This window comes from Pseudomonas sp. G(2018) (genome assembly GCF_005502415.1).
GTDB lineage: Bacteria > Pseudomonadota > Gammaproteobacteria > Pseudomonadales > Pseudomonadaceae > Aquipseudomonas.
The window spans coordinates 57,672-98,858 of the sequence record NZ_SCOO01000024.1 but is presented as its reverse complement, the minus strand read 5'-3'; the positions used below and the strand labels follow the sequence as shown (position 1 = coordinate 98,858).

Annotated in this window: 38 protein-coding genes (1 of these 38 cut by a window edge); 20 read left to right on the top strand and 18 right to left on the bottom strand. The window is 61.8% G+C overall.

Annotation, left to right across the window (positions count from 1 at the left end; all coding sequences use genetic code 11):
- Positions 1 to 122: 122 nt before the first annotated feature.
- The 8 genes from pqqB to pedF form a co-directional block, all read right to left on the bottom strand.
- A complete protein-coding gene (gene pqqB / locus FFS64_RS21175) occupies positions 123 to 1,037 on the bottom strand; it encodes a pyrroloquinoline quinone biosynthesis protein PqqB (RefSeq protein WP_137807024.1) in 915 nt (304 codons plus the stop codon).
- Positions 1,038 to 1,092: 55 nt separating this feature from the next.
- Positions 1,093 to 1,164 (bottom strand): pyrroloquinoline quinone precursor peptide PqqA, encoded by a 72-nt coding sequence (gene pqqA, locus FFS64_RS21170; protein ID WP_003253598.1) that lies wholly within the window; start codon positions 1,162 to 1,164, stop codon positions 1,093 to 1,095.
- Positions 1,165 to 1,410: 246 nt separating this feature from the next.
- Positions 1,411 to 2,931, bottom strand: a complete 1,521-nt coding sequence (locus tag FFS64_RS21165; protein ID WP_137807023.1) for an aldehyde dehydrogenase family protein — start codon at positions 2,929 to 2,931, stop codon at positions 1,411 to 1,413.
- A 247-nt stretch (positions 2,932 to 3,178) separates the two neighbouring features.
- On the bottom strand, positions 3,179 to 4,954 hold the full coding sequence (locus FFS64_RS21160; protein WP_137807022.1) for a PQQ-dependent methanol/ethanol family dehydrogenase: 1,776 nt from the start codon (positions 4,952 to 4,954) through the stop codon (positions 3,179 to 3,181).
- Between the two features lie 171 nt (positions 4,955 to 5,125).
- Complete coding sequence (locus tag FFS64_RS21155; RefSeq protein ID WP_137807021.1) at positions 5,126 to 6,064, bottom strand: quinoprotein relay system zinc metallohydrolase 1; 939 nt, start codon at positions 6,062 to 6,064, stop codon at positions 5,126 to 5,128.
- A 16-nt stretch (positions 6,065 to 6,080) separates the two neighbouring features.
- A complete protein-coding gene (locus tag FFS64_RS21150; protein WP_137807020.1) occupies positions 6,081 to 6,842 on the bottom strand; it encodes a quinoprotein dehydrogenase-associated SoxYZ-like carrier in 762 nt (253 codons plus the stop codon).
- A gap of 9 nt (positions 6,843 to 6,851) precedes the next feature.
- Positions 6,852 to 7,727 carry an ABC transporter substrate-binding protein gene (locus FFS64_RS21145; RefSeq protein ID WP_137807019.1) on the bottom strand — a complete coding sequence of 292 codons (876 nt, stop codon included), beginning with the start codon at positions 7,725 to 7,727 and terminating at the stop codon, positions 6,852 to 6,854.
- A 3-nt stretch (positions 7,728 to 7,730) separates the two neighbouring features.
- Entirely contained in the window at positions 7,731 to 8,192 is a 462-nt protein-coding gene (gene pedF / locus FFS64_RS21140) for a cytochrome c-550 PedF (RefSeq protein WP_137807018.1), read from the bottom strand.
- Positions 8,193 to 8,445: 253 nt separating this feature from the next.
- On the opposite strand from pedF, the gene exaA reads away from it, so the two are divergent.
- Positions 8,446 to 10,335 (top strand): quinoprotein ethanol dehydrogenase, encoded by a 1,890-nt coding sequence (gene exaA, locus FFS64_RS21135; protein WP_137807017.1) that lies wholly within the window; start codon positions 8,446 to 8,448, stop codon positions 10,333 to 10,335.
- A gap of 68 nt (positions 10,336 to 10,403) precedes the next feature.
- Here exaA and FFS64_RS21130 read toward each other — a convergent pair whose 3' ends face one another.
- From FFS64_RS21130 to FFS64_RS31780, 3 genes are read right to left on the bottom strand one after another with little or no spacing between them, the layout of a single operon-like run.
- A complete protein-coding gene (locus FFS64_RS21130; protein ID WP_137807016.1) occupies positions 10,404 to 11,042 on the bottom strand; it encodes a response regulator transcription factor in 639 nt (212 codons plus the stop codon).
- On the bottom strand, positions 11,039 to 12,301 hold the full coding sequence (locus FFS64_RS21125) for an ATP-binding protein (protein WP_137807015.1): 1,263 nt from the start codon (positions 12,299 to 12,301) through the stop codon (positions 11,039 to 11,041). Before FFS64_RS21125 ends, FFS64_RS21130 begins: the two co-directional genes overlap by 4 nt.
- A gap of 2 nt (positions 12,302 to 12,303) precedes the next feature.
- On the bottom strand, positions 12,304 to 12,426 hold the full coding sequence (locus FFS64_RS31780; RefSeq protein ID WP_256660507.1) for a hypothetical protein: 123 nt from the start codon (positions 12,424 to 12,426) through the stop codon (positions 12,304 to 12,306).
- Between the two features lie 157 nt (positions 12,427 to 12,583).
- Here FFS64_RS31780 and FFS64_RS21120 point away from each other — a divergent pair, with 157 nt between their 5' ends.
- From FFS64_RS21120 to FFS64_RS21095, 6 genes are all read left to right on the top strand, one after another.
- Complete coding sequence (locus FFS64_RS21120) at positions 12,584 to 13,768, top strand: ABC transporter substrate-binding protein (RefSeq protein ID WP_137807014.1); 1,185 nt, start codon at positions 12,584 to 12,586, stop codon at positions 13,766 to 13,768.
- 28 nt (positions 13,769 to 13,796) lie between these two features.
- Positions 13,797 to 14,771, top strand: coding sequence for a YVTN family beta-propeller repeat protein (locus FFS64_RS21115; protein ID WP_095195034.1), 975 nt, complete (start codon positions 13,797 to 13,799; stop codon positions 14,769 to 14,771).
- Entirely contained in the window at positions 14,768 to 15,499 is a 732-nt protein-coding gene (locus tag FFS64_RS21110) for an ABC transporter ATP-binding protein (RefSeq protein WP_137807013.1), read from the top strand. The genes FFS64_RS21115 and FFS64_RS21110 overlap by 4 nt, the downstream gene beginning before the upstream one ends.
- A complete protein-coding gene (locus FFS64_RS21105) occupies positions 15,496 to 16,287 on the top strand; it encodes an ABC transporter permease (protein WP_137807012.1) in 792 nt (263 codons plus the stop codon). Before FFS64_RS21110 ends, FFS64_RS21105 begins: the two co-directional genes overlap by 4 nt.
- 150 nt (positions 16,288 to 16,437) lie before the next feature.
- Positions 16,438 to 16,995 (top strand): PQQ-dependent catabolism-associated CXXCW motif protein, encoded by a 558-nt coding sequence (locus FFS64_RS21100; RefSeq protein WP_137807011.1) that lies wholly within the window; start codon positions 16,438 to 16,440, stop codon positions 16,993 to 16,995.
- 56 nt (positions 16,996 to 17,051) lie between these two features.
- Complete coding sequence (locus tag FFS64_RS21095; protein WP_007976602.1) at positions 17,052 to 17,717, top strand: response regulator transcription factor; 666 nt, start codon at positions 17,052 to 17,054, stop codon at positions 17,715 to 17,717.
- Between the two features lie 122 nt (positions 17,718 to 17,839).
- On the opposite strand, the gene nahK is transcribed toward FFS64_RS21095, so the two are convergent.
- From nahK to FFS64_RS21075, 4 genes are all read right to left on the bottom strand, one after another.
- Positions 17,840 to 20,473: a hybrid sensor histidine kinase/response regulator NahK/ErcS' gene (nahK, locus tag FFS64_RS21090; RefSeq protein ID WP_137807010.1), complete on the bottom strand. Its 2,634-nt coding sequence runs from the start codon at positions 20,471 to 20,473 to the stop codon at positions 17,840 to 17,842.
- Entirely contained in the window at positions 20,403 to 21,566 is a 1,164-nt protein-coding gene (nosP, locus tag FFS64_RS21085; protein ID WP_137807009.1) for a nitric oxide-sensing protein NosP, read from the bottom strand. Before nosP ends, nahK begins: the two co-directional genes overlap by 71 nt.
- Positions 21,567 to 21,711: 145 nt before the next feature.
- On the bottom strand, positions 21,712 to 22,896 hold the full coding sequence (locus FFS64_RS21080; RefSeq protein ID WP_095195040.1) for a porin: 1,185 nt from the start codon (positions 22,894 to 22,896) through the stop codon (positions 21,712 to 21,714).
- 210 nt (positions 22,897 to 23,106) lie between these two features.
- The gene (locus tag FFS64_RS21075; protein WP_137807008.1) at positions 23,107 to 23,913 is read right to left on the bottom strand and encodes a sulfite exporter TauE/SafE family protein; all 807 of its coding nucleotides are present in this window, start codon (positions 23,911 to 23,913) and stop codon (positions 23,107 to 23,109) included.
- 162 nt (positions 23,914 to 24,075) lie between these two features.
- On the opposite strand from FFS64_RS21075, the gene FFS64_RS21070 reads away from it, so the two are divergent.
- Positions 24,076 to 24,939, top strand: a complete 864-nt coding sequence (locus FFS64_RS21070) for an MBL fold metallo-hydrolase (protein ID WP_137807007.1) — start codon at positions 24,076 to 24,078, stop codon at positions 24,937 to 24,939.
- A 118-nt stretch (positions 24,940 to 25,057) separates the two neighbouring features.
- Here the strand turns inward: FFS64_RS21070 and bkdR are convergent, their stop codons facing one another.
- A complete protein-coding gene (bkdR, locus tag FFS64_RS21065) occupies positions 25,058 to 25,546 on the bottom strand; it encodes a Bkd operon transcriptional regulator BkdR (protein ID WP_008059350.1) in 489 nt (162 codons plus the stop codon).
- A gap of 185 nt (positions 25,547 to 25,731) precedes the next feature.
- Here bkdR and FFS64_RS21060 point away from each other — a divergent pair, with 185 nt between their 5' ends.
- The 5 genes from FFS64_RS21060 to FFS64_RS21040 all read left to right on the top strand — a co-directional run bounded on the left by FFS64_RS21060 (position 25,732) and on the right by FFS64_RS21040 (position 31,951).
- On the top strand, positions 25,732 to 26,967 hold the full coding sequence (locus FFS64_RS21060) for a 3-methyl-2-oxobutanoate dehydrogenase (2-methylpropanoyl-transferring) subunit alpha (protein WP_095195044.1): 1,236 nt from the start codon (positions 25,732 to 25,734) through the stop codon (positions 26,965 to 26,967).
- 1 nt (position 26,968) lies between these two features.
- Positions 26,969 to 28,027, top strand: a complete 1,059-nt coding sequence (locus FFS64_RS21055) for an alpha-ketoacid dehydrogenase subunit beta (RefSeq protein ID WP_137807006.1) — start codon at positions 26,969 to 26,971, stop codon at positions 28,025 to 28,027.
- Complete coding sequence (locus FFS64_RS21050; protein WP_137807005.1) at positions 28,028 to 29,302, top strand: dihydrolipoamide acetyltransferase family protein; 1,275 nt, start codon at positions 28,028 to 28,030, stop codon at positions 29,300 to 29,302.
- Positions 29,303 to 29,305: 3 nt separating this feature from the next.
- Entirely contained in the window at positions 29,306 to 30,688 is a 1,383-nt protein-coding gene (gene lpdA / locus FFS64_RS21045) for a dihydrolipoyl dehydrogenase (protein WP_137807004.1), read from the top strand.
- 243 nt (positions 30,689 to 30,931) lie between these two features.
- A complete protein-coding gene (locus tag FFS64_RS21040; protein WP_137807003.1) occupies positions 30,932 to 31,951 on the top strand; it encodes a branched-chain amino acid aminotransferase in 1,020 nt (339 codons plus the stop codon).
- A gap of 79 nt (positions 31,952 to 32,030) precedes the next feature.
- Here the strand turns inward: FFS64_RS21040 and FFS64_RS21035 are convergent, their stop codons facing one another.
- Positions 32,031 to 32,504, bottom strand: a complete 474-nt coding sequence (locus FFS64_RS21035; protein ID WP_137807002.1) for an MEKHLA domain-containing protein — start codon at positions 32,502 to 32,504, stop codon at positions 32,031 to 32,033.
- A gap of 278 nt (positions 32,505 to 32,782) precedes the next feature.
- Between FFS64_RS21035 and FFS64_RS21030 the strand changes: the two genes are divergently transcribed.
- On the top strand, positions 32,783 to 33,526 hold the full coding sequence (locus FFS64_RS21030; RefSeq protein WP_137807001.1) for an SDR family NAD(P)-dependent oxidoreductase: 744 nt from the start codon (positions 32,783 to 32,785) through the stop codon (positions 33,524 to 33,526).
- Positions 33,527 to 33,607: 81 nt separating this feature from the next.
- On the opposite strand, the gene FFS64_RS21025 is transcribed toward FFS64_RS21030, so the two are convergent.
- Positions 33,608 to 33,946, bottom strand: coding sequence for an FKBP-type peptidyl-prolyl cis-trans isomerase (locus FFS64_RS21025; RefSeq protein WP_137807000.1), 339 nt, complete (start codon positions 33,944 to 33,946; stop codon positions 33,608 to 33,610).
- Between the two features lie 183 nt (positions 33,947 to 34,129).
- Between FFS64_RS21025 and FFS64_RS21020 the strand changes: the two genes are divergently transcribed.
- The 6 genes from FFS64_RS21020 to FFS64_RS20995 form a co-directional block, all read left to right on the top strand.
- On the top strand, positions 34,130 to 35,203 hold the full coding sequence (locus FFS64_RS21020; RefSeq protein WP_137806999.1) for a sensor domain-containing diguanylate cyclase: 1,074 nt from the start codon (positions 34,130 to 34,132) through the stop codon (positions 35,201 to 35,203).
- 169 nt (positions 35,204 to 35,372) lie between these two features.
- Entirely contained in the window at positions 35,373 to 37,181 is a 1,809-nt protein-coding gene (locus FFS64_RS21015; RefSeq protein ID WP_137806998.1) for a monovalent cation:proton antiporter-2 (CPA2) family protein, read from the top strand.
- Positions 37,182 to 37,328: 147 nt separating this feature from the next.
- Positions 37,329 to 38,429 carry a DNA alkylation repair protein gene (locus FFS64_RS21010; protein WP_137806997.1) on the top strand — a complete coding sequence of 367 codons (1,101 nt, stop codon included), beginning with the start codon at positions 37,329 to 37,331 and terminating at the stop codon, positions 38,427 to 38,429.
- A gap of 168 nt (positions 38,430 to 38,597) precedes the next feature.
- Positions 38,598 to 39,275, top strand: a complete 678-nt coding sequence (locus FFS64_RS21005; protein WP_137806996.1) for a thermostable hemolysin — start codon at positions 38,598 to 38,600, stop codon at positions 39,273 to 39,275.
- Positions 39,265 to 40,746, top strand: coding sequence for an AMP-binding protein (locus FFS64_RS21000; RefSeq protein WP_137806995.1), 1,482 nt, complete (start codon positions 39,265 to 39,267; stop codon positions 40,744 to 40,746). The genes FFS64_RS21005 and FFS64_RS21000 overlap by 11 nt, the downstream gene beginning before the upstream one ends.
- A protein-coding gene (locus FFS64_RS20995) for a TenA family transcriptional regulator (protein WP_137806994.1) crosses the window boundary here: on the top strand, positions 40,743 to 41,187 show its 5' portion. 230 nt of this gene lie beyond the right edge of the window; only the first 445 of its 675 coding nucleotides appear in the window; its start codon is at positions 40,743 to 40,745; the stop codon falls past the right edge of the window. The genes FFS64_RS21000 and FFS64_RS20995 overlap by 4 nt, the downstream gene beginning before the upstream one ends.

The window sequence follows — 41,187 nt, the reverse complement described above, 5'->3', positions numbered from 1 at the left end:
AAGGAGGAGGGGCGAAATCTCCCACGGTCTGTACTGCGTCAACAGTCAGAATCGAGCCTTGTCCCTCCTCCTCCCTTCAAGTCCTACCATACAAGCGAGCCTGCTCGCGAAGGCGTCAGTCGCTACAGCACAATATCCATGCCGTCGTAAGCCACTTCGATCCCCCGCCGCTCCAGTAGCGCCCGTTCGGCCGAGTCTTCGTCGAGGATCGGATTGGTGTTGTTGATGTGAATCAGCACCTTGCGCTGGCGGGGAAAACCTTCCAACAGTTCAAGCATGCCGCCGGGCCCGCTCTGCGCCAGATGACCCATTTCGCTGCCAAGGCTCTGCCCGACTTCGCAAACGCGCATCTCGTCGTCGCGCCACAGGGTGCCATCCAGCAGCAGGCAATCGGCGCGCTGCATCCAACCCAGCACTTCGTCGTCGACTTGCCCCAACCCTGGCGCGTAGAACAATGAGTTGCCGCTGCGCAGGTCTTCAATGAACAAACCAATGGTGTCCCCCGGTTGCGGGTTGCCACGATGGGGCGAATACGGCGGTGCGTTGCTGACCAGTGGAATCGCGTGAAACCTCAGGTACTCGCAGGCACCGATACTGAACGGCTCACGATCCAGACCTATGGGCTGCCACTGCAACCCGCCATTCCAGTGACTGAGCATGGGGAACAGCGGGAAGCCACTGCTGAGGTCCTGATGAACCCGTTGGGTACACCACACGTCATGCGGGCAGCCTTCGCGCAGGCTCAGCAGGCCGGTGCAGTGATCGATCTGGCTGTCCAGCAGCACCACGCCAGCGATGGCGGTATCGCGTAACCGACGCGCCGGTTGCAGCGGCGCAAAACTCTCGAGTTGCGCGCGGATGTCCGGTGAAGCATTGCACAGCACCCAGTCCACACCGTTGTCGCTCAGGACGATCGATGACTGCGTACGTCGGTGCGCGCGCAGGCTGCCATTGCGCACGCCGGCGCATTGGCGGCAATTGCAGTTCCACTGCGGAAAACCACCACCGGCGGCGGAACCCAGAACGCGGATGTGCATGAGCAATGCTCCAGAAGGCAGGCCCGGCCAACGCAATGGCTGGCCGGGTGAATAATCAACGGTTGGCGAAATACATCGTCACTTCGAAGCCAATGCGCAGATCGGTAAACGCGGGTTTAGTCCACATGGGTCATTCCTCTTCTTGTGCCGGGCGATTCCGGTAGCACCATTAATGCACGGGGCGCAGGACACCCGAATGCTACTTTCGAAGGAGGTTTGGGGGTGCGTTGGTAGGGGGTGGCGAACACACAAAACCACTGTGGGAGCGAGCCTGCTCGCGAAGAGGCCAGTACATTCAACATTGATGCTGGATGTCAGGCCGCATTCGCGAGCAGGCTCGCTCCCACAATGGAGATGTGGTGTTTTCAGGAAGTCAGAAGAACCCGAGCGGATTGATGTCGTAGCTCACCAGCAGGTTTTTGGTCTGTTGATAATGGTCGAGCATCATCTTGTGGTTTTCCCGGCCGACACCGGACTTCTTGTAGCCACCGAACGCAGCATGCGCCGGGTACAGGTGGTAGCAGTTGGTCCACACCCGCCCGGCCTTGATCGCGCGACCCATGCGATAGGCGCGGTTGATGTCGCGGGTCCACAGGCCGGCGCCCAGGCCGAACTCGGTGTCGTTGGCGATGGCCAGGGCTTCGGCTTCGTCCTTGAAGGTGGTGACACCCACCACCGGGCCGAAGATTTCTTCCTGGAACACGCGCATTTTGTTGGTGCCCTTGAGCAGCGTCGGCTGGATGTAATAGCCGCTGGACAGGTCGCCCTCCAGACGCTCGGCCGCGCCGCCGGTGAGCAACTGGGCGCCCTCCTCCTGGGCGATGTTCAGGTAGGAGAGGATCTTGTCGTACTGCTGCTGCGACGCCTGGGCACCGACCATGGTCTCGGTGTCCAGCGGGTTACCGCGCTTGATCTTGACGATTTTCTTCATGACTTGGGCCATGAACGGTTCGTAGATCGATTCCTGCACCAGCGCCCGGGATGGGCAAGTGCAGACTTCGCCCTGGTTGAAGAACGCCAGCACCAGGCCTTCGGCGGCTTTTTCGATGAACGCGGGTTCGGCGTTCATGATGTCTTCGAAGAAGATGTTCGGCGACTTGCCGCCCAACTCCACGGTGGACGGAATGATGTTCTCGGCGGCGCAATGCAGGATGTGTGCGCCCACCGGGGTCGAACCGGTGAAGGCGATTTTGGCGATGCGTTTGCTGGTGGCCAACGCCTCGCCGGCTTCACGGCCGAAACCCTGGACAATGTTCAGCACGCCCGCTGGCAGCAAATCGGCGATCAGTTCGGCAAAAACCATGATCGACAACGGCGTCTGCTCCGCCGGCTTGAGTACGATGCAGTTACCCGCGGCCAGGGCGGGCGCGAGTTTCCAGGCGGCCATCAGCAGCGGGAAGTTCCACGGAATGATCTGTCCGACCACGCCCAATGGCTCGTGAAAGTGATAGGCAGTGGTCAGTTCGTTGATCTCGGCAGCACCACCTTCCTGGGCGCGAATGCAGCCGGCGAAGTAACGGAAATGGTCGGCCGCCAGCGGTACGTCGGCGTTGAGGGTTTCGCGCACGGCCTTGCCGTTGTCCCAGGTTTCGGTGACGGCGAGAATTTCCAGGTTCTGCTCGATGCGGTCGGCGATTTTCAGCAGCACCAGGGAGCGGTCCTGGGCCGAGGTCCTGCCCCAAGCATCAGCGGCGGCATGCGCGGCGTCGAGAGCTTTGTCGATGTCGGCGGCGCTCGAGCGTGGGAATTCGGCGATCACTTCACCGTTGACCGGCGAGGTATTGGTGAAGTACTCGCCATTGATCGGAGCGACGAATTCGCCGCCGATGAAGTTGCCGTAGCGGGGTTTGAAGGAAACAACGGCGCCGGGTGTTCCGGGTTGGGCGTAGATCATGATGAGCCTCTGTCTGGGTCGATGCCTGTACAGGCGATGAACCGATACTAGAGAGCCCCGCGCGCCGGACGAATGCATCGTTGGCAGGAGGGGCTCTCGTTATTTGGTCGTAGGTTTCACTCCAATCCCTCTCCTGTGAGAGCGAGCCTGCTCGCGAAGGCGACGTGTCAGGTACAACTTTGCTGAATGACACACCGCTATCGCGAGCAGGCTCGCTCCCACAAGGGGTCAGGTGGTGGGTCCGGGGTCAGTGCCTGGCCACCAGATCCTTGGGCAGTTTGAAGGTCCAGAGCATGCCGCCCTGGTTGAAGTCCTTCACCCGTTTGGCCACTTCGCCGCCCCACAGCGGTACCGCACCGCCCCAGCCGGAGAGTACCGAGACGTACTGCTCGCCATCCATTTCCCAGGTCACGGGCGAGCCGAGTACGCCCGAGCCGGTCTGGAATTCCCAGACCTTTTCACCGGTCTTGGCATTGAACGCCTGCAGGAAGCCTTCCGGCGTGCCGGTGAACACCAGGTTGCCTTTGGTGGTCAGCACCCCGCCCCACAGCGGCGCGAAGTTCTTGTGGCGCCAGACTTCCTTGCCGGTTTTCGGGTCGATGGCCCGCAGCACGCCGATGTAGTCTTCGTTCAACGGCTTGATGGTGAACCCGGCGCCGAGGAACGCCGCGCCTTTCTTGTAGGCGATGCCCTCGTTCCAGATGTCCATGCCCCACTCGTTGGACGGCACGTAGAACAGCCCGGTGTCCTTGTTGTAGGCCATCGGCATCCAGTTTTTCGCACCGAGGAACGCCGGCGCGACGAACACCGAACTGCCTTTGGCCTCCGAACCCGGCGCGCCGGGGCGGCTGGCTTCGTTGTAGATCGGCCGGCCGTTCTTATCCAGGCCGGTGGCCCAGGTGATCTTGTCGACAAACGGGAAGCCACGGATGAATTTGCCGTTGGTGCGGTCCAGCACGTAGAAGAAACCGTTACGGTCGGCAGTGGCCGCCGCTTTGATTTCCTTGCCGCCTTCGCTGTAGTTGAACGACACCAGTTCGTTCACGCCGTCATAGTCCCAACCGTCGTGGGGCGTACTCTGGAAATGCCACTTGATGGTCCCGTCGTCCGGGTTGAGCGCCAGGCGCGACGACGAATAGAGGTTGTCGCCCGGCCGCAGGTGCGAATTCCAGGGTGCCGGGTTACCGGTGCCGAACAGCAACAGATTGGTTTCCGGGTCGTAATAACCGCCAAGCCACGGTGCCGCGCCGCCGGTCTTCCACAGGTCGCCCGGCCAGCTCTTGCCTGCCTCGCCGCCGGAAATGCCGTTTTCCACGGCTTTGCCGTCCTTGTAGACGTAGCCCATATGGCCTTCGACCGTTGGCCGGCTCCATAGCAAATTACCGTTTTTCGGGTCGTAGGCTTCGATCTTGCCCACCACCCCGAACTCGCCACCGGCCACGCCGGTAATCAGCTTGCCGTTGATCACCAGGGGCGCGGCGCTGATCGAATAGCCTTCCTTGTGGTCGGCGACTTTCTTGCTCCAGACCACTTTGCCGGTGTCCTTGTTCAGCGCCACCAGCTTGGCGTCGAGGGTGCCGAAGATCACCAGGTCGCCGTACAACGCGACGCCCCGGTTGATCACGTCGCAGCAAGGACGAATGTCATCCGGCAGGCGCGCATCGTACTGCCAGAGCTTCTTGCCGGTGCGCGCATCCACCGCGAAAACCCGGGAGTAGGAACCGGTCATGTACATCACGCCGTCCTTGACCATCGGCTGCGCTTGCTGGCCGCGCTGCTTTTCGCCACCGAAGGAAAACGCCCACGCCGGTCGCAGTTCCTTGACGTTGTCGACGTTGAGAATATCCAGTGGGCTGTAGCGCTGACCCTGGACGCCCAGGCCATTGGTAACGACCTGTTCCGGGTTCTTGGGGTCCTGAAGAATGTCCTCGTCGGAAACCCCGGCCAATGCCTGGCCGGACAACAGCATGGCACTGAGCAACAGGCTCAAGACGAAGGGCTGGCGACGTGCGGGTTGAGTCATGACGGCTTCCTCTGCGGATTTTTGTTATTTCCGGGAAATTTTCCCGGTCTGGAGCAGATTCTTGGGCGCCGCCGCCCTGACAACAATTGGCCGCAATGTGGAGATTTCTAGTTCCTTGGTACAGGTTCGGAAGGGATGGACAACACTGCTCCCACAGGGGATGGGGGTGAGTCAGTTGTTTGCGTTGGAATCCACCCGCGTCATCCGGGCGCGCTCATAGCGCGGATACAAATGACTGACGCTGCGAATCAGCTCATAGCGACTCAAACTGATCCCGGCGAATCGCTCGGGGATGGGGCTGCGGATCATTTCGGCCATGTCGCTGCCATGGGCCGCGCCCTCGCGCATCAACTGGTCGAGCCAGTTCAGGTAATCGCGCATTTGCGCAAAGGGTCTGGCATCGCGGGCGACCGGTCCATGGCCGGGCACGATCTGCGTCCAGGGCAAACTCTGCAGGGTCGCGAGATCGGCCAGCCACACTGACAGCCCCGGGCTGTTGGGCGTGGTCAGTGCCCGTTGATAAAACACCAGGTCCCCGGCAAACAGCACGCCGGTTTGCTGGTCGAGAATAGCCAGATCCGCACCGGTATGCCCACCCAGACTTAGCAGGCGCAGATCATGATTCCCAAAACTTTCCACGCCAGGGGTCAGCGTAAGGTTCGGCAGCACCACCTCGGTGCCGCGCATCCAGTCCCCCACCAGCCGGTACATGTTCTCGGCCATGGCGTCGCCTTGCTTGTGCAGCAGTTCGGTGGTGCCGGCCAGTGCACCTATCGGCACATCGGCAAACGCCTGGTTGCCCAATACATGGTCGGGGTGATGATGGGTCAGCAGGACCCTGATCACCGGTTTGTCGGTGGTGGCGGCAATGGCCCGGCGCATGGCCTCGCCATAGCGCCTGGACGGGCCGCTATCAATCACCACGACGCCACGCTCGGTGACGATGAACGCGGTGTTGACGATGTTGCCGCCATTGTCCCTGGCGAAATTATCGGTGCTGCCTTCCAGCAGCCAGGTGTCTTCGGCGATCTGCCTGGGCTTGAGCGAATATTCGAGATCGGCCATGACCGGCAAACACAGGCCGATCAACAACAGCAGCATCCAGCGCATGACAGGTTCCTTCTGGTCAGGGTATGGCCGCATCGAATTGATTGCCGCTGTTATCGCGCAACAACAGCCGCGTCTGCCCTACCCCCTCGATATCGAACGCCAGGCTGGGGTTTTCGCTGACGGCGGGGAACAGTTCGAGGCGTGCCAGCAGTTGATCATGCTGATTACGCAGCTCAGCTTGATTGATGAAAAATTCCGGGATGCCACTGACCATGCCGTTGTCCATCGGATGCGCCACCTGCAGGCGCAGGCGACTGAAATCCTCGCGCGGATACCGGCCGCCCAGCACTTCACCGATGTGCTCTTCCCAACCGGCCTGGGTACGTACCACGCTCGGCGCGGTGCAGCCGCCACCGGCCGCATCAATCAGGGTCGAACCGACATGCCACAGGCCGTCACGGGTCAACACCGCCGCACGCAGGGGCGTGGCCTGCTCGACGCGGATGCGGATCGACAGCCACGGCAACACACCAGCCCGCGGCTCGAAATCGACGATTTTCGGCAAGGGGTTGAGTTCGGCCCAGGCGAGGATTTTAACGACATCGCCCTTGAACGCCCGGGCATCGATTTCCAGCGGCACCTGTCGCGCGTCTTCGGCAAATGGCGGCGCCAACAGCTTGACCCGCTCATCGAACACAAACGGCGCATCGCCGAGCATTTGCTTGTGATAGAAGCTCCACATCACCGATGGCACCGGGTCTTTACCGGGATCGACGGCGGCGGCATGGGCCGCCACGCTCAAACAGCAGGCCAACAGACAACGCCTTTGCCATTTCATCGCCTGCTCCTATTGGTACATCTCGGGCACGTCGTAACGCAGGCCGTAATGGTCGTAGAGGGTTTTTGCCGAACCGTCGCGGATCAGGCTTTCCAGCGCCTCTTCCACGGCATAGGCCAATTGGCGGTTGCTTTCGTGTACCGCCATGCCGATCTCCCAGAGCTGCTTGCCCATGTTCGGGTAGGCGTTCTGCGCCAGGGCCCATTGCGGATCGGCCGCTTCATGCACCTGCCAGTCAATTTCGCCGCGCATGGCCATGACCGCGTCGACCTCGCCGGCCTTCATCGCGGCGAACGCCTGGGGCACGCCCGGATAGTGGCGGGTCTTGCCAGCGAGCATGCCGTTGAACACCGAGGTCAGGTAGAACGAGGGCACGCTGTCGACTTCGACGCCGATCGGGTGCTGCTCGAACACCGCGACGCTGGCGACCTTGTCCAGTCGGCGGCGGTCGTAGGCGACTTGCCATTGCTCATTCTGGTACGGCCCGAACATCACCACATGGCCGTTCTCCAGCTCGCCGAATTCGTTGCGCTTTTGCGCATAGTCTCGGTCGTAAGGCACGCGCATCATCAGGTCGGCCAGTTGCTGATTGTGCAACGGGCTGCTGCGCCAGATGTAATCGCGCAGATCGTCGTCAAGCTTCTCACCGGCTGGCACCCAGATCAGCGTCAGGCGCACGCCCAACGCCTTGGCCAAAGCCTGGGCGAGTTCCACGTCAACGCCACGGGGCTGACCGGCCTGTTCAAAACTGTAGGGGGCAAAATCCTTGTAGACCGCCACCTTCAACTCGCCGGCGGCGATCATTTCGTCATAGTTGCGAACCTGCGCCTGCACCGACTGGCAGCACAGCCACACAGCGCTGATCAACACCGCGAGCAGGCGCATGGGTCACTCCTCGACGCGGACGCTATCCAGATAGGTGCGCACCGCCCACAGGGCTTCCTGACTCAGGTAGTCGGCCATTTTCGGCATGTACACCCGACCGTCACGCACCGCGCCATGACGCACCCGCTCCACGAACCATTCATCGCCCGACTCACCGGCGTCGAGCATGCGCAAATCCGGGGCGATCCCGCCCGACTTGGCTTCCAGGCCATGACAGGCCGCGCAGTTCTGGTTGTAGGCCGACGCACCGATTTCCACCGCTTTGTCGTGCTCCGGAGCCGTGCGATAAGGGTTCACGGCGGCCCAGCCATCGGCGTCCAATTGCACCCCGGCCTCCTTGATCGGGGTCAGGCCCTGAGTGGCGACGGCCTGCGGCACCACATTGCCGTGGGCCCAGACGGAACCCGCACTGATGAGACCGGCCAACAGCCCGGTGACGAGCAAGGCGTTGCGTTTTGTTGTCATTGTTATGCCCTCAGGATTGCACGCAAAACCTCTTGGCAGAGGCTATGGCAGCCATCTTAGAAACCCCGGGATCATGGCCCCATGCTGCTTTGGTGGCCGCCGTCTAATCCCTTGGTAGTAAGGCGTTGGACGGACTTCCAAATCAGGTGATCCATGGGAAGTTTTCCCGGCAACGACGGGACTTTTTCCGTATCCGTCGCACGCCCGGCGCCCCACCCTGTGCAGGTCAAAACCTCCACTGGGAACTGCAACCATGACAATAAGATCGCTACCCGCCCTTTCCCCCTTGAGCCTCGCCATACAGGCTTTTCTGCTGGTCGGCAGCCTGTCCCTGAGCGCGGCCGGTTACGCCGAAACCGCACCGGCCACCACCGGCAAGGTGAGCTGGGAAGACATCGCCAACGATCACCTGACCACCAGGGACGTGCTGCAATACGGCATGGGCACCAACGCCCAGCGCTGGAGCCCGTTGGCCCAGGTCAACGACCAGAACGTGTTCAAGCTGACACCGGCTTGGTCCTATTCGTTTGGCGACGAGAAACAGCGCGGCCAGGAATCCCAGGCCATCGTCAGCGACGGCGTGGTGTACGTCACCGGTTCGTATTCGCGGGTATTCGCCCTGGATGCCAAGACCGGCAAGCGCCTGTGGACCTACAACCACCGCCTGCCGGACAACATTCGTCCCTGCTGCGACGTGGTCAACCGTGGCGCGGCGATCTTCGGCGACAAGATCTACTTCGGCACCCTCGATGCACGACTGATCGCCCTGGACAAGAACACCGGTAAAGTGGTGTGGAACAAGAAATTCGGCGACCACGCCGCCGGCTACACCATGACCGGCGCGCCGGTGCTGATCAAGGACAAGACCAGCGGCAAGGTGCTGCTGATCCATGGCAGTTCCGGCGATGAGTTCGGTGTGGTCGGGCAGCTCTTCGCCCGCGATCCGGACACTGGCGAAGAAGTCTGGATGCGCCCTTTTGTCGAAGGCCACATGGGACGCTTGAACGGCAAGGACAGTACGCCGACCGGCGACGTCAAGGCGCCGTCGTGGCCGAACGACCCGACCACCGAAACCGGCAAGGTCGAGGCCTGGAGCCATGGCGGCGGCGCCCCTTGGCAGAGCGCCAGTTTCGATGCCGAAGCCAACACGATCATTGTCGGTGCCGGCAACCCCGGCCCCTGGAACACTTGGGCGCGCACCGCCAAGGACGGCAACCCACGGGATTACGACAGCCTCTATACCTCGGGCCAGGTCGGCGTCGACCCGAGTACCGGCGAGGTGAAATGGTTCTACCAGCACACGCCGAACGATGCCTGGGACTTCTCCGGCAACAACGAGCTGGTGCTGTTCGACTACAAGGACAAGGACGGAAAAACGGTCAAGGCCACCGGCCATGCCGACCGCAACGGTTTCTTTTACGTGGTCGACCGCAACAACGGCAAATTGCAGAACGCCTTCCCCTTCGTCGACAACATCACCTGGGCCAGCCACATCGACCTCAAGACCGGGCGCCCGGTGGAAAACGAGGGCCAGCGTCCGGCCAAGCCGCTGCCGGGGGAAACCAAGGGCAAACCGGTGGAAGTGTCGCCCCCGTTCCTCGGTGGCAAGAACTTGAACCCCATGGCCTACAGCCAGGACACCGGGCTGTTCTACATTCCGGGCAACCAGTGGAAAGAGGAGTACTGGACCGAAGAGGTCAGCTACAAGAAAGGCTCGGCCTATCTGGGCATGGGTTTCCGCATCAAGCGCATGTACGACGATCACGTCGGCACCCTGCGGGCGATGAACCCGACCACCGGCAAAGTGGTCTGGGAGCACAAGGAACACCTGCCGTTGTGGGCCGGTGTACTGGCAACCAAGGGCAACCTGGTGTTCACCGGCACCGGTGACGGTTTCTTCAAGGCCTTCGATGCGAAAACCGGCAAGGAGCTGTGGAAGTTCCAGACCGGCAGCGGCATCGTCTCGCCACCGATCACTTGGGAACAGGATGGCGAGCAGTACATCGGCGTGACCGTCGGCTACGGCGGCGCGGTGCCGTTGTGGGGCGGCGACATGGCCGAGCTGACCAAACCGGTGGCTCAGGGCGGGTCGTTCTGGGTGTTCAAGATCCCGAGCTGGGATAACCAGACCGCGCAAAGATAACCCCCCGCCCTACCTATCCCTGTAGGAGCGAGCATGCTCGCTCCTACAGGGTGGCGCAGTGCATTGAATCACCCCGCCTTGCGCACCACCCCCATATCAATCCCCAGATGCACCAGCTCGGCATGGGAACTGACTTGCAGTTTGCTCTTGAGCAATGTCAGGTGATTGGACACGGTCTTGCTGCTGATGCTCAACTGCTCGGCAATTTGCCGCGCCGGGGTGCCTTTGGCGAGCATCACGAAAATCTCCAGTTCGCGCTGGGTCATGCTCTGCAGGCGCGGGTCGCTGGCGTTCTGTTGCGGATGGCAGGCCAGTTGTGTGGCCAGTGGCTGTTCGATGTAGGCATGGCCGGCGAGGACGCGGCGCACGGCCTCGATCAACACCTGCGGCGCCGAGCTTTTGGTCAGGTAGTCCGACGCCCCGGCCTCCAGTGCCTGACGCACCAAAGGCAATTCATCGTGCATGCTGAAAAACAGCACCCGCAGTTGCGGCAAGCGTTGGCGCAGGCATCGGATGGTTTCCAGGCCACTGATCCCCGGCAAGCCGAAGTCCATGATCACCAGATGCGGCACGCTTTCCTGGACCCGGATCAGCGCCTCTTCACCGGTCGCCGCTTCACGGACTTCCATCGCCGGCAACACGGCGCGTAACAGGCTGGCGTAGCCCTGGCGGACTACCGCGTGGTCATCGACCAGCAGAATATTCATGAAGCCTCCAAAGGCATGCTCAAGGTCAGCGCCCATCCGGCGCCGGGGTGGCTGATGATGCGCAGGTCACCGCCCAGGCTGCGGGCGCGTTCGCGCATCGAATGCAGGCCGACGCCGGGACGCCGGGATGGCGCGGCACCACGACCGTTATCGCGCACCAGCAGACGCAAGTGCGCACCGTGGTGTTGCAGACGAACCCGCACCTGACTGGCCTCGGCATGCCGGGCGATGTTGGTCAGGGCTTCCTGCAGCAGGCGGTACAGATGGGTCTTGTCCGCTGCCGACAGCGACGGTAACCGCGCACTGATCCGCAACTGACAATCGATGCCCTGGCGGCCCTGCCATTGCTCCACCAGCAAGGCGAAAGCGTCGGCCAGCGGCAAGTGCTGCAAGACCACCGGATAGAGGTTGTGCACCAGCGCGCGAAAGCCTTGTTGCAGATGCTCGCAGTTGTGTTCCAGCTCCCGTACCGTGCGCTTGACGGTCTCCGGTCGATCCGCCACCAGGCGCAACAGGCAAGCCTGGGCACGAATGCCGGCCAGGTACTGGCCGAGGTCGTCGTGCAGGGTCTGGGCCAGCTGCGTACGCTCCTGCTCCTGCACCGCCAACAGCGCCTGGGTCAGCCGGGCATTATCGGTACCGGCCTGTTCCAATGCAGCGGTCATGCGGTTGAAATGCGCGGCCAGTTGCCGCGTCTCCGGCCCGCCCTGCGGACGCAAGCGCACCTTGAGCCGGCCAGCCGAAACCTGCTGCAACGCCCGCAGCAGCTCTTCGAGCAAACCCATGCCCCGTCGCACAGCCCAGCGGATGGTCAACAGGCTGACCATCAGTGCCAGCGCACACAGGCTCAACAGTTGCTGCAGGGAATCCCGGACTTCGTCGATTTCATCGCGCGGGTCCACGGCAATCTGTACCCGTCGGCCATCCGCCAGCGCCACCAGCCTTGCGCCATGAGGAACTTGCGCGAACAGCAGGCGCCCGAGCCAGGCATCGAGTCCGTCTTGCACCGGTAGTTGTGGCTGTTCGTCCGGTGCCAGCCAGCGTACGCGCACATGGCGCAGGCTTGCGGTCAGTCGCGGTTGCAGGCTGACCGGGTCACGCCCGGCGGTTTCGCTCAGGTACTCGACCACCGCTTCGGCCGATTGCAGTTCACGCTCCACATCCTCCAACGCCTGATGCATCAGCAACAGCATGCACGCCAGGGTGACCAGGGTGAAAAAACCGCAGACCCACAGATTGATCCGCCACAGGGCTGACATGGCTAGCGCCCCGGTGTCGCGGGCATGACCTGCAACGGCGCGGGACGCGGCGCGTGAAGCCGGTCGACGCCGATCAGGGTCAAAATCAGCAGAAACGGCAGGAGCAGCGCTTTGACAATACGCATGGTCAATCCCCTCCAGAGCAGTAGCCGTTGTCGACCATGCTAAAACCGCGCCGTCCGGGCCGGCCTACTACCTTGGTACTGGCCGGTTGGTACTTTCTGCATATTTCCACCACTGGATGGGCTTCCTATGCTGGCGCTACCTGTAATGGAGTGCCCTATGCGCCAGCTTGCCCCTTACGCCCTGTTTTACCTGCTGGCGATTGCCTGCGCCGCCGGGCTGGCCACTCAGAGCCAGGCGGCGGATGCGCCGTTGCAGGTACGGATCGGCTATCTGGGCTATCGCCCCGATCCCGGCCCGCTGTTGTCCAACGTCATTACGGAACCCACCGATGCCGGGTTGCGCGGCGCCGAACTGGCGATCACCGACAGCAACAGCACCGGGCGCTTTCTCAATCACAGTTACAGCCTGGTCGGTGCCAACGTCGACAGCCCCGAAGCCTTGCTCATCGCTGCGAAAACCCAGCATGAACTAGGGTTGCGCCTGTTTGTGGTGAACGCACCGGCCAGCAGCCTGCGCCAGCTCAGTGCCGCGCTGCCCGACAGCCTGTTGTTCAACGCCGGCAGCCCTGACGACAGCCTGCGCACCACCGATTGCCTGCCGAACGTGCTGCACAGTCTGCCGAGCCGGGCGATGCTCGCCGATGCGCTGGCGCAATTTCTGGTGCTGCGCAAATGGCAGCGGGCGTTGCTGATCGTCGGCCCGACCGTGGACGATCAAGCCTACGCCGCGGCTCTGCGCCGTGCCGCCAAGCGCTTCGGCCTGCAACTGGTGGCGGAAAAACCCTGGCGTTTCGATAACGATCAACGGCGCAGCGCCCAGGCCGATATGCCACTGTTTACCCAGACCGCCGAATACGACGTGGTACTGGTGGCCGATGAGCGCGGCGACTTCGGCGAATACGTGCCGTACCAGACCTGGTACCCGCGCCCGGTCGCCGGCACCCAGGGCCTGACCCCGGTAGGCTGGCACAAGACCGTGGAAACCTACGGCGCCGCGCAGTTGCAAAAACGCTTCGAAGCGCTGGCCGGGCGCTGGATGAACGACCGTGATTTCGCCGCATGGATCGCCGTGCGCAGCATCGCCAGCGCCGTGAGCAAACTGCGCCAGAGCGACCCGATGGCCATCCGCAACCTGGAAATCAGCGATCAATTGCCGCTGGACGGTTTCAAGGGCCGCAAGCTCAGTTACCGGCCGTGGAACGGCCAACTGCGCCAACCGATTCCGATCGTGCAACCCCGGGCGCTGGTCAGCACCTCGCCCCAGGACGGCTTTCTGCACCCTTTCAACGAGATGGACAGCCTGGGTTACGACAAGCCCGAGGTGAGCTGCCGCTTTCCCTGAACACAACAACTACAACAAGGAAACTGCCATGCGCCGCACTCTGCTTTGCCGCTCCCTTCTTTCCTGGGCCGTGCTGCTCGCCGCCGGCCATGCCGCCGCCAGCACCGCCTGGGTCTCCAATGAAAAGGACAACAACCTGAGCCTGATCGACATGCAGACCCTGCAAGTCACCGAGACCCTGCCCGTCGGCCAGCGCCCCCGTGGTCTGCTGCTGTCCCATGACAACAAGTTGCTGTACATCTGCGCCAGCGACTCGGACCGGGTCCAGGTGATGGACGTGGCCACCCGCAAGATCATCAAGGAGCTGCCCTCGGGCAAGGACCCCGAGCAATTCGCCCTGCACCCCAACAACCGCTGGCTGTACGTCTCCAACGAAGACGATGCGCTGGTGACAGTGATCGACACCGAGACCTCCAAGGTGCTCGGCCAGATCAGCGTCGGCGTCGAGCCCGAAGGCATGGCGGTCAGCCCCGACGGCAAGTGGGCGGTGAACACCAGCGAAACCACCAACATGCTGCATTGGATCGACACCAGCACCCAGACCCTGGCCGACAGCACGCTGGTGGATCAACGGCCACGCTTCGTCGAGTTCAGCAATGACGGTGTGCAACTCTGGGCCTCGGCGGAAATCGGTGGCACGGTGACCATTCTCGACGTCGCCAGCCGTAATGTACTCAAGACCCTGAACTTCCAGATCAAGGGCGTTCACCCGGACAAGGTGCAGCCGGTGGGCATCAAGCTCAGCGCCGACGGCAAGTACGCGTTCGTGGCCCTGGGCCCGGCCAATCACGTGGCGGTCGTCGACGCCAAGACCTTCGAGATCCTCGACTACCTGTTGGTGGGCCGACGCGTCTGGCAGTTGGCGTTCACCCCGGATCAAAAACAATTGCTCGCCACCAACGGCGTCAGCGGCGATGTGTCGGTGATCGATGTCGACAGCCTCAAGGTCAGCAAATCGGTGAAGGTCGGGCGTTACCCTTGGGGCGTGGTGGTGACGCCATGAACGCTCTGGAGGTCAGCGACCTGAGCTTCGCCTACGGTCCTCGGGAGGCCTTGCGCCAGGTGAACTTCAGCCTGGCGTCCGGGCGTTTCGCCGCGCTGTTGGGGCCCAACGGCGCCGGCAAATCCACACTGATCGCCCTGCTGACCCGACTCTATGATCTGCAGCAGGGTGATATCCGCGTCGGCGGCTGTTCATTGCGCAACGCGCCTCGTCCGGCGCTCAAGCAATTGGGCGTGGTGTTCCAGCAAAGCACGCTGGATCTGGACCTCAGCGTCGAGCAGAACCTGCGTTACCACGCAGCGCTGCATGGCTTGTCTCGCCGCCAGACGAAGTGGCGGGTCGATGCGGAACTGGCCCGCCAGGCCCTGGGTGAGCGCCGTGGCGAGCGGGTACGCGAACTCAATGGCGGCCATCGCCGGCGGGTGGAAATTGCCCGCGCCCTGTTGCACGAACCGCGCCTGTTGCTGCTCGACGAAGCCAGCGCCGGCCTCGACCCGGCCAGTCGCCTGGCGCTCAACCGGCACATTCGCAGCCTGTGTCGCGAACAACGGATCAGCGTACTCTGGACCACCCATTTGCTCGATGAAGTGCAGCCCAGCGACGACTTGTTGATTCTCCATCAGGGCCGCCTGGTGGCCAGCGGGCAGGCCGATGCACTGAGCCTGGAACACGGTGGCGACCTGGGTTCGGCCTTCACTCGACTGACCACCACAGGAGCGGCCCGATGAACGCTTACTGGCAATGTTTCAGCGGCATCGTCCTGCGCGAATGGCTGCGCTTCGTGCTGCAACGCACGCGGTTTCTCAGCGCCCTGGTGCGCCCGCTGCTGTGGCTGTTGGTGTTCGCCGCGGGATTTCGCGCCGCCTTGGGCATCGCGATCATCGAGCCCTACGACACCTATATTCCGTACGAGGTCTACATCATTCCGGGCCTGGCCTGCATGATCCTGCTGTTCAACGGCATGCAGGGTTCGCTGTCGATGGTCTACGACCGTGAAATGGGCAGCATGCGCGTGCTGCTGACCAGCCCCCTGCCCCGGACGTTCCTGCTGTGCAGCAAACTGCTGGCCACGTCGCTGATTTCACTGTTGCAGGTGTATGCCTTCCTGGCGATTGCCTGGCTTTACGGCGTGCAGCCGCCAGCCATGGGTCTGTTGATCGCCCTGCCCGCTCTGTTACTGGTGGCGTTGATGCTCAGCGCCCTGGGGTTATTACTGTCGAACGCGATCCGCCAGCTGGAGAACTTCGCCGGGGTGATGAACTTCGTGATCTTCCCACTGTTTTTCCTGTCTTCTGCGCTGTATCCGCTTTGGAAAATGCGCGAGGCCAGCGAGTGGCTGTACTGGCTGTGCGCGGTGAACCCGTTCAGCCACGCGGTGGAACTGGTGCGCTTTGCGCTGTATGAACGTTTCAATCCGCTGGCGCTGGGAGTTTGTACGGGTTTGACGCTGGTATTCGCGGTCCTTGCCGTACTGACCTTCAACCCGCAGCATGCGGCCCTGCGCAAATCCACCTGAAGGATGTCCCGCTCCCACAGGGATCTTCATGGTGCGTGGGATTGGCACAAGAAATTACTACTTTAGTACTGGTTTTACCTGTCTATCGTCGCATTCCCAACGCACCACGACTGGCATGTAATGGGCGCATAACGATAAGGATCAATCCCCATGCCGCGTGCACGACGTCGCCTGTTGCGTCCCACTCTCGCTGCGTTGTCGCTCAGCCTGTGGCTGGGTGGCGCACTCGCAGAACCCCAGCTGTTTTCCCCCGACGGCTATCGTATCGACCTGTACCGCAGCCCGACACCGAACCAGCTGCAAGGCGCGAACCTCATCGACACCCCGGCCCTGCAAATCCTGCTGGGGCAACAACCGCGCCCGTTGTTGATCGACGTCTATCGCCGCCAATGGTTGCAAGGCCGTTTCATCGAAGACCAGCCCCATGACAACCTGCCCGGCAGCCATTGGCTGGCCAACACTGGCGACGGCGAGCTGACGCCGCAATGGCAGGACTATTTCGCGGGCAACCTGCAAAAACTGACCAACGGCGACCCGACGCAACCGCTGGTCTTCTATTGCCGCGCCGATTGCTGGTTGAGCTGGAACGCGGTCAAACGCGCAGCCAGCCTGGGCTATAAGACGCTGTATTGGTATCGCGATGGCCTGGACGCCTGGCAAGCCGCCAATCTGCCACTGGCCCCAGCCCGGCCGGAACCCTTCCCCTGAGCTTTACGCGTGCGTGTTGTTGCCACACCATAATCAAAATAATGAGGTGAAAGGCTATGTACAAAATTCTGATTGCCGACGATCACCCGCTGTTTCGCGAAGCCATACACAACGTCATCAGCGATGGTTTTGCCGGCAGCGAGGTGATGGAAACCGCCGACCTTGACAGCGCCCTGGCACTGACCCAGGAACACGATGACCTGGACCTGATCCTGCTCGACCTGAACATGCCCGGCATGCATGGGCTCAACGGCCTGATCAACCTGCGCAACGAAGCGCCGACCATTCCGGTGGTGATCGTTTCCGCCGAACAGGACAAACAGATTGTCCTGCAAGCCATCACCTACGGTGCCGTGGGTTTCATCACAAAATCTTCGCCCCGCGCACAAATGACCGACGCCATCCAGCAGATTCTCAATGGCAACGTCTACCTGCCCCCGGACATCATCCGCACGGCCAAAAGCAGCACCCACCGGCGAATGAACGACACCCCGAGCTTCCCGCCGGAACTGCTCCAGGCCCTGACCCGCAAGCAGCTGCAGGTCTTGGAGCGCATGACCAAGGGCGAATCGAACAAACAGATCGCCTACACCCTGGAAATTGCCGAAACCACGGTCAAGGCCCACGTCTCGGCGATCCTGCGCAAACTCAACGTACACAACCGCGTGCAGGCGATCCTGAGTGCCGGGGATATTGATTTCGGGTCTTATTTGCGGCGCTGAAACAGGTAGACCGCGCCGCTCCCATCGCTGGCAAGCCAGCTCCCACAGGGATTTGTGAACAGCACACATCCATTGTGGGAGCTGGCTTGCCAGCGATGAGGCCAGCACCGACAACCGAGAAATCAGGGCCTGGCGAGCAAATGACTCATCGCCGTCTTCAACTTCATCGGCCGCACCGGTTTGTGCATCAGGGTATGCCCCAGCTCGCGGAGTTGCTGTTTGAGTTCGTTGCTGTAATTGGCCGTGATCATCATTGCCGGGATCGCTGAGGCGCGACGGGCGTTGATCCGGGCCACGGCGTCGATGCCGTTGCGGTCGTTGTCCAGGTGGTAATCGGCAATCAGCAGGTCAGCCTCGGCATGGTAGTTGTTCACCTGCCGCGCCAGATCCTCTTCCGACAGCGCCGTCACCACGAGACATCCCCAACCCTCGAGCAATGTGCGCATGCCGGCGCAAATGGTCGCGTCATTGTCCAACACCCAGATCCGCGCGCCGCGCAGCCGTTCGAGCATCGGTTCGCTCATCAGCAGGCTGGGCACCGGCTTGGGCGCGGTGGCGCTCATCGGCACCTCGACCGAGAACATCGAGCCCTTGCCCGGCCACGAGCGCACCTGAATGCGGTGCCCGAGAATGCCGGCGATTTTCTCGACAATGGCCAGGCCAAGGCCCAGACCGCGATCCTGGTCCGGGCGCTGCACATCCCCGCGCTTGAACTCCTGGAAAATTTCTTCCAGGCGATTTTCGGCAATGCCCATGCCGCTGTCCCACACCTGAATCGACAGGCGCTGGTGCTGACGTCGGCAGCCCAGCACTACACGACCGCTGTAGGTGTAGCGAATGGCATTGCTCAACAGGTTGCGCAGGATCCGCGCCAGTAACTGGATGTCACTGCGCACCAGTGCCGAACAGGGGATGAAATGCAGTTGCAGGCCTTCGCTGCGGGCCACCTGGGTGTATTCGGCGGCGAGGTTTTCCAGCAGCTCGCTCAAGGCGAACGGTGCAATGTCGGCCTTGATCACGCCGGCATCGAGCTTGGAAATATCCACCAGGGTGCCCAACAGGTTCTCGACGTCTTCGAGGGAATTGCTGACATTGCGCACCAAAACCTCATTGCAGATCGGCTCGCGACGCTCCAGCAAGGCACTGGTGAACAGCCGTGCGGCGTTCAGCGGTTGCAGCAGGTCGTGGCTGACCGCGGCGAGAAACTTGGTCTTCGACAGATTGGCCTGCTCCGCTTCCAGCTTGGCCTCGCGCAAGCGTGACTCGACCCGGCGGCGTTCCTCGATTTCCCGCAGCAACTGGTCGTTGAGGGTGGTCAATTCGGCGGTGCGTTCGCGCACCCGCAGCTCGAGGTTCTGATAGGCCTGGTGCAGTGCTTCGGCGGTGCGGCGGCGTTCGGTGATATCGCGGATCAACACGAAAATCCCCACCACCTCGCCGCTGGCCAGGCGATTGGGAACGTAGGAGCGCAACATATAGCGTTCCTGATTGTTGACGTTGGTCTCGGCGAATTCGAAGGTCACGCTTTCCCCGGCCAGCGCCCTGGCCACATAGGATTCCAGCCGCTGGTAATGCTGCTCGCTGTGCACTTCGCGCAGGCTCTGGCCGAGCATCACGCCGCGCGGCCAGCAGTACCATTCCTCGTAGACCTTGTTGGTGAACTCATAGACCAGATCGGCATTGAGGTAGGCGATCAATGCCGGCACATGGTCGGTGATCAGGCGAATCCAGCGCTCGCTTTCACTCAGGGCTTCGGCGTGCTGGTAGCGTTCAGTGATGTCGGTGAAGGTGTTGACGAACCCGCCGGTGGGCAACGGATGAGTGCGGATTTCCAGGACCCTGCCGTCATACAGGCGCTGTTCGCACTCCTGTACGGGCCGCCCGTTGGCACCACGGCTGGCCGGGGTCAGCAGGGTCAGTTCGCTGTCGGCGATCACTTCGGCAAACGGACGATGGGCCGCCACCGGGGCCAGGCCACTGAGTTCGAGGAACCGGCGGTTCCACAACTCCAGGATGCCTTCGGCGTTGACCATGGCCACCCCTTGGGACAGGTTGTCGACCGCCCGTTGCAACAGATGCGACTTCTGCGCCACCGCCTGCTCGCGGCGCACGGTTTCGCTGAGTTTGACGTCGGTGATATCGGTAAACAGAATCACCCGCCCGCCTTCCTGGGTCGGTCGTTCGCTGACTTGCAGCCAGCGGCCATCCTGCAGGCGATACAGCAGGTTTTCGTCGGCATGCCCACGGGGTTCTTCGGTAAACAGGCCGTTGCTCTGCATCAGGCGCTTGACCTCGGTCAGGCGCATGCCGGCGTTGATTCGCACCCGGCTGTTGCTCCAGAACGCCTTGAACCGACTGTTGAACAGGACGATGCGCTGCTCGGCGTCGAACAATACGAAGGCATCGGAAATGCTCTCGATGGCATCGATCAGGTGCTGATGGGCCGTTTCGGCGCGCAGGCGGGCTTCGCTGAGCAAATGGTTGCCGGCCTTGAGTTCGGCCATGGCCTGGTTCAAGGCATCCGTGCGTTCGCGCACCTGCTCGGCCAACACCACCGAATGCTGGAACGCCGCGTACGGATCGTTGCCCCGGGTGATGCCGGACTCGATGCGCTCGATCAGTGCCGCGTTGATCCGCTGCAGCTTTTGATTGTCGTGCTGCAACCCGGCGATCCGGGCCTGGAGTTCAGCGCTGTCCGAGGGACCGGCCCCGGGCAATGGCGACGCCGGTGAAGGTCTGGTTGATGTGCATGCCATTGAACTGTTCTCCGTAGGTGTTGAACCCCATCACCCGCTGTTCGCGCAAAAACCGGCCGATCGGCTCCAGGTTGCCGTCGCCTTCGAGCTCCAGGCGCCTGAGGAAACAGTCACAGCCGATGGTCAGCAACAGGTCGCCAAGCCGTTCCTGCAAGCCGGCGAACAGGCTTTGCAGATTCGGCAGCATCGGGCCAGGCGTCATGGCGGTGAGGACGATGCCGTTCTCCACCGCGCAGTAGAAGCTCAGGCTCAGGTCCGGGTGAACCTGCTGGATGGCGCGCACGTAATAGTGCTCGTTGATCCGCACCGCCAACGGGTGCGCGGCGAAGACCCGGTGGTCGAGTTCAGCCACCGGCACGCCGATGTGCCGGGCGTACTCGGCAGCGGCCGGCTCGGCATTGAGTTCGAAGACCCGCCGCGAGGCGCTGTCGGCCCCGGTAACCACCAGCTTCTCCGCCCGAGGCAGGATGTGGTGGGTGGTGAACACTTCGAAATCCAGCCAGGTGTTGACCAGCACCACCACCGCCGCACCGCTATGGAAGCCGCCGTCGAAGTAAACATGGGTGTGGGTCAGGTAGTTGTCGTCGCCGGCCGAGCCACCGAAATGCGGAATGTCGCCCAACGCTGCACTCAAGGCCGCCAGGACCATTTCTTCCCGACTGGACAAGCCGTCGAGTAGCGTCAGGGCGAAACTGTTGCCCTTGATCGGTGCCAGCGTATTGCTGCGACAACCGCTGACCAGGCGCTCGACCATCTGTTGCGCATCGATCAGGCTGAAGTGTTCCATTTCGTCGATCAGTTCGAGGGCAATGGAAAAGTGCCGATGATCGAAGCCCACCGCCGTCACGCAATTGCGCCCGTAACCCAGCGGGGTGATCTCCCCGGCGCTGGTGCAACCGGCCAGGCGTATACCACCGAATCCTTGCTGCAAGGCCTGGCCCAGCGCCTGCAAATCGTACTCGGCCGAACAGAAGAACAGCACGAAGCCCAGGTTCGGATGCAGCAACTGCCGCGCCAGCTCCTGCACCACCTGCCGGGGATCGGTGGCCAGGGACATTGCACTGACGACCCCTTCGCTCTGGAACTGCTGCATCATCGCCCCCCGCAGGTGCGTGTGTAGGAGGCACGAGTGTACGAAGGCCTGGTGCCGGGACGTATGCTACTTGGGTAGCGGTCAGGGGCTTCGATGGGAGTAGGAGCGAGCTTGCTCGCTCCCGCAAAGAGATTTACGGCGCCGCTTACCAGGTCAACACCGCCCCCACCGCAAAGGTATCGGTGTCTTCGTTCTGGTCGCTGGTGTCGTGGCCGTTGATTTCGAACTGGTTGTACTCGGCCACCAGTTTCAGGTTGTCATTGACGTCATGGAACAGCGCAATGCCACGGGTTTCATAGTCCGCGCCGCTGCCGACCGCGCCGTTGCCATCGTCCTTGGTCTTGCCGTAAGACAGTGCCAGGCGGTTCTTGCCCAGCTTGTAGGAGCCCTGCAACAGGTAGCCATCGCTGTCGACGTTACGCAGGGTCGGCTCGCCCGCATTGTTGGTGAAAAAAGGGTTGATGCCCTTGGCCTGGAAACCGGAGCCGGTCAGCGACAAGCCACCCATTTTCGCCTGCACGCCATAGCCGACGCCTTTGGACGTGACGGTGTCGACGGTGGAATCGGTATTGTCCGAGGTCTGGTAGCTGCCGTTGACCCAGCTGTAGATTTTCGCGCCGGCGAGGTCGAACTGGTAAGTGATCTCGCTCTCGGTGCGCGGGTTTTCCTGGTAGGCCTTGCCCGTCGGGCTGCTGTCGTTGGTGTCCACCGGGTCCATGATGCCCACGGCCACCCGCAAGCCGTCCATCACCGGGGTGCGGTAGGTGATCTGCGAGGTCGGGAACGGGTACGGATAACCGGTGCCGATGTTGCCGAACGACACCCCGCCGCCATCCACCAGCCCCAAGGTATCGCTGACCTGGCCGTACCCGGCGAGCAGTTCGTCGAGCAGGATGTTGGAGCGGGCAAACAGGCCGAAATCCTTGCCGATCAACACTTCGCCCCACTGCGGATTGGCCACGGTGCCGTAGAACTGCCGCACATCGATGGCGGTGTCGGTGCCGTTGGTTTCGCTGTCGTTGATGGTCACCCAGAACGAGGCGCGTGCGCCGAGCTTGAGATCATCGACCTGCTTGCCCATGTTGAAGCCCAGGTAGTTGGGCAGAAAACCCATTTTCACCCGCGACTGGCGACGGTCGTACTGCTCGCCGTCGCGGTCGACATCACTGTTCACATAGAAGGCATTGATGTAGCCGTCGGTGGAGAACGTGGTCTGGTCCTTGTCGTACAGCATGATCTCGGCTTCGGCCATGGAACTCAGGCCAAGGGAGGACAGGCTGGCGATCAAGGCAGGCAAAAAACGATGCGTGAAGTTCTTATTGTTGTGCATGGCGCGCTCCGCGACGGGGGACGAGATGTCGGAGGCGATTATCGAAAGCTGACAGGCGGCGCCATACGCTGCCTTGGGGGCGGTATTCAGGTGCTTTGGAATGGCCGGTGGCGCGCGATAGTTACGGCGTACGACCGCTTGTCGGCGAGGCTCGGCACCAAGGGTGTAAGCCCGCCGGCGGATGTACCTGCAGGAGGGCAAATATCCGGTTTAGTACGCTGCGTTCATCAGCATATAGGCGGCGACCACCAGGCAGGCACTGGCAAACCCCACCTGCAACCCCCGCGCCGGCACCCGGGCGCAGAGTTTTCGACCGATGAGCATGCCGATGATGCTGGCGACGATGAACGCCACGCCCAGCCCGTCGATGCGCACCCCGGCATGCAACGCGCCAATCACGCCGATGGCCGAGATCAGGCTGATCACCATCAGCGAAGTGGCGATGATTCCGCGCATCTGCACATCGGTCAGCTGCTTGAAAGCCGGCACAATCAGAAAGCCGCCACCCACGCCCAGCAGCCCTGAGACCACGCCGGTGACCGCGCCGAGAGCCGCGAGGGTCGCGGTGCATTTGGCGGTCCAGGAAAAGCGTCCGGTGTGCTGGTCGAGCATGCAGTTCTTCTGGCCCCAGTTGGCATGGCCATGATCGCTCGGTCCCTCATCCTTGCGCTCACGACGCAACATCCGCGCGGCCACCATGACCATCAGCAGGCTGAACAGGATCATCAGGATCTTTTCCGGCAACTGATGGGCGACGTAGATGCCCACCGGCGAAAACACCGCGCCGAGCGCCGCGATCAGCAACGCCGCGCGATAACGCACCAGCCCGTGCCGCAGCCCATCGATGGCACCGACCGCCGCCGCACTGCCCACGGCAAACAGCGCGACGGGCGCCGCCGTGGTCATGCTCCAACCCAGGCCAAGCACCAGCGCCGGTACGGCAAGAATGCCGCCGCCTGCCCCGGTCAAACCCAGCACCAACCCCATGACCACACCAAAAAAACTCGCCAGCAACATAGAACGCTCGTAATCCATGACAAGGGCCGGGAACGCCCGGTATCGATTGAGTGACAGGATAGAGCCCGCACAACTTTTTTCATCAATTGAATTGAAGCGGGGCTGGTCAACGCGGGGAAAATGAAACTAACCTCATGGCGACTCCACTAAGAAATCACCCCCATGCCCGCCCTGATTGAAGCCTTTTTTGACCCCGCCTCATCCACCTACAGTTACGTAATCTACGAAGCCGACGGCGGGCAATGCGCAATCGTCGATCCTGTACTCGATTACGACGGCGCTGCCGGGCGTACCGCCACCGTGCAGGCCGACCGGATCATCGCGTTCGTGCGCGAGCACCACTTGCAGGTGCAATGGCTGCTGGAAACCCACGCCCACGCCGACCACCTCTCCGCCGCGCCGTACCTGCGCCGGGAACTGGGTGGCAAGATCGCCATCGGCCAGTCGATCTGCAAGGTACAGAACGTGTTCAAGGCCCTGTTCAATCTTGAGCCGCAATTCTGCATCGATGGCTCGCAATTCGATCACCTGTTCGCCCCCGACGAGTCATTCCGTATCGGCAACCTCAAGGCCACGGCCCTGCATGTCCCCGGCCATACTCCTGCGGACATGGCCTACTTGATCGACGGCGATGTGATCCTGGTCGGCGACACACTGTTCATGCCGGACGTGGGTACCGCGCGCTGCGACTTTCCCGGTGGCGATGCCCACCAGATGTTCACCTCGATCCACAAGTTGCTGGCCTTCCCTGCCGGCGTGCGCCTCTACGTCTGCCACGACTATCCGCCTGAAGGCCGCGAACCACGCTGCATGACCACGGTGGGCGAACAACGCAAAGGCAACATCCATGTGCGCGACGGTATCGACCAGGCAGCCTTTGTCGCCATGCGTACCCGGCGCGATGCAGGATTGGGCATGCCGACGCTGTTGCTGCCGGCGATCCAGGTCAATGTGCGGGCGGGGAATCTGCCACCGGCCGAAGACAACGGCGTGACCTACCTCAAGATTCCCCTGAACAAATTCTAAATCCTGTAGGAGCGAGCACGCTCGCGATGGACGCAAACGATAACGCGCCCTGTCTGCATGAACGCGGTGACTGGACGTTTTTCGCGAGCAAGCTCGCTCCTACAGGGCTCGGGGTAATTCAGGTGCCTAGCGTCAATCCATTCGCCGGCAGCGGCAGCGCCGTCTTGTAGCGCACCTGCTTGAGCGCAAAGCTCGAGCGGATATTGGCGACGCCGGGGACTTTGGTCAGGAAATCCATCATGAAACGCTCCAGCGACTGGATCGTCGGCACCAGCACCCGGATCAGGTAGTCCGGGTCGCCGGCCATCAGGTAGCACTCCATCACTTCCGGGCGATCGGAAATCGCCTCCTCGAAATGCTGCAACGCTTCCTCCACCTGTTTTTCCAGGCTGACGTGAATGAACACATTGACGTGAAGCCCCAGCAGGTCGGCATCGAGCAGGGTCACTTGCTCGCGAATCAGGCCCAGTTCTTCCATCGCCTTGACCCGGTTGAAACACGGCGTTGGCGACAGATTGACCGAGCGCGCAAGATCAGCGTTGGTGATGCGTGCGTTCTCCTGAAGGCTGTTAAGAATGCCGATATCGGTACGGTCCAGTTTGCGCATGAGACAAAACCACCTGTTTTTTATGTTTATGCAGATTTTTTATCTGCAAATGATCTTTAGCGCAACGAAACAGAGAGAAATATTCTTCTTGGCCGGGCCTATGATTGTTGTAGGACAAGATTTCTTTTACCGAACGAAATCTGTCAGCTCATTACAAGAAATTCACAAGATCGAGCGTAGAAGCCATGAACCAAGCGTACGAACCGCTGCGCCTGCACGTCCCGGAACCCTCGGGCCGCCCCGGCTGTAAAACCGACTTCTCCTACCTGCATCTGACCGATGCCGGTACGGTGCGCAAACCCCCAATCGACGTTGAACCCTCCGACACGGCCGATCTGGCCCGCGGCCTGATTCGCGTGCTCGACGATCAGGGCAATGCCCTGGGTCCGTGGGCCGAAGGCGTACCGGTGGAGATCCTGCGCAAAGGCATGCGCGCCATGCTCAAGACGCGGATCTACGACAACCGCATGGTCGTCGCCCAGCGTCAGAAGAAAATGTCGTTCTACATGCAAAGCCTCGGCGAAGAAGCCATCGGCAGCGCCCAGGCCCTGGCGTTGAACATCGACGACATGTGCTTCCCGACCTACCGACAGCAAAGCATCCTGATGGCCCGCGACGTACCGCTGGTCGACCTGATCTGCCAACTGCTGTCCAACGAGCGCGATCCGCTCAAGGGGCGCCAGCTGCCGATTATGTACTCGGTGAAAGAGGCCGGTTTCTTCACCATTTCCGGCAACCTCGCCACCCAGTTCGTCCAGGCCGTCGGCTGGGGCATGGCTTCGGCGATCAAGGGCGACACCAAAATCGCTTCGGCGTGGATCGGCGACGGCGCCACCGCCGAGTCGGACTTCCACACCGCCCTGACCTTCGCCCACGTGTACCGCGCGCCGGTGATCCTCAACGTGGTCAACAACCAGTGGGCCATCTCGACCTTTCAGGCCATTGCCGGTGGTGAAGCCACCACCTTCGCCGGTCGCGGCGTCGGTTGCGGCATCGCCTCCCTGCGGGTCGACGGCAACGACTTCTACGCGGTCTACGCCGCTTCCGCCTGGGCCGCCGAACGCGCCCGCCGCAACCTCGGCCCGACCATGATCGAATGGGTCACCTACCGCGCCGGCCCGCACTCGACGTCCGATGATCCATCCAAATACCGTCCGGCCGACGACTGGAGCCACTTCCCGCTGGGCGATCCGATTGCGCGCCTCAAGCAGCACCTGATCAAGGTCGGCCACTGGTCCGAAGAGGAACACACCGCCGTCAGCGCCGAGCTGGAAGCCGAAGTGATCGCCGCGCAGAAACAGGCCGAACAGTACGGCACCCTCGCCGGCGGCCAGATTCCAAGCGCCGCGACCATGTTCGAAGACGTCTACAAAGAGATGCCGGAGCATTTGAAGCGCCAGCGTCAAGAGCTGGGGATCTGACATGAACGATCACAACAACAATATCCAGCTGGAAACCGCCATGACCACGACCACCATGACCATGATCCAGGCCCTGCGCTCGGCCATGGATGTGATGCTTGAGCGCGACGAAGACGTCGTGGTGTTTGGCCAGGACGTCGGTTACTTCGGCGGCGTGTTCCGTTGCACCGAAGGCCTGCAGACCAAGTACGGCACCTCGCGGGTGTTCGACGCGCCGATCTCTGAAAGCGGTATCGTTGGCACCGCCGTGGGCATGGGCGCCTACGGTCTGCGCCCGGTGGTGGAGATCCAGTTCGCTGACTATGTGTACCCGGCCTACGACCAGATCATTTCCGAAGCCGCGCGCCTGCGTTATCGCTCGGCCGGCGAATTCACCGCACCGTTGACCTTGCGCATGCCATGCGGCGGCGGCATCTACGGCGGCCAGACCCACAGCCAGAGCATCGAGGCGCTGTTCACTCAGGTGTGCGGCCTGCGTACCGTCATGCCGTCCAACCCCTATGACGCCAAGGGCCTGCTGATCGCCTCCATCGAAAACGATGACCCGGTGATCTTCCTGGAACCCAAACGCCTGTACAACGGCCCGTTCGACGGCCACCACGAACGCCCGGTGACGCCGTGGTCGAAACACCCCGCCGCACAGGTTCCGGACGGTTACTACACCGTGCCGCTGGACGTTGCCGCCATCGCCCGCCCGGGCAAGGACGTCACCGTGCTGACCTATGGCACCACCGTCTACGTGTCACAAGTCGCCGCTGAAGAAAGCGGCGTGGATGCCGAAGTCATCGACCTGCGCAGCCTGTGGCCACTGGACCTGGAAACCATCACCAAGTCGGTGAAGAAAACCGGGCGCTGCGTGATCGTTCACGAAGCGACTCGCACCTGCGGTTTCGGCGCCGAACTGGCGGCGTTGGTACAAGAGCACTGCTTCCACCACCTGGAAGCGCCGATCGAACGCGTCACCGGTTGGGACACCCCCTACCCGCACGCGCAAGAGTGGGCGTATTTCCCAGGGCCGGCCCGTGTGGGCGCGGCGTTGAAACGGGTCATGGAGGTCTGAATGGGCACGCACGTTATCAAGATGCCGGACATTGGCGAAGGCATCGCAGAAGTTGAATTGTCTCAGTGGCACGTGAAAGTCGGCGACATGGTCGTCGAAGATCAGGTGCTGGCCGATGTCATGACCGACAAGGCAATGGTGGATATTCCGTCGCCGGTGCATGGCAAAGTCATCGCCCTCGGCGGACAACCGGGCGAAGTCATGGCGGTCGGCAGTGTGCTGATCAGCATTGAAGTCGAAGGCGCGGGCAACGTTAAGGAATCGGCTGCGCCAGCGGCTGCCGTTAAAGAAGCACCCGTGGCGGCGTCGAAAGCCGAACCCGTCGTGGAAAGCAAACCGGCTCCAGCCGCACCTCGCCCGGCAGCCATTTGCCAGGGCCCCATGGTCGCTCGCGAAGCCGATGAGCGTCCGCTGGCCTCCCCGGCGGTACGCAAGCATGCACTCGACCTCGGCATTCAACTGCGTCTGGTCCGTGGTAGCGGCCCGGCGGGTCGCGTGTTGCACGAAGACCTGGATGCCTATCTGGCTCAGGGTCAGTCGAATGCATCGTCCGTCAGCAGCGCTTACGCCCAGCGTAACGACGAAGAGCAGATCCCGGTGATCGGCATGCGCCGCAAGATTGCCCAGCGCATGCAGGACGCCACGCAACGCGCCGCCCATTTCAGTTATGTCGAGGAAATCGACGTGACGGCCGTGGAAGAACTGCGCGCGCACCTCAACGAAAAACACGGCGCGACCCGCGGCAAGCTGACTTTGCTGCCGTTCCTGGTCCGCGCCATGGTCGTCGCCCTGCGCGATTTCCCGCAGATCAATGCCCGCTACGACGACGAAGCCCAGGTCATCACCCGCCTCGGCGCGGTGCATGTGGGCATCGCCACCCAGGCCGACATCGGCCTGATGGTGCCGGTGGTGCGTCACGCCGAAGCCCGCAGCCTGTGGGACAGCGCGGCGGAAATCGCCCGTTTGGCCACCGCCGCGCGCAACGGCAAGGCCAGCCGCGATGAACTGTCCGGCTCCAGCATTACCCTGACCAGCCTCGGCGCGTTGGGCGGCATCGTCAGCACCCCGGTGCTGAACCTGCCGGAAGTGGCGATTGTCGGCGTGAACAAGATCGTCGAACGGCCGATGGTGATCAAAGGCCAGATCGTGGTCCGCAAGATGATGAACCTCTCCAGCTCCTTCGATCACCGCGTGGTCGACGGCATGGACGCGGCGCTCTTCATCCAGGCCATCCGTGGCCTGCTCGAACAACCCGCCACGCTGTTTATGGAGTAAGACATGCAAACTCTGCACACCACGCTGCTGATCATCGGCGGCGGCCCCGGCGGTTATGTGACGGCGATCCGTGCCGGTCAGTTGGGCATTGCGACCATTCTGGTAGAAGGCGAATCGTTGGGCGGCACCTGCCTGAACATTGGCTGCATTCCGTCCAAGGCACTGATTCATGTCGCCGAGCAGTTCCACCAGACGCAACATCACAGCCAGCATTCGGCGCTGGGCATCAACGTGTCCGCGCCGACGCTGGATATCGGTAAAAGCGTCGAGTGGAAGGACGGCATCGTCGATCGCCTGACCACCGGCGTCGCGGCGCTGCTGAAAAAGAACAAGGTCCAGGTCGTGCAAGGCTGGGCCAAAGTGGTCGACGGTAAAACCGTCGACGTCGGCGACACCCGCATTCAGTGCGAACACCTGGTGCTGGCCACCGGCTCCAAAAGCGTGAACCTGCCGATGCTGCCGATTGGCGGGCCGATCATCTCCTCCACCGAAGCCCTGGCGCCGGCGTCCGTGCCGAAGCGGCTGATCGTGGTCGGTGGCGGCTACATCGGTCTGGAGTTGGGCATTGCCTATCGTAAACTCGGTGCCGAGGTCAGCGTGGTCGAGGCCCAGGAGCGCATCCTGCCGGCCTACGACGCCGAACTGACCCAGCCGGTACACGATGAGCTGAAGAAACTCGGCGTGAAGCTTTACTTGAAGCACAGCGTGCAAGGCTTTGATTCAACGGCGAATACCTTGCAGGTACTGGATCCGAACGGTGACACCCTGAACCTGGAAACCGATCAGGTGCTGGTGGCCGTGGGCCGCAAACCGAACACCCAGGGCTGGAACCTCGAAGCACTGAACCTGGACATGAACGGCTCGTCGATCAAGATCGACAACCGCTGCCAGACCAGCATGCGCAACGTGTATGCCATTGGCGACCTGAGCGGCGAACCGATGCTCGCTCACCGGGCCATGGCCCAGGGCGAGATGGTGGCCGAACTGATCAGCGGTAAAACCCGCGAGTTCAACCCTGCCGCCATTGCAGCCGTGTGCTTCACCGACCCGGAACTGGTGGTGGTCGGCAAGACCCCGGACGAGGCCAAAGCGGCCGGATGGGACTGCATCGTTTCCAGCTTCCCGTTCGCCGCCAATGGCCGGGCGATGACCCTGGAATCGAAAAGCGGCTTCGTGCGCGTGGTCGCCCGTCGCGACAATCATGTGATTGTCGGCTGGCAGGCGGTCGGTGTGGGCGTATCCGAATTGTCGACGGCGTTCGCGCAAAGCCTGGAAATGGGCGCGCGGCTGGAAGACATCGGCGGCACCATCCATGCGCATCCGACGCTCGGCGAGGCGGTGCAGGAAGCGGCGTTGCGAGCGCTTGGCCACGCACTGCATTTGTGATTCAGAACAATTGATGGCGGCAGTGCTGGCCCCATCGCCAGCAGGCTGGCTCCCACATTTGGAATGCGTTCTCCTGTGGGAGCCAGCCTGCTGGCGATTTCTTGAGGCCAGCTCGATTTATCTGCCTGTCATCCGATAGTCCGGGCTGCGAAATGGGCTCGGAATGAAGTATTGTTGTGCCCATCCGGAAAAACGTCAGAAGCCTTGAACCGTTTCGGCGGTTGTTAAGTGATAGAGGGTGTCATGGGTAACGAAAGCATCAACTGGGACAAGCTGGGTTTTGACTACATCAAGACCGACAAACGCTATCTGTCGTACTGGCGTAATGGCGAGTGGGACAAAGGCACCCTGACCGAAGACAACGTGCTGCACATCAGCGAAGGCTCCACTGCCCTTCACTATGGCCAGCAATGCTTCGAAGGCCTGAAGGCCTATCGTTGCAAGGACGGCTCGATCAACCTGTTCCGCCCGGACCAGAACGCCGCGCGCATGCAACGTAGCTGCGCCCGCCTGCTGATGCCGCATGTGTCCACCGAACAGTTCATCGAAGCGTGCAAGGACGTGGTCCGTGCCAACGAGCGCTTCATCCCGCCTTACGGCACCGGCGGCGCGCTGTACCTACGTCCGTTCGTGATCGGCGTGGGTGATAACATCGGCGTGCGTACCGCCCCCGAGTTCATCTTCTCGGTGTTTGCGATCCCGGTCGGCGCCTACTTCAAAGGCGGCCTGACCCCGCATAACTTCCTCATTTCCACCTACGACCGTGCAGCACCACAGGGCACCGGCGCGGCCAAGGTCGGTGGCAACTACGCCGCCAGCCTGATGCCGGGCTCCCAGGCCAAGAAGGCACACTTCGCCGACTGCATCTACCTGGACCCGCTGACCCACACCAAGATCGAGGAGGTCGGCTCGGCCAACTTCTTCGGGATCACCCACGACAACAAGTTCGTGACCCCGAACTCGCCGTCAGTGCTGCCAGGCATCACCCGTCTGTCGCTGATCGAGCTGGCCAAATCCCGTCTGGGCCTGGAAGTGATCGAAGGCGACGTGTTCATCGACAAGCTTTCGGACTTCAAGGAAGCCGGCGCTTGCGGTACCGCCGCCGTGATCACGCCGATCGGCGGCATCAACTACAACGACCACCTGCACGTGTTCCACAGCGAAACCGAAGTCGGTCCGATCACCCAGAAGCTCTACAAAGAGCTGACCGGCGTGCAAACAGGCGACATCGAAGCGCCAGCAGGCTGGATCGTCAAGGTTTGATCTGACGTCACCCGCAATAAAAAATCGCCGCCCTCGGCTTTCGAAGGCGGCGATTTTTTTTGCCTGGCTAAAGGTGGAGCTAAGCGAGAAGCCCCACACGCTCCGGATCCGGCCAGAACAAGGCCGCTTGTCCGCAGGGGGCGCCCTGTTCATCGATCAGCGTCCACACGCTGCCCTGGTGAATCATGAAGGCTTGCCCCAGGCGGTCCACCCGATAGCCGCTGTAGCCATGGGCAATGCCGTTGGCGGTGACCTGCTCCAGCAAGGTCTGACGCATTTCCCTGTCCAGCGGCGATGCACTGAAACGCGAAGGCATGCCGATGAACTGTTCGCGCGGGTATTTGAAACAGGCCAGCGCCTGCTCGTTGGCATAATAGAAAAGCGGATCGTCTTGCGTGCCGTGGGCCAGCAAGGCGTACGGCGCGTGGGCATGCAGCCAGGCCAGACGCTCGTCTGCGCTCAGGGACTCCGGCGCAGGCAGGCTTGCGCCGGTCCAATGTCGATAGGCGGCATCCAGCTGCCGGACCATTTCTTTGAATTCAATGAACAACATGGGTTTCCTTGCAGAGTTACTGGACGGATGAACCGCAACGACGCTACTGAAAATACACGATGAAAAACAGCCCTGGCTCCTACAGGTCCGACTTACGTTTTTCCGCCAGCCATCCGCACCAGTCAAAAAGACCAGACGCAGTCTTAATGACCGCATTCAATTGAAGTCAAATTAACCACTTCCAGCCTAAAACCCCCAAAGTTAAAGGCCCCTCACGTTGGCCTGATTTTTGGTATGCATTCTGCAAATGCTCAACGACCAAAAAAGGAATCCAGTGTATGAACAATGCTTTTCAGGATCGTCTGGCCGTCGTTACCGGCGCCAGTTCCGGAATCGGCCTGGCCGTTACGGAACGTCTGCTGGCCCAGGGCGCCCGCGTGTTGGCAATGTCGCGTCAGATCGGCGGTCTCGGTGAATTGGCCGAACGCTTCAAGACGCAACTGTCGTGGGTGGCCGGTGATGTCACCCGGCAGGCCGACCTGGAGCGGCTGGCAAACCAGGCTTCGACCCTGGGGCCCGTGAGTTTCCTGGTGCCGAACGCCGGCATTGCGGAACTGGCCGACGGACTCGATTTGACTGCGTTCGACCGGCAATGGGCGGTCAACGGCGCCGGGGCACTGAACACCCTGGCCTGTCTGCGCGGGCAACTGGCGGCATCCGCCTCGGTGGTGTTCATTGGCACCTTCCTCGCGCAAGTGACCTTTCCAGGCCTGGCTGCCTACATCGCCTCCAAAGCCGCATTGATCCACCATGCCCGTACCCTGGCGGTGGAACTGGCGCCCCACGGCATTCGTATCAACACCGTGTCTCCCGGCCCTACCGCGACCCCCATCTGGTCAACGCTCGGACTGAAGAACGAAGAGTTGAACGCTGTCGCCAACACGGTCAATGAGCGCTTGCTCGGCGGTCAGTTCCTGGAGCCAGGCGCGGTCGCCGATGTGATTTTGTTCCAGCTTGGCAACGGTGCGCGCAACGTGATCGGCCAGGACTGGGTGGTTGATAGCGGGTACACGATTCGCTAGTTCCAGCATTTAGATCAGTAGATAGCAGCCTGCGGCAAGTTACCTCTGTAGGTACTGCCGCAGGCTGCGATCGTCCCGACTTCAATCATCCCGCGTCAGCACTTCCAGCAATTCAATCTCGAAGATCAGGTTCGCGTTCGGCGGGATCTTGCCCATCGTGCGTTCGCCATAGGCCAGGTGCGCCGGCACCAGCAACTTGCGTTTGCCGCCGACTTGCATGCCCATGATGCCCTGGTCCCAGCCCTTGATCACACACCCGGTGCCGATCACGCACTGGAATGGTTTGCCCCGGCTCCAGGAGGAGTCGAATTCAGTACCGTCTTCCAGCCAGCCGCGGTATTGGGTGGTGATCAGTGCGCCTTTGACGGCGGCTTTTCCGTCACCCACCTGAAGATCGATTACCTGAAGGTCGTCATTCATTGTTTTCACTCGTATCCTTGTTGCCCGAAAGGCTTGATGGGCGCCGTTTTCCCAGATTTTCAGCCAATTGGCAACCATCGTGCCCACTTGACGATGGTTTGCCGCTGTTTGCCGAAGTTTGGCTGAACTAAGCTATCCACCACTTCTCCATACGGTTCACTACGCCATGATGGCAACCTGCGAATGATGTTGCTCTGGACCTGCGCTGCCCTGGGCTCGGTGATGCTCGTTTTGATCGCCGTGTTGATCGGTCGCGAGCGAGGGTTACGTAAACAGCTGGCGGAATATCGCTCGATCATCAACAGCCTGGCCGAGGGCCAGAACATCCGCCAGGACGGCGATGCCGAGCGTTTCAAGCGCAGCCAGTACTTCGCCCGCATCGGCACCTGGGACTGGGATGTCGACACCGACAAGCTCTACTGGTCGGAGGCGATCTACGGCATGTTCGGCTTCAAGACCGGCGAAGTAACGCCCTCCTACAGTCTGTTTTGCGCCTGCGTGCACCCCGAGGATCGGGCCAGGGTCCGGGCCGGCGAATTGCGTTGCCTGGCAACCGGCGAAAACCACGACGAGGAGTACCGGGTGATCTGGCCCGACGGCACCATCCGCTGGCTGCGGGAAACCGGCAACGTGGTCAAGAACGACCTCGATGAAACGATCAAGATGATGGGCGTGGTGCGTGATATCACCGAGGAAAAGGCCTCTGCCAGTTACCTGCAACATCTGGCTCATTTCGATCCGCTGACCGGATTGCCCAATCGACTGGTGCTGGAAGAACGCCTGTCCGAGGCGCTGGAACAGGCACGTGTCAGCGCCACGAGGGTGGCGCTGGTGTTTGTCGATCTCAACGGATTCAAGGCCATCAACGACCGCTACGGCCATGCAGCCGGCGACCGCGTGCTGATCAACACCGCCACCCGGTTGAAGAAAATTCTGCGTTCAACCGACACTGTTGCCCGGATCGGCGGCGATGAATTCGTGGTCATTCTTCAGGGCCTGCCACAAGGCATCAGCCTGCAAGACGAAGCCCGCAGCATCTGCCAGAAGATTTTCGTCGAACTCTCCCCGCCCATGACCATAGGTAACGACCTGCGCCACATTGGCACCAGCCTGGGTGTTGCCGTGTTCCCCGACCATGCGCCCAGCATGGACCGGCTCATTCACATTGCCGACCTGGCGATGTATGCGGCCAAGCGCAGCGGGAATAATCAGTATCGGTTGGGAGAGCAGGTGGTGAGCCATAGTCGGGTCGAATAAGCCGGTCATCAGTACTGGCTGACAGGGCCCCTTCGCGAGCTGGCTCGCTCCCACAAGGGGCTTATCGGCACATCCACTCTCAAGCCTGCAGACATTCCAAGGTAGATCTGCGGCAACCCCAGCCTTTATCCTTGTCGCCCCCGCCGTACCGAGTTGATGGAGTTTTCTCATGCCCCATGAAGGCAATCTGCTGCAAGCCGCTGTCGTGTTTCTGCTCGCGGCAGTTCTCACCGTGCCCCTGGCTAAACGTCTGCAATTGGGGGCGGTGCTGGGTTATCTGTTTGCCGGGGTGATCATCGGCCCCTCGGTGCTGGGCCTGATCGGCAATACGGAAAGCGTCGCGCACATTTCCGAACTTGGCGTGGTGTTGCTGCTGTTCATCATCGGCTTGGAACTGTCACCGAGACGTTTGTGGGTGATGCGCAAATCGGTGTTCGGCGTCGGCCTGGCGCAAGTGCTGTTGACCGGCTCGGTGATTGGCGTGACCGCGCTGCTTATATTCGGCCAACCCTTGAACAGCGCGATCGTGCTGGGCTTGGGGCTCGCCCTGTCGTCCACCGCGTTCGGCCTGCAAAGCCTGGCCGAACGCAAGGAACTGACCAGTCCCCACGGGCGTCTGGCCTTTGCGATTCTGCTGTTCCAGGACATCGCCGCGATTCCGCTGATCGCCATGGTGCCGCTGCTGGCAGGCAGCAGTCAAAACCTCAGCGCGGTCGACGATGTGAACCAGGGCCTGCGCGTGCTGATCAGCATCGCCATTGTGGTGGTCGGTGGACGCTACCTGCTGCGGCCGGTGTTCCGCGTGGTCGCCAAGACCGGCTTGCCGGAAGTGTCCACCGCGACCGCATTGCTGGTGGTGATGGGCACCGCCTGGCTGATGGATCTGGCGGGTATTTCGATGGCCCTCGGAGCATTCCTTGCCGGCCTGCTGCTGGCGGACTCCGAATATCGGCACGAACTCGAAGCACAGATCGAACCCTTCAAGGGCCTGCTACTCGGGTTGTTTTTCATGAGTGTCGGCATGGGTGCCAACCTGGGTCTGCTGCTGCGCGAGCCGATCGTGGTGCTGGGGCTGACCGTACTGCTGATCGCCGTCAAGCTGCCGTTGCTGTTTATCGTGGGCCGACTCGGCGGTGGCTTGAACAAGATTAGCGCCATTCGCCTCGGGATCGTGCTGGCCGCCGGTGGTGAGTTTGCCTTTGTTGTATTCAAGATCGGCCGTGATCATGGTTTGTTCGATCCGCGCCTGTACGACTTGCTGGTGCTTGCGATCACCCTGTCGATGGCGTTGACACCCTTATTAATGTTGTTGTGCGCCCGACTGGTCAGCCCAAAGGTGCAACCGGTGGTGGTGCCAGAGCAATTTCGCGAAATCGACGCCGATGAACCCCGCGTGGTGATCGCAGGCATGGGCCGCATGGGACAGATCGTCGCGCGTATCCTGCGGGCACAGAACATCAAGTTCGTGGCCCTCGACACGTCGGTGGAAACCATCGAACTGTCACGCAGCTTCGGCGGTGTGCCGGTGTTCTACGGCGATCCGATGCGACCGGAAATCCTCAGCGCGGCCAAGGTCGGGCAAGCCGAATTCTTCGTGATCGCCACCGACGACCCGGACACCAACATCAAGACCGCCGAACTGGTGCACAAGCTTTATCCGCATATAAAGATCATTGCCCGCGCACGTAACCGCCAGCATGTGCATCGACTGGTGGACCTGGGTGCCCACGCAGTGCGCGAAACCTTTTACTCCAGCCTGGAAATTAGCCGGCAGACGTTGATCGGCCTGGGACTGACACACGAGCAGGCCGACGCACGGATCAAGCGTTTCAAGCACCATGACGAACAGGTACTCGAAGCCCAGCATGCGATCTACGACGATGCGGTAAAGGTCAAGCAAACAGCACAGGAATCCCGGGCGGAACTGGCACGGTTGTTTGAGTCGGACCAGTTGGAAGAGCAAGCGGCCAAAAAATGAGGTGAATGTGATGGCCTCATCGCGGGCAAGTCGAATCGTCGCACCGCCGCTCCCACATTTGAAATGCATTCCCCTGTGGGAGCGAGCCTGCTCGCGAAGAACGATAACGCGGTGCGCCGGATAAACAACAAACTCCAAGGAACACAAATGACTGCCGACCAACCCTCCCCCGCCCTGAAGGAAATCTTCAACGCCGAACGCCTCCACCACATCGCCACCGAGATGACCGCGGTCTATCCCGAGTTCGATGCCAAGGCGTTCCTGAAGCTGGCCAGGACCGGCCTGGCGGAGCTGTCGGTGATGCAACGCATGGCCCGCGTCAGCGAATGCCTGCACGCTGTGTTGCCGCTGGGCTATGAAGCGTCGCTGGAGGTGTTGCGTGCCCTCGCCCCTCGCCTCAACAGCGGCTTCGTCAGCATGTGCCTGCCGCACTACGTGGCGACCTACGGTGCGGATCGTTTCGAGCTGTCCATGGACGCGCTCAAATACTTCACCGCGTTCGGCTCCTCGGAGTTCGCGATCCGCCATTTCCTGCGCCGCGATATCGAGCGCTCGCTGCAGCTGATGCACGACTGGTCGCTGGACGACAACGAGCATGTCCGGCGCCTGGCCAGCGAAGGATGCCGCCCGCGCCTGCCGTGGTCGTTTCGCCTGGAGCCGATTCAAGCCGATCCGACACTGGCCGCCAGGATCCTCGACAATCTCAAGGCCGACAGCAGTCTTTACGTGCGCAAGTCCGTGGCCAATCACCTGAACGACATCACCAAGGATCATCCCGAGTGGGTGCTGGATGTGATCGAAGGCTGGTCGCTGGACAACAAACACACCGCGTGGATCGCCCGACACGCCCTGCGCAGCCTGATCAAGCAAGGCAACCCGCGGGCGCTGGCGATCATGGGCGCCGGCGGCAAGCCTGAAGTCGAGATCATCGATATACAGGTCACCCCACCGGTGATTGGCCTGGGGGAAAAGATCACCCTGTCCTTTGCCGTCAAATCCACGGACGAGGACAGCCAGCGGCTGGTGATCGACTACGCCATCGATTATGTGAAAGCCAACGGCAGCACCTCGGCGAAGGTGTTCAAGCTCAAGACCCTGACCCTGCCGGGCAAGGCCACCGAACAACTCAGTCGGGGCCAACACATCAAGGAACTCACCACCCGGCGGCACTATGCGGGCAAGCATGCAGTGCACGTGCAGGTAAATGGCAAGCGGCTGGCTAGCACCGCGTTCGAAATCCTCCCTTGAAACACGGCCCCCAGTAGGAGCAAAGCTTGCTCGCGATGAACGATAACGCGGTGTATCGGATCTGACGCCATCGCGAGCAAGCTTTGTTCCTACAGCCGCGGCATCTTCAGATTTCATTAAGAAAAGGCCCGGATACTGCTCCCCATCTGACCCGGGGAGGTGCCTTTCATGGCCGATTTCAACTGGAACATTGCGCTACCGCTGCACTTCGGCCATGGCGAAACACCGCCAATGAGCCTGGTCCGGGCGTTGCCGGACGACCCGCAACGTCCTGCTTTCGAAGCCTTTATCCAGCATCATTTCCGCAGGGTCCACGGTGCCGACATCCGTCATTTCATGCCGGAACTGTTTGGCATGAACAATCAGGCAGGCGAGCTCTGTGCGGTGGCAGGCGTGCGCGTGGCGAGCAGCGGGCAGCTGTTTCTGGAGCGCTACCTCGACGAACCGATCGACCCGTTGATCAGCGCCGCTGCCGACCGCCCGGTGGAGCGGAGCGGGATCGTCGAAGTGGGCAACCTGGCGGCCAGCGACACCGGTAGTGCGCGCCTGAGCATCATTGCCATCACTTACCTGCTGGCCATGGGCGGCCTGGAATGGGTGGCGTTCACCGGCAACATCGGCCTGGTAAACAGCTTCCATCGCCTCGGCTTGCAACCGGTGACCCTGTGCGCGGCCGACGCCGAACGACTGGGCGACGAACGCCACAGCTGGGGCAGCTACTACGAGAGCAAGCCCTGGGTCCACGTGGGCGATATCCGCGCTGGCTTCAATCATTTACGCAACATCGGCCTGTTCAGCCGCCTCGGTTTGCCAACGTCCACCGAGGAGTCCATACATGTCGCCTGAAATGGAGCGCTTCAAACAAACCCTGCGCCGTCATGCTGAACGAAAACCCAACAGCATTGCCCTGTGGGGCGATCAGCTGGAGATCGACTACGCCACGCTGTACGCCGAGGTGATGCATCGCCAGCAACGCCTGCGCGATGAACACGTCAAGGTGATTGCGCTGGCGTTGGACAATAGCGTCGAAGCCATGCTCTGGGATCTGGCAACGCTCTTCGCAGGCCTGATCTGCCTGACGCTGCCGCCATTTTTCAGCCCGGCTCAACGCAACCACTGCCTGGAACAGAGCCAGGCTGAACGGGTGATTGCCCAGCCAGAACTTGAGAACGAACTGCAAGCGGCCGGCTATGAGAAACACGGTGAATTCTGGCGACGCACCTTCAGCGTTCCAACCCGCCTGCCCGAAGCTACCGCCAAACTGACGTTCACTTCAGGCACCACCGGCACCCCCAAAGGTGTGTGCCTGAGCGCCGAGAGCATCCTGCGGGTCGCTCGCGAACTGCATCAGGCCAGCCAGCCCAGCGACCCGCGCCATCACATGGCCTTGCTGCCCCTGGCTGTGCTGCTGGAAAACCTCGGTTGCTATGCCGCGCTCTATGCCGGCGCGACGTTGAGTGTGCCGGGTCAGCGCACCCTGGGTATCCAGGGTGCCGGCGGTGTGGAGGTGCCGCGCCTGCTCGCTTGCCTGGCCGAACGAGCGCCCGAGAGCCTGATACTGGTGCCACAGTTGTTGTCCTTGCTGGTCAACGCCGCGCAAAGCCAAGCATTTGACCCTCAGTCGCTACGGTTCGCCGCCGTAGGCGGAGCACGGGTTTCCACAGAGCTGCTGCAGCGCGCGCAAGCGCTCGGCCTGCCGGTTTACGAAGGCTATGGGTTGTCTGAATGCGCGTCGGTGGTGTGCCTCAACCATCCTGGCGCCCATCGCCCAGGCAGTGTCGGTCGGCCGCTGCCCCATGTTGAACTGCGCCTGGCCGACGACGGCGAGGTATTGATCAAGGGCTCGACCCTGCTGGGCTACCTGGGACAAGCGCCGTACCGCGACGAATGGTGGCCCAGCGGCGATCTCGGCGAGTTCGATGAACAGGGTTTCCTCTATCTCAAGGGGCGCAAGAAGCATCAATTCGTCACCAGTTTCGGCCGCAACGTGAACCCGGAATGGGTCGAGGCGGAGTTGACCCAGCGTCGCCACATCGCCCAGGCCTTCGTCTACGGCGAAGCCATGCCGCGTAACCACGCCTTGCTCTGGCCGCATCGTCCCGATTGCACAGACGAACAACTGGCCGCCGCCGTCGCCGAGGCCAACGAGGTCCTGCCCGATTACGCCCGCGTCCATCACTGGAGCCGCCTGGATCAACCGTTCACATCCGCCAATGGTTTGCTGACCGCCAATGGCCGCCCCCGACGCGACGCCATCGTCGAGCGGTACCGGGCGCAACTCAGCGAAACCAGACTTTCCGAGGAGCCCGCACCATGAGTTTTTTTGACGCGCTGCAAACCGCGACGCACCGGGAGCGCCATGAACTGTTCAACCTGCCGATCATTCTTGACGCGCTTGAAGGTCGGGTCAGCCTGGAAAGCTACCGGGCCTTCCTGACACAAGCCTATTACCACGTACGCCACACTGTGCCTTTGATGATGGCCTGCGGCGCACGCCTGCCGTCGCGCCTGGAATGGCTGCGTGAAGCGGTGTGCGAATACATCGAGGACGAATACGGCCACGAACAGTGGGTACTCGACGACATCGAAGCCTGCGGCGGCGACAAAGACGCCGTGCGCGATGACCAGCCGTCCTTGCCGATCGAACTGATGGTCGGCTTCCTCTATGACCTGATTGCCCGGGGCAACCCGGTGGGCCTGTTCGGCATGGTCAATGTGCTGGAAGGCACCAGCATTGCCCTGGCGACCCACGCCGCCG

Excerpts from the sequence above, each read along its gene's own strand:
- FFS64_RS21025 (WP_137807000.1), bottom strand. The coding sequence starts at position 33,946 with ATGAATGACGACCTTCAGGTAATCGATCTTCAGGTGGGTGACGGAAAA.
- FFS64_RS21075 (WP_137807008.1), bottom strand. The coding sequence starts at position 23,913 with ATGTTGCTGGCGAGTTTTTTTGGTGTGGTCATGGGGTTGGTGCTGGGT.
- exaA (WP_137807017.1), top strand. The coding sequence starts at position 8,446 with ATGACAATAAGATCGCTACCCGCCCTTTCCCCCTTGAGCCTCGCCATA.
- FFS64_RS21050 (WP_137807005.1), top strand. The coding sequence starts at position 28,028 with ATGGGCACGCACGTTATCAAGATGCCGGACATTGGCGAAGGCATCGCA.
- FFS64_RS21040 (WP_137807003.1), top strand. The coding sequence starts at position 30,932 with ATGGGTAACGAAAGCATCAACTGGGACAAGCTGGGTTTTGACTACATC.
- FFS64_RS21120 (WP_137807014.1), top strand. The coding sequence starts at position 12,584 with ATGCGCCAGCTTGCCCCTTACGCCCTGTTTTACCTGCTGGCGATTGCC.
- FFS64_RS21150 (WP_137807020.1), bottom strand. The coding sequence starts at position 6,842 with ATGAAATGGCAAAGGCGTTGTCTGTTGGCCTGCTGTTTGAGCGTGGCG.
- lpdA (WP_137807004.1), top strand. The coding sequence starts at position 29,306 with ATGCAAACTCTGCACACCACGCTGCTGATCATCGGCGGCGGCCCCGGC.
- FFS64_RS21005 (WP_137806996.1), top strand. The coding sequence starts at position 38,598 with ATGGCCGATTTCAACTGGAACATTGCGCTACCGCTGCACTTCGGCCAT.
- FFS64_RS21020 (WP_137806999.1), top strand. The coding sequence starts at position 34,130 with ATGATGTTGCTCTGGACCTGCGCTGCCCTGGGCTCGGTGATGCTCGTT.
- FFS64_RS21165 (WP_137807023.1), bottom strand. The coding sequence starts at position 2,931 with ATGATCTACGCCCAACCCGGAACACCCGGCGCCGTTGTTTCCTTCAAA.
- FFS64_RS21160 (WP_137807022.1), bottom strand. The coding sequence starts at position 4,954 with ATGACTCAACCCGCACGTCGCCAGCCCTTCGTCTTGAGCCTGTTGCTC.
- pedF (WP_137807018.1), bottom strand. The coding sequence starts at position 8,192 with ATGACAACAAAACGCAACGCCTTGCTCGTCACCGGGCTGTTGGCCGGT.
- FFS64_RS21095 (WP_007976602.1), top strand. The coding sequence starts at position 17,052 with ATGTACAAAATTCTGATTGCCGACGATCACCCGCTGTTTCGCGAAGCC.
- FFS64_RS31780 (WP_256660507.1), bottom strand. The coding sequence starts at position 12,426 with ATGCGTATTGTCAAAGCGCTGCTCCTGCCGTTTCTGCTGATTTTGACC.
- FFS64_RS21015 (WP_137806998.1), top strand. The coding sequence starts at position 35,373 with ATGCCCCATGAAGGCAATCTGCTGCAAGCCGCTGTCGTGTTTCTGCTC.
- FFS64_RS21010 (WP_137806997.1), top strand. The coding sequence starts at position 37,329 with ATGACTGCCGACCAACCCTCCCCCGCCCTGAAGGAAATCTTCAACGCC.
- FFS64_RS21115 (WP_095195034.1), top strand. The coding sequence starts at position 13,797 with ATGCGCCGCACTCTGCTTTGCCGCTCCCTTCTTTCCTGGGCCGTGCTG.
- FFS64_RS21130 (WP_137807016.1), bottom strand. The coding sequence starts at position 11,042 with ATGAATATTCTGCTGGTCGATGACCACGCGGTAGTCCGCCAGGGCTAC.
- FFS64_RS21055 (WP_137807006.1), top strand. The coding sequence starts at position 26,969 with ATGAACGATCACAACAACAATATCCAGCTGGAAACCGCCATGACCACG.
- pqqB (WP_137807024.1), bottom strand. The coding sequence starts at position 1,037 with ATGCACATCCGCGTTCTGGGTTCCGCCGCCGGTGGTGGTTTTCCGCAG.
- FFS64_RS21155 (WP_137807021.1), bottom strand. The coding sequence starts at position 6,064 with ATGCGCTGGATGCTGCTGTTGTTGATCGGCCTGTGTTTGCCGGTCATG.
- FFS64_RS21110 (WP_137807013.1), top strand. The coding sequence starts at position 14,768 with ATGAACGCTCTGGAGGTCAGCGACCTGAGCTTCGCCTACGGTCCTCGG.
- FFS64_RS21070 (WP_137807007.1), top strand. The coding sequence starts at position 24,076 with ATGCCCGCCCTGATTGAAGCCTTTTTTGACCCCGCCTCATCCACCTAC.
- FFS64_RS21100 (WP_137807011.1), top strand. The coding sequence starts at position 16,438 with ATGCCGCGTGCACGACGTCGCCTGTTGCGTCCCACTCTCGCTGCGTTG.
- nosP (WP_137807009.1), bottom strand. The coding sequence starts at position 21,566 with ATGCAGCAGTTCCAGAGCGAAGGGGTCGTCAGTGCAATGTCCCTGGCC.
- nahK (WP_137807010.1), bottom strand. The coding sequence starts at position 20,473 with ATGGCATGCACATCAACCAGACCTTCACCGGCGTCGCCATTGCCCGGG.
- bkdR (WP_008059350.1), bottom strand. The coding sequence starts at position 25,546 with ATGCGCAAACTGGACCGTACCGATATCGGCATTCTTAACAGCCTTCAG.
- FFS64_RS21145 (WP_137807019.1), bottom strand. The coding sequence starts at position 7,727 with ATGCGCCTGCTCGCGGTGTTGATCAGCGCTGTGTGGCTGTGCTGCCAG.
- FFS64_RS21035 (WP_137807002.1), bottom strand. The coding sequence starts at position 32,504 with ATGTTGTTCATTGAATTCAAAGAAATGGTCCGGCAGCTGGATGCCGCC.
- FFS64_RS21125 (WP_137807015.1), bottom strand. The coding sequence starts at position 12,301 with ATGTCAGCCCTGTGGCGGATCAATCTGTGGGTCTGCGGTTTTTTCACC.
- FFS64_RS21105 (WP_137807012.1), top strand. The coding sequence starts at position 15,496 with ATGAACGCTTACTGGCAATGTTTCAGCGGCATCGTCCTGCGCGAATGG.
- FFS64_RS21000 (WP_137806995.1), top strand. The coding sequence starts at position 39,265 with ATGTCGCCTGAAATGGAGCGCTTCAAACAAACCCTGCGCCGTCATGCT.
- FFS64_RS21080 (WP_095195040.1), bottom strand. The coding sequence starts at position 22,896 with ATGCACAACAATAAGAACTTCACGCATCGTTTTTTGCCTGCCTTGATC.
- FFS64_RS21060 (WP_095195044.1), top strand. The coding sequence starts at position 25,732 with ATGAACCAAGCGTACGAACCGCTGCGCCTGCACGTCCCGGAACCCTCG.
- FFS64_RS21030 (WP_137807001.1), top strand. The coding sequence starts at position 32,783 with ATGAACAATGCTTTTCAGGATCGTCTGGCCGTCGTTACCGGCGCCAGT.